Source organism: Bradyrhizobium sp. UFLA05-109 (genome assembly GCF_054185165.1).
Map to the genome: position 1 here is coordinate 1 of NZ_JBBIAR010000005.1, position 57200 is coordinate 57200.

Below are 57200 nucleotides of genomic sequence, written 5' to 3' on the forward strand. Positions count from 1 at the left end.
TCGGCGGCAAGACACCAAAGGGATTTGCCGAGGCCCAGACCCAAACCATTCGATCACCGAATTAGTGAACTTGCACAGCAATGACGACGTTGAAGCCGTTGTGAGCAACGCCTCAGCCCGTGCTCATTGCCGAGGTGATAGGAACGGAATGATCATCGGGACGCGGCGGCAATAGGCGCCGTAGGCGTCTTCGCCGAGTTCCTTCGACAGGAAGACTTCTTCCATTCGGCCCTTCTGCCACATGCCGAGCGAGATCAGGATGGCGCCGAGGATCGCCGTCACCGTGCCGACCGCGATGCCGGTCGCGAGCATGCCGGCGATCAGGCCAGTGTAGATCGGATGACGCACGATGCCATACGGGCCGGTGTCGATGACGCGATGGTCTTCCTTGTGGGTAATGGTGTTCGACCAGAACTTGCCGAGATGAAGGCGTCCCCACCAGGTAAAGGAGATACCGGCGAGCACGACGAGCGCTGCGACGTAGACGCCGGTCTCGCCGAGCACCCACAGCGGCTTCTCGTTCAGCACTTCGGCGGTCCACGGGGTGAACAGGATGCCGCCGATCAGGATCGGCAGGCGATAGCGTTGCGAGTCCAGCGTCATCACCTGCTTCTTGGTGCGGCCCTGCCAGAACGAGGCTCCAACCCAGCTCGCAAGCCAGGCGAGCCAGATCAGCGCCAGGATTTTGGTCGGCCAGGTCGTGGTCCAGCCACCCCAGGCGAAAGAGAGAAGCTTGCTGAAATCAAAAGACATGCGGAAGGTTCTTGCTTTTGGGCTTGGGCTCAGCTCGCGCGGGAGCTGAGCGCGTGGTGCTCGATGCCGGCCGGCGTTTGCAGGCTGCCGCGTGCGAGCAGATGGGTGATGGTTTCGCGCAGCACCGGTTCGACCGGGCGGGGTGCATAGCCGAGTTCGGTGCGCGCCTTGTCGATCGAGAGGTCGCTGGCGGCAAGTGCGATGCGCACGCCCTCGGCCGTGCCGTTGGGCGGCCGGTGCGTGACGTGGTCGGAGATGTATTCGAGCATGATCGCCGAAAGCTCGGCAAGCTTGCCGGGTACTGCGATGGGGTACTGCTTGCGGCCGCTGATCACCGACATCATGCGCAGGATCTGTCCGAGCCGGACGCAGTCACCGCCGAGAATATAGCGCTGGCCGATGCGGCCGCGCTCCATCGCGAGCAGGAGGCCCATGGCGACGTCGCGCACATCGACGAGGTTGACGAGGAAGTTGACGTGCGGCTGCACCTTCTTTTGCAGGAAGTACCACAGCATCGCGGTCGGCGGCGTGAGATCGTGATCGACCGGGCCGATCGGCATGGTCGGTGTGCCGATGACGAGCGGAAAGCCCGCCGCCGCGGCCTTTGCCGCGCAATGTTCGGCGAGCGACTTCGATCGAGTATAGGCGCCCGGCATCGCGTCGGCCGGCTGCAGCGCCTCCTCTGCGGGAACTCCGCTGAGCTGCGAGTAGGGGAACAGGATCGATTCCGTCGAGCAGTGCAGGAAGCGCGACACGCCGCGCAGTTGCGCGGCCGTCAGCACGACCTCGGTGCCGCGGCAATTGACCTCGTGGAAATCCTGCTTGTGGGCGACCCACATGCCGGGCAGGCCGGCGAGGTGATAGACTTGATCGACGCCCGCGAGCGCGCGATCGACGGCCTCGCCGTCGAGCACCGAGCCCGCGACGTAGTCGACATCAGCGCACGGCGCGGCTGGCGACCGCACATCGAGAACGCGCACCCGCTGCCCCCTGGCGCGGAGTGCTTCTACAAGATGATGTCCGATGAAGCCGCTGCCACCGGTAACCAGTACGAGAGCCATGAAGAAGGTTGCTGCTGTTCCGCTCTGGAAACCTATCGGGTTGAAAGGGAGTTGGTCGGAAGAGGCGCGAGAATCGCGGCAAGGTCACGACGAAAACCCAACGCAATGAATAATTTCGCCATTACGAACATCGGTCCAAGTAGAAGATGAGACGGAAAGGTGAACAACGAGGCCTCGCGCCCCTCAAATACCTTGTGGCCGATGGCCTGCGCGGCGAAGCCGAGCGCGACCAGCGTGGCGAAGATCGCCCACATCGTCACAGTGCTGACTTGCGCTGCAATGGTCGTCGCGATTGAAAACAGCACGATCGATACCGCCAGAATGCCGGCCCCGAGCGCCACATCCAGCAGCAGCCAATAGATGAGGACCGGCAAAGCCAGAATCAGCGCAAGGCTGAACTCGAACCCGAACAGCGGGACGTTCACCAGCGTCAGTGGCATTACCGCGCCCGTGAACAGCAAAAGGATACCAATGACATGCATCGCCGTGTTCCGGGGATCGCGATGGTACTCGACATAAACGGCAAGTTGGCGTTGAAAAAAGCCACCCATCTTGGTCTCACTGAGGATGCTGGTCGGAGGAAGCGACAAGCCTATAGCATCTGCTCGTCCCCCGCACAAACCGGCGCATTTGTCGCGCAGAGCAGGTATTCGAGGCGGTGTGCGCGCAAAAAACAGTCAGGGGTTCAAGGGGTTCCGAGCACCGCCGAAATGTGATCGATCAGCGTTTTCTTGCCGGCTTTTTGGCCGGCGCCGCAGGTTTGGGCGCCGCAGGTTGGGCGGCCTGCTCCTCGGGGAGTTTGGCAAGCGTCAGGATCTGCAACTGCCCGTTTGCGGCCGAGGTCGGACGTGCGCGGTCGAGGAATTGCTCCTCGCCAAGGCCGATCGACTGGATGCGCTTGGCGGAGATCTTGAACGTGTTGACTAGCACGTCGCGGATCGCGTCGGCACGGCGCTGGCTCAGGATCGCATTGGCTTCGCGCGTCTTCGAATTGGATTCGACATGGCCCACGATCAAGAAAGTGTAGGGCAGCAGCGACGCATGAACCATCGCATCCGCGGTGCGGCCCACCGTCTGGTAGGACGAAGGCTGGATGATCGGCGTGTCGTCGTCGAACTGGATCGTCGTGTTGAAAGCCGGCAGGCTCGCAAGGTCAGGCGCGATGAGTGGGCGATTCACCGGGCCCGGATCGTTCTTGATCCGCGTCCTCGCCCGCTCCATCACCTGCTGCTTCAGCGCCGCGAGGTCGAGATCGGGCGCCTGCTCGAAATGATTGAGCTTAGCGACGATGTCGTCGCGCGTCGGCGGCGCCGTCTGCGCGCCCACGGGTCCTGTCGCGAGCGCCAGGGCGAGCGCGAGTCCGAGGCCGATCGATTGCAGGGTGAGCCCGGCGGCGCGCATCAGCGATACCCCGCGTCGTCGACCGCCTTCAGGCAGTTGTTGCTGATGCCCTTGGGTGTCGAGATCAGGCAGGGGATCGACTTGCTGGTCTCCTTGGTCGAGCCGCCACACACCTTGACGATTTCGCGCTGGCAGGCGTTCGCCACGGTCACGCGCGCGGCGACCCGCTTCTGGATCGCGTCGAAGGCCGCGAGGTAACCGGTCTGGCACTGCGGTGACAGCACGTCGCGGTTGCGCGACAAGCATTCCTTCAGCCGCGTCGAATCCGGGTTCACGCCGCGGCAATTGGCCACGATCTCCGCACCGCAGCTCTTGGCCAGCATGCCGATGGCATCGCCAAAGCTCATCGTTTCGGCTGCCGCCAGCGACGGCATGCCACATGCAAGTACGGCGAGTGTGATGAAGCCCCGGGCCATGGCCGCATCTGATACGGGGAAGTTCGCCATGGTCAAGGGGCGTGGAGCAAGGAAAGCCGGCGGCGTAACGTCGCCGCAACAGGGGCGGCCTCACGCCCGCTGCACAAAACTGTCCACGACCTTCTTCTCGCCGGCCTTGTCGAACGCGATGGTCAGCTTGTTGCCGTCGATCTTGGCGACACGGCCGTAGCCGAATTTCTGGTGGAAGACGCGGTCGCCAATCGAGAATTCGGACGTCGTGCCGGTCGATTTTGCCACCAGCTCGCCTTCGATCGTCATCGGGCCGCGCCGGCGTGATGAAAAACTGCCGCCGAAATCGGGCGCGGAGGAAAACGACGAGGGCTCTTCCTCGAGGCCGCCGCGGCCGCCGCCGTTGCGGCCACCCTGGCCACGGTTGCGATTGGCCTGGGCGCGCTGCCAGCCCGGCGTCGAATAGCTGGAGCCGAAGGCTTCCATGTCGTCGAAGCGCGAGGCGCCGTAACCGCCGGTGCCACCCCAGGCCGAGCCGCCCTTGGATTCCGTGATCTCGACATTGGCCGCCGGCAATTCGTCGAGGAAGCGCGAGGGAATCGTGGTCGACCAGGTGCCATGGATCCGGCGGTTGGTCGCAAAATAGAGCTTTGCGCGGCGTCGGGCGCGGGTCAGGCCGACATGGCCGAGCCGGCGCTCTTCCTCGAGGCCGGCGCGGCCCTGTTCGTCCAGGGTGCGCTGGCTCGGGAACAGGCCTTCCTCCCAGCCCGGCAGGAACACATTGTCGAATTCGAGCCCCTTGGCCGAATGCAGCGTCATCAGCGACACCGCATCTTCCTCGGCGCCGCCGTCGCGATCCATCACCAGCGAGATGTGCTCGAGGAACCCTTGCAGGTTCTCGAACTCTTCCATCGAGCGCACCAGCTCCTTGAGGTTTTCGAGCCGGCCCGCGGCGTCCGCAGAGCGGTCCTTCTGCCACATCTCGGTATAGCCGCTCTCGTCGAGCACGATCTGGGCGAGATCGGTATGCGAAGTGACCTCGCGCTGGGCGCGCCAGCGATCGAATTGCGTGACGAGATCGCGCAAGGAGCCGCGCGCCTTCGGCTTCAACTCGTCGGTCTCGACCACGGCGCGCGCCGCCTCGAACAGCGGAATGCGGCGCTTGCGGGCATGATCGTGCAGCATCTGCACGGTGGCGTCGCCAAGCCCGCGCTTGGGCGTGTTGACGATGCGCTCGAAGGCGAGATCGTCGGCGGGCGAGTTGATGACGCGCAAATAGGCGAGCGCGTCGCGGATTTCGGCGCGCTCATAGAAGCGCGGGCCGCCGATCACGCGATAGGGCAGGCCGAGCGTGACGAAACGATCTTCGAACTCGCGCATCTGGTAGGACGCGCGGACCAGGATCGCGATCTCGTTGAGCCGTTCGCCCTGGCGCTGGAGCTGCTCGATCTCCTCGCCGATGCCGCGCGCTTCCTCTTCCGAATCCCAGGCACCGGTGACCGTCACCTTCTCGCCATCCTCGTCTTCGGTGCGCAGCGTCTTGCCGAGCCGGCCTTCATTATGCGCGATCAGATGCGAGGCGGCGGCGAGGATGTGGCCGGTCGAGCGATAGTTGCGTTCGAGCCGGATGACCTTGGCGCCGGGAAAATCGTGCTCGAAGCGCAGGATGTTGTCGACCTCCGCGCCGCGCCAGCCATAGATCGACTGGTCGTCGTCGCCGACGCAGCAGATGTTCTTGACGTGGGCCGCAGGAGCAACCGTCATTCCAGGGCGATGCGCAGCATCGAACTCCGGTGCGCAATTGCGCACCTGAGAATCTCGATCCGTGAACTCATCAGGAGATTCCGGGTTCGCGTCTTCGACGCGCCCCGGAATGACGACCTTGGTTGCTGACGGTGCCTGCGACAACAGCCGCAGCCACAGATACTGCGCGACGTTGGTGTCCTGATATTCGTCGACCAGGATGTATTTGAAGCGCTGCTGGTACTGCCGGAGGATATCCGGGTGCTCGCGGAAGATGCGGATGTTCTCCAGCAGCAGGTCGCCGAAATCGGCAGCGTTCAGGATCTTCAGCCGCTCCTGGTAGCTCGCATAGAGCTTGCCGCCCTTGCCGTTGGCGAACATCGCGGCTTCGCCTGACGGCACCTGCGTCGGGCTAAGCCCGCGGTTCTTCCAGCCGTCGATCAGGCCGGCCAGCATGCGCGCCGGCCAGCGCTTGTCGTCGATGTTTTCGGCTTGCAGGAGCTGCTTCAACAGCCGCACCTGATCGTCGACATCGAGCACGGTGAAATTGGACTTGAGCTGCGCCAGCTCTGCGTGCGTCCGCAGGATCCGGCCGCCGATGGAATGGAAGGTGCCGAGCCACGGCATGCCCTCGACCGCCTGTCCCAGCATCTGGCCGAGTCGGTGCTTCATCTCGCGCGCGGCCTTGTTGGTGAAGGTTACCGACAGGATCTCGCCGGGGCGCGCGCGGCCCTGGCTCAGGATATGGGCGATACGCGTGGTGAGCACGCGCGTCTTGCCGGTGCCGGCGCCGGCCAGCACCAGCACCGGGCCGTCCAGCGTCTCCACCGCGTCGCGTTGCTCGGGATTGAGGCCGGTCAGATATTTCGGGCCCACCGAGGCGCGGGCGCGCGCGGCAATGCCGCCGGCCGCGGGCTGGTGGTCGGAAACGTGAGAGGTGATTTTGCTCGGCTCGGTCATGCGAATCAGTGGCCCCACGATGGCACCGCGGGGTGGCGGAAGGGAGCCTTCATAACAGGGATTAGCCCCTATATGGGGCGGCGGCGAGGGGTTTTCCACGTACGCCGAAGGCCGATTTGTTCCTGTCACCTCGGCGAATTTCCGCCCCGCTCAGCCCGGAACCTTCGTTTCGAGGTCGAGATTGTCTGTGCAAACGCGGCGTGGCGCGTAGCTGCGCTGACCGCAGACAAACATCGAGACAGAGGTTTTGACCATGCTTGGCTGGGTTGTGACGTTTCTGGTTATCGCACTGATCGCCGGTATCCTGGGCTTCGGTGGCATCGCCGGCGCATCGATCGAGATCGCCAAGGTCATCTTCTTCATCGCGGTCGTGCTGTTCCTGATCTCGGCCGTGGTTGGATTGGCCCGCGGCCGCACAAGGGTGTAGCGCTAGCGTTTCGAGGGCATCGCGACGTTTCTCCCGATGCCCTCGGGACGCGACACCGCGCTGTGATCCTTGACCACGGACGCGATGTTTTCGCGAATGTCGGCCGGGAAGGGCGCCACTCTTCGCAGGGCCATGTCCATGTGCAGCGACATGTTTTCCGAGGTGGCCGACAGCCAGCCCTCGGTCGCGTGACGCAGCTCCTCGAAAGTGTGCAGCCGCTTGTCGTCGGCTTCCAGCAACCACACCGAGATCTGCACGGGATCGCCGAGATGGATCTCGCGCAGATAGCGCACATGGCACTCGGCAGTGAAGGTCGAGCCGTGACGCTCCTTCATATAGGTCGGCCCGATCCCGAGCTTCAGCCAGAGCTGGTCGATCGCCCGGTCGAACATCACGTTGTAATAGGCCATGTTGAGATGGCCGTTATAGTCAATCCATTGCGGCTCGATCTGCATGATCGAGGAACGGAACGGCTCGGTCTTGTCCTCGGTCGTGGGCGCTGAAGCGGCAGTCTCCGGCATGTTTCCTTCCCTAGCTATGCGTCCGATCGCTTGACTTGACCGGGTATATGTCCTTTGCCACGCTTCTCTGTCGGGAGGAATGTCCGTGGGTATGACCATCACCAATAATCCGCCGCGGCCCGAGCCGAAAGCCCTGGCCAGTGCGCTGGAAGTGCTTACCGTGCGCTTCGGCAATCGCTTCATCACTTCGCAGGCCGTGCGCGAGCAGCACGGTCACACCACGACATGGCTTGCCAATCAGCCGCCGGATGGCGTGGTGATGGCGCAGGAGACCAAAGACATCCAGGACGTGGTGCGGATCTGCGCCAGCAACGGCGTGCCCGTGATTGCGTTCGGCACCGGTACCTCGCTCGAGGGCCAGGTCAATGCGCCGGCCGGCGGCATCTGCATCGACCTGCGCGACATGAACAAGGTGCTCGCCGTGCATGCCGAGGACCTCGACTGCGTGATCGAGCCCGGCGTGACGCGCAAGGCGCTCAACGAGCATCTGCGCGACCAGGGCCTGTTCTTCCCGATCGATCCCGGCGCCGACGCCTCGCTCGGCGGGATGGCCTCGACGCGCGCTTCGGGAACCAATGCGGTGCGCTACGGCACCATCCGTGAGAGCGTACTGGCGCTGAAGGTCGTGCGGGGCGATGGCGAGATCATCACGACCGGCACGCGCGCGAAAAAGTCGTCGGCCGGCTACGATCTGACGCATCTCTTCATCGGCGCCGAAGGCACGCTCGGCATCATCTCGGAGCTCACCATCCGCCTGCGCGGCATCCCCGAGATGATCGCGGCCGGCGCGGTCTCCTTTGAAACGGTGCATGGCGCCTGCCAGGCGGTGATTCTCGCAATCCAGACCGGCATTCCCGTGGCGCGCATCGAACTCCTCAATGCCGCCCAGGTGAGGGCCTGCAACGCCTATTCCAAGCTGACGCTTCCCGAGACGCCGCTGCTGCTGCTCGAATTCCACGGCAGCGAGATCGAGGTTGCCGAGGAGTCCAAGGCATTCGGCGAGATCGCCAAGGACTGCGGCGGCGGTGGTTTCTCCTGGACCACCAAGCCCGAGGACCGCACCAAGCTGTGGCAGGCGCGGCACGATGCCTATTGGTCGGTGAAGGCGCTGCGGCCGGGCGCCGGCGTGGTCGCAACCGACGTTTGCGTGCCGATCTCGCGCCTTGCCGACTGCGTTACCGAGACCGAGGAGGATTTGAAGCGCCTCAACCTGCTGTCGCCGATCGTCGGCCATGTCGGTGACGGCAATTTCCACTGCTCGCTGCTCTGCGACGTCGACGATGCCGACGAGATGGCGCGAGGCGAGGAGTTCATGCATCGCCTGGTCGAGCGCGCGCAGGCAATGGACGGCACCTGCACCGGCGAGCACGGCATCGGCCAGGGCAAGCAGAAGTACCTCAAGGCCGAGCTGGGCCCCGAAGCGCTCGACGCAATGCGGGCGCTGAAGAAGGCGCTCGATCCGCAAAACATCCTCAACCCCGGCAAGATCGTGCCGGTCGACTAGATCGGGCGCGGTCGCGCACCCGGAACTTTTGGTTCCCTCGCTGGTTCCAATTCTCGTCAATTTCCGATGCCTCAAATGCAACGGTATTCGGGAGGATGCGATGTTGCGACCGGTCATGGGAATCGCTGTGATGGTGCTCGCCTGCGCGTTGGCGGGTGCAGCGCTGGCGAGGGGCGGCGGTGGCGGGGGCGGACACGGTGGTGGTGGCGGCCATGGCGGTGGTGGTCGTCCCGGCGGTGGTCATTTCGGCGGTGGTGGTCATTTCGGTGGTGGCGGCCATCACGGTGGTGGTGGCCATTTCGCCGGCCATGGATTTGGACATGTTTACGTTGGTGGTGGCCATCATGGCGGCGGCCCGCGGTTCGCCGGGCATTCATTTGCGCACGCAGGAGTCCAGCATGGCCGCGCAAGTTTCGGCCAGATCCGCAATGCAGCCGTGCATCCCGCCGGTTTCCGCAATGCGCTGAACCTGCATCCCGCAACCTTCCGTAACAGCCGACTGATCAGCAATCCCTTGGCCCGCGCCCAGATCGCAGGAGCCGCCGCGCTGGTCGGCTGGCATGGCGCGGGCAACGGATGGTGGCAGCATCCCGGCGGCTTCTACGGCTGGGTCGGGCCATTGTTCTGGCCCTTCGCCTATTATGATCTGTACGACTATGCGATCTGGGGCGATGGTCTCGGCTTCTGGGGCTATGGCTACCCGGATATCTATGCCGGCATCTTCGGTCCCTATGGCTATGACGGCCTCGCGACCTATCTGCCGCAGCGGCCGTACGGGCGCAGGCATGCGAGAGGCGTTCCGCTCGATCAGCTCTGCGGCAGTGACCGCCGCGAGATTGTCGGGTTGCCGATCGACCAGATCGCGGACGCGGTGCAGCCGACAGACGCGCAAGGCGCCGATCTCGATGCACTCGGCAATGCCTCGATCCAGGCGGCCGAGTTGATCCGCGCGTCCTGTCCGACGCAGGTCGCAGCGACGGCGCCGGGCCGGCTCGCGGCCATGCAGCAGCGCGTCGAGGCGATGGTGAAGGCTGTCGATCTGGTTCAGCCCGCGCTCGACAAATTCTACGGCGCGCTCACCGACGAGCAGAAGGCGCGCTTCAACGCGCTGGCCGAAGACCAGCGCCGAGCGGCCTCAAACAACGCCAATGCATCGCTCGCGCAGAATTGCGGTACGCCTGTCGGGCTCGATTGGCCAGGAGCCGAAATCGAAGCGCGGCTTCACCCCGACGATACCCAGCGCGCCGCGCTGCAAGTGCTCCAGGATACCAGCGCCAAGGTCAGCGCGTCGCTCAAGGCGGCCTGCGAGCCCAGCGACGTGATGACGCCGCCGGCGCGCATGGCCGCGATCCGCAAGCGGCTCGACGTGATGCTCGACGGCGTCAAATCGGTGCGCGCGGCGCTCGAAGATTTCTATGCGACGCTCAATGACGAGCAGAAGGCGCAGTTCGAGGCGATAGGCCCGCGTCGGACGTCCTGAGCGCGCCGCAAGCCAAAGCCGTGGCCGGAAAAACCGCCTCGCAGAGGGCGACGGGGTTCTCTATGCTGGGCGGAGCTGAAGCGCGACAATGCGAAGGCCAGAAGACCACGGGTGGCGGGGCGATGAAGTTGTTCGCAAGGCAAAAGCCGTCCGACGTCTGGGATGAGCCGATCCAGTGGCCGATCGGCGACATCGCGGCTGCCGATCGTATCCGCAACATCTGCCAGTCCGCGTCCGCAAGCGCCGAACTGATCGGTGGCCCCGCCGACCACGGCGGAAAATCGCTCGAGAAACAGCGCAAGTGCGAAAGCGAGCGTTATGAACGCGCGGCGCGCGTTGCGATGGAGATCGCGATGAAGATCTCGGACGACCTGATGCGCGACGACGCCGTCCGCCACATCATCGATCTCTGCATGAAGGCGGGCGACATCAAAACCGCGCATATCCTCTATCGCGCGATCCACGCGAACTGGATTCGGGAGGCCGCGCAAAAGGACTATCCGGCGCTCGGGCAGTGATGGCCCTTATTTGGCGAGCGTGACGACGGCCTCATGCACGCTGTGAAAGACGTGGTTTCTCGGCAGGATGTCGAACAGCGCAAAGCGTTCGAACGCTTTCTGCGCCCGCACCGATTCCAGCCGTGCCACTGCGACGGTGACGCCCTGCTCACTGCATGCCCTGAAGATCTCGAGCAGGGCCTGCGCAGCAGTGAAGTCGATCTCGACCATGCCGCTTGCTTCCAGCACCAGCAGCTTCGGCGTCGAGTCCTTCAAGAGATCCGCCACGTCGTTGCGGAAACTTGGAGCATTGAGAAATGACAGCGGCGCCTGCAATCCGATCACGGCGACGTCGGGCAAGCGCTCGCCCGCGATATGCGGATGCGCCGGCCACCAGATCGTGGTGCCCGGCACGCGATCGAACTCGATGAGCCTTGCGCGGGTCGTACTCCAGATGCCGTGCAGGAGCGACAGCACGATGCCAAGGAACGCGCCCTGCTGGATCGGCAGCACGATGATCAGCGCGGCAGTGGCCAGGATCAGCAGGAACTCGCTGAACGACTGACGATAGATCGTGGCGATCTGCGTCACGCGGATGATCCGCAGCGCCACGAACAGCAGGATGCCGCCGAGCGCCGCGTCGGGCACGTGCTGCAGCAGCCCGGTGCCGAAGGCGAGCAGTGCCAGCACGATCAGCGCTGCGGCAAGGCCCGACAGTTGCGACTGTCCACCGGTCTCGACCACGATGCCCGTGCGCGGCGGGCTCGCATTCACCGGAAAGGCGCCGAACACGCCCGCGAGCAGGCTGCCGGCGCCGGCGCCGAGAAAATCGCGGTCGACGTCGGCGGGCTTGTCGGGATCGGAGGGAAACGATCGCGTCGTCGCCGCGGTCTGAACCATCACGACGACGGAGATCACGAAGGCCAGCGGAACGAGGCGCACCCACGCCTCGGGCGCAAGGTTCGGCAAGGTCGGCATCGGCAGCGTGCCCGGGACAGTGCCGACCACCTTTACGCCTTTGGCTTCGAGCCCGGCCCCGATCACCGCGAGCGTCGCGCCGACAAGTCCGATCAGCGCGCCGGGGATCTTGGGGCTGATCGTTTCTGCGAGGAAGACGACGGCGAGCACGCCGAAGCCGATAAAGATCGTGTAGGGATTGGACCGGCCGAGCTCGCGCGCCAGCGTGCCGATGCGATCGAGCGTCGGTCCATTGGGCGCTTCCACGCCGAGCACGCCCGGCAATTGCGAGACGATGATGTGGACTGAGATGCCGGCGAGGAAGCCGATCATCACCGGCACCGACAATAGATTTGCGATGCCCCCGAGGCGGAAGATGCCGCTCGCGACCAGCATCGCGCCGACCATCAGCGCGAGCGCGATCGCGAGCGACTGATATTCCGGCGAGCCGGTCGCGGCTACCGCGGCAAGGCCGCCGGCGAATATCGGCGTGATGGTCGAATCGGCACCGCAGGACAGGAAGCGGTTACTGCCCAGCAGCGCGAAGCCGAGCGAGCCTGCCATGAAGGCAAAGAAGCCGATCTGCGGCGCGAAGCCGCCGAGGCGTGCGGTCGCCATCTGCTCGGGGATGGCGATCGCCGCGAGCGTCAGGCCCGCCATCAGGTCTCCCGGCAACGAATAGGACGCAAGCGACCGGAACAGCGGCCATGATTTGGCAGTGGGAGCGTCGTGCGCCATCAGTTCGAATCCCCGGACGACAATATTTCCGGCATCAAACTACAGCATCGCCCGTGCAGCAAATGGAGGAAATGTTCGACGCAACATGAAATGCCCGCAGGCACATTGTGCACCTGCGGGCATTCCTTTCCAGCTCGGGCGACAGCCTTAGTACCCGCGGTCGCCGTGGTTCATCTCGCCACCGCGGCCGCCGCCCATTCCGATGCCGAGGCCGATTCCGACGCCGATGCCAATGCCTTGCATGATGGCGCCGGGTGGTGGGCCGCGGTCCGGTGGTGGTGGCGGCGGACGGCGATCGACCACGACCTCAACCGGCGGCGGCCTGCGCTTGGGCGTGTCGACGACTTTCCTCTTTGGCGGCGTGTCGTCGACGCGCTTCTTGATGATCGGCGCGACGACCGGGTTGATCGGCGTTGCCGGCGTTGGCGGCGTCGAGCACGGACAGGTCGGCGCCATCGCGACGGCGACCGGCACTGCGGCGGCCGCAGCCGTCGGTCCGTAGTTGCGGTTCTGCACGCGGAGCAGAAGCCTGCGCGCGGTTGCCGCGAGGTCGCTGTTGCCCCAATTGGTGAGATAAGTCTCGTACGAGGCGCGGGTGTTGATCGCGACCGCCAGCTCCCAGGCCAGCATCTGGCGCCGGCGCTCCAGGATCGTGCGCAGGCGCGGCGTGTAGGAGGCCTGTGCGAACAGCTCGACATAGGCCTGATATGCGGCGACGGTGTCGTCGGCGATCACGAGATCATAGGCGACCTTTGGCTCCTTGCCGCGCAGCTCCTGGCGCCAGTCCTCGACGGTGCGGCCCGCGCTGGCCAGCGCGGACGAACCAGTCCCGGGAGCGGAAGGCTGCTGCCCGCTGCTGTCGCCGAAGAACTTGAAGTCGGCCGTCAGCGACGAGCTTTCCCACGGGATCTGCCGGCCGTCCGTCGACTGGGCGACGGCAATGCGGATGCGCTTGAAGACTTCCTCGATCGGCAGGTTCGGCTGCTTGGCGATCGTCAGCGCCGCCATGGTGTAGGGGCTGTCGATGCCGGAGCCGTCCTCGGCTTCCGCGCCGGGCGAGGTCGAGTAGGAAATGAATGAGCCGGGGGCGCCGGCCTTGGTGTCGACGATCGCAAGCCCGTGACCTGCGCCGCTGAGCGCCGGGAAGGGATTGTTGCGGCAGGCATCGAGCATGAAAATGCGCGCACGCGTCGGCAGTGCGCCGAGCGTGTTGAGCAGGTCGTTGAGCCGCACGCCCTGTAGGGGAATGTCGGCCTCGCGCTTCGGATCGAGATCGACCGGCACCAGATAGTTCTCGCCGTCGATCTGCAAGCCGTGACCGGCATAGAACACCAGCGCGACGGCGTCGGCGCCGCTGGCGCTGACCTTGCCGGCGAAATCGCTGATCGCCTGGCGCATCTCGTTCTGGGCGAGATTGGGTGCGGTCGTGACATCGAAGCCGGCATTGCCGAGCAGCTCCGTCATGCCCTTGGCGTCGTTGGCGGCGTTGGGCAGTTCCGGAACCGCACGATAGGCGGACTGGCCGATTACGAGCGCGAGTCGCGTTTCGGCGGAGGCGTCCGTCAGTGTGATGAGCTGAGAAAGAACGAGAAGGCTGGATGCAAGAAGCCAATTGCAAAGGGCCGGACGGCGCATGGTGTCACCTCCATCGGCAATGCGCGCGAGGGTGAGAGCTTTTCTAGCCGCGTGCCATGATGGAGTCTGTGCGCCAGCTCACTCTGGGATGTGCGGCAAATTGGGCAGTTCTCCCGGCGGGAGATGCCCCTTGCCCTGGTGCCGTCGTCAGAACAGGCCGCAATCCCAGGGGGGGTCCGGCGAAAAGCGTGCCGCCAGGAAATCGATGAAGGCGCGGACCTTCGCTGGCGGCCGCCGATCCGGCAGATAGACCGCATGCACCGCCGACGACCGGACCTCCGGCTGGTCGAGCTTCAGTGCCACCAGGGTCCCGGCCCGGAGATCATCGGCGACGATGAAGGTCGGCTGCCGAGCAAGACCAAGGCCGGCGAGGCTCGCGGCCCGCAGTGCATCGCCATTGTTGGCGCGGAGGTTGCCGTTGACCTGGACGCGGATCTCGCCGTCCGCGCCGAACAGCCACTCGGCGGCACTCGCCTGCTGCGACAGTGTGTAGCCAAGGCAGTTATGGGCGGCGAGGTCGGCAACGGTGCGCGGAGTGCCGTATTTGGCAAGATAAGACGGCGCGGCACAGACCACGAGACGGTTCGGTGCCAGCCGCCGCGCCACCATGCTGGAGTCGCGTAAGCGCCCGATGCGGATCGCGAGATCCCAACCTTCCTCGGCGAGATCGACCAGCCGGTCGTTGAGGCCGAGCTCGGTCGTGACCTTCGGATAGCGTTCGGCAAAATCACCGAGCAGCGGGGCGATCTGTCGTGTGCCGAACACCACCGGTACGTTGACGCGGAGCAGCCCGCGCGGCTCGACCCGTTCGGCGGCGACCGCGGCGTCGGCGGTTTCCATGTCAGCCAGGATGCGCTCGGAGGATTCGAGATAGCTGCGCCCTGCCTCCGTGATGGACAGCCGGCGCGTGGTGCGATGGAACAGCTTGATGCCGAGCCGGCCTTCGAGCGACGCAACGTGTTTGGTGACCATGGTCTGCGACAGACCCATCGCGCGCGCGGCGCCGGACAGGCTGCCGACCGCCGCCACCTTGGCGAAGACTTCCAGGCTGGTCAGGCGGTCGAGCAACGATCTCACTCTCTGAGTGTGAACTATTGTTCCAAAATAGCAGATTATCGCCGAATTGAGAATAGATCATAAGGCCGGCAATCGAAGGAGACCGCTATGATCGATTCCCGTACCGCGCCCTATGCGGCGCTGGTGTTGCGCGTGACACTGGGTGCGCTGTTTCTTGCCCATGCCGCATTGAAGTTTTTCGTCTTTACCCCTGCCGGGACCGCAAAGTTCTTCGGCAGCCTCGGCTTTCCGCCCGAGCTCGCCTACCTCGTGATGACGGTTGAGGTGCTGAGCGGAGTCGCCCTGATCCTCGGGGTCTGGACCCGCTACGCCGCGCTCGCCGGCATTCCGATCCTGCTCGGCGCCATCTTCACCGTGCACGGCGCCGCCGGTTTCTTCTTCACCAACCCCAAGGGGGGCTGGGAATATCCCGCTTTCTGGGCCATCGCGCTGCTTGCGCAGGCGCTGCTCGGCGACGGCGCCTATGCGCTTCGCCCCTCGCGCCAGAACGACGCGGTCGGCCAGTTGAGCGGCGCGCATTCGCGCTGACGCCCGTAAGGTCTGATCAAGAGAAAGGCTGCGGGATCGCCTCCGCAGCCTTTTCTCGTTTCGTAGCGCGCAATGGCGAAGGCCGAGCGCAATCAATATGACTTCTGCATCGATCCATACCTGAATTGGATCGATAGGCTTTTGCCGGATCAAGAAGCGTGGCACTCGTCGTGCCGCCGTGCCGCGTGCCGGAAACACCGGCAAGCGCAGGCTTTTGCCTGCCGTTCCACCCATGCGCTCGCCATCGCGGCGCTCGTGCGACGATGCTCCCGCTACCCTTGCCTGACTTGTCGCTTTGGCCCTACAGTCAATGAAACGGCTGCGGCAACGACCGCGGCACAAATAAAAAACGCTTGGGGAGAGAGCACAATGACCTCAGTGCCAGTGAGCCGTCGCGCGTTCATCAAATCCTCGACGGCGATAACCGCCGGCCTCTTATTCTCTCCCGCCATCATCGGCCGCGCCGAAGCCGCGACATTGAAGCTGAAATGCTCCTCGTCGCTGCCGAACGATCCAAAATATGCCAACGGCCGTGTCTACTACGACAATCTGGTCAAGCAGCTGAAGGCCAACGGGCTCGGTGAACAGGTCGAGGTCGCGTTCTTCCCCGACAACCAGCTCGGCCAGGAAATCGACGTCATCAATTCGGTGAAGCTCGGCGTCATTGATCTCATGGTGTCGGGCTCGTCGATCTCGGCCAATCTGGTGCCGCTCGTTGGCACCTTCGACCTCGGCTATCTCTTTGCGAGCTTCCCGCAGCAGACCAAGGCGTTCGATGCCGGCGCCGCCAAGCCGATCGAGGATGCGCTGCTCAAGGGCGCCAACATCCGCATCATCGCCTGGGCCTATAATTTCGGCTCGCGCAGCGTGCTGGCGAAGAAGCCGGTGAAGACGCCCGAGGATCTCGCGGGCCTGAAGATCAGGACGTTGCCCAATCCCGTCATCACTGAATGCCTGCGGCTGATGGGAGCTGCGGCAACGCCGCTGGCGTTCGGCGAAATCTACACGGCGCTGCAGGCCGGCGTGCTCGACGGGCTCGAGCACGACCCGCCGACCATCCTGGCCAGCAAGTTCTTCGAAACGGCAAAGTTCTATGCGCTGACGCAGCACAACTTCTCGCCGCTTGCGATCTACTTCAGTGACATGACCTACAACCGCATGGATGCGAAGCTGCGCGACGGTTTTCTCGATGCCGCGAAGAAGGCCGCGGCTGACACGCGTTCGCACGGACTCGCCGTCGAGAAGGAAGCTCTAGCGGCGCTCACCGAGAAGGGCGTCACGGTCGCCGAATGCGACCGCGAGGCGTTCAGGAAGCGCGTCATGCCGCAGACCGATAACTTCATCAAGGCGCGGCCCGAATCCAAGCCCGTCATCGACATGATCCGCGCGACCCAGGCCTGAGATGACGATGACAGCCGCCGCGTCCCTCTCAGGCGGCCGCCGCGGGAGCATCACCCTTCTGCTGCGCGTGAGCGACACTATCGCGGCCATCTTGCTGGCCGCCGACCTCGTGGTGGTCTGCGTCTCTGTGCTGCTGCGCTTCCTCTTCAATGCACCGGTCGAATGGTCCGACGACGTCGCGCGCGGCCTGATGGTCGGATCGGCCTTCTTTGGCGCGGCGAGCGCGCTTGCGCGCGGCGAGAATGTCGGCGTTTCCTTTTTCCGCGACATGCTGGCTCCGCGGCTGCGCGCGCTGGTCGATGCCGCGAGCGCGCTGCTGATCGTGCTGATCTCGGCCTACGTCGCCTACAACGCCATCAAGCTGGGGACGCTGACCACGGGTCAGACCACGGGATCCGGGCTGCCGCTCGAGCTGACGTTCTACCCGATGGGCGTCGGCGCGCTGTTCATGACGGTGTTCGCGATCGATCAACTCTGCGCAAGGCCGCTGTCCGAGATCGCCAAGGGCCTCGTCGCGATCATCGTGGTCACCAGTCTCTATCTCGCCTGGGACGCGCTGCTGCCCGCGTCGGTGCCGTCATCAGGCACGCTGATGCTGATCGGCTTCTTCGTCACGCTGTTCGGCGGCCTGCCGATCGGCTTTGCGCTGGCGCTGGCGGCGTTGATCTTCATCTGGGTGGAGGGCGCGCTGCCCGGCGTCATCTTCGCCCAGCAGATGGCGCGCGGCATCGACAATTTCGTGCTGCTCGCGATCCCCTTCTTCATCCTGGTCGGCTACCTCATGGAAGCCAACGGCATGTCGGTGCGCCTGATCGAGCTGTTGCAGCGCGCGGTCGGCCGCATGCGCGGCGGCCTCAACGTCGTGATGGTGACCTCGATGGTGCTGTTCTCCGGCATCTCCGGTTCGAAGATGGCCGATGTCGCCGCCGTCGGCTCCGTGCTGATCCCGGCGGCGCGCCGCTCGCGGCAGAATCCGGGAGGTGCCGTGGCGTTGCTCGCGGCTTCCGCGGTGATGGCCGAGACGATTCCGCCCTGCATCAACCTGATCATCCTCGGTTTCGTCGCAAACCTCTCGATCGGCGGGTTGTTTATGGCGGGCCTGCTGCCGGCGGCTCTGATGGCGCTGGTGCTGATCGCCGTGTCCATCATCTTCGGCAAGCCGCCGGCGGCGACCGAGGACGCCGAGGCGCAGATCCCGGTGTCCGGCCTGTGGAGCGGTGCGATCGCATCCTTCGGCCTGATCTTCATGATCTTCACCGGCTTCAAGACCGGCTTTGCCACCGCGACCGAGATCTCCGCCTTCGCCGCGGCCTATGCCATCCTGGTCGGCAGCCTCGTGTTCCGCGAGCTCACGCTGAAAGCCGCCGCGCATAGTTTCGTGCAGGCGGCGACGCGCGCCGGGCTCGTGCTGTTCATCGTCGCCGCCGCGCAGTCCCTCGCCTTCACGCTGACCCTGCAGCAGGTCCCGCACGCGGTCGGTGAGTTCATGCTGGGCCTGTCCGAGACCTCTGGCGTCTGGCTGTTCATGCTGCTCGCGATCCTCGTGCTGATCGTGATGGGCTCGGTGCTGGAGGGTGCGGCCGCGCTGATCATTTTCGGGCCGCTGCTCTTGCCGGTCGCGGTGCAGCTCGGCATCGATCCCCTGCATTTCGGCGTGGTGCTGGTCATCGCGATGGGCATCGGCCTGTTCGCGCCACCGCTCGGGCTCGGTCTGTACGGCGCCTGCCTGATCGGCAATGTGCCGATCGAGCGGACGGTGAAGCCGATCATGGGCTATCTTGGGCTGTTGATGCTCTGCCTGCTCGTGATCGCCTTCGTGCCGTCGATCTCGACGGCGCTGCCGCGCGCGTTCGGCTATTAGAGGAGTTGTCGCCGTGAAGGTTCTGCTGGCTCACACGCCGGAGATGCGCAGCAATTATTACGGCGAGCGCAGCCTGAGAGGCTTGCAGGCGCTGGCCGAGGTGATCCTGCACGAAGGCGAGGCGCCACTCGATGCCGCCGGCCTCGTCCGCGTTGCCAAAGACGCCGACATCATCGTGGCCGACCGCATGACCGAGGCGCGCGGCGAGATCTTTACGCAATTGCCTCGCCTCCGCGCCTTCGTCCGCTGCGCCGTCGACATCCGCAACGTCGATGTCGAGGCCGCTTCAAGGGCTGGCGTGCTGGTGACACGCGCCGGTCCCGGCTTCGTGCAGGCGGTGGCCGAGCTCGCGCTCGGCTTCATGGTCGATCTCTCGCGCGGCGTGTCGCGAACCACGGCGGATTATCAGGCGGGCCGCAAGGTAGAGGCGCGGATGGGGCGTCAGCTCGCCGGCAGCAAGCTCGGCATCATCGGCTTCGGCAGCATCGGACGTTATCTCGCCGAAATCGCAAAGGTGCTGCGCATGGAGGTGCTGGTCGCCGATCCCTTCGTGACGATCAGCGATGCCGCGATCAGGCACGTCCCGCTCGACGAACTCCTGGCGGCATCCGACTATGTCGCCTGCCTCGCCATCGCCAACGAGCAGACGGAAAATCTGATCGGCGCGTCGGCGCTGTCGCGCATGCAGCGGCATGCCGTCTTCATCAATCTTTCGCGCGGCAATCTCGTCGACGAGGGGGCGCTTGCGGCAGCGCTGCGCGAGAGGCGCATCGCAGGCGCCGCAATGGACGTCGGCCTCGCGCCGGACCAGATGCCGTCGCCGGAGCTGGCACGGCTGCCCAACGTCATCGCCACGCCGCATGTGGGCGGCCTGACGCCGCAGGCAATCGAATATCAGTCGCTGGAAACGGTCCGCCAGGTCGAGGCGATCATCAGGGGCGAGGTCCCGCCGGGCGCGGTCAATGCCGAACGCTGGATCCGCCGCCCGTGAAGAGCGCCTGAGCCGGGCAGTACTCATAGTGACGCCGATGTCGGCTCCTGGCAGTCAAGCGAAGCATTCCCGCTCATGCCCTGGATTGGGCGACCAGCGCCGTGATCATTCCTGCAATTGAACCAACACCAAATCCGGTCACACCAAGACCAGGTAGCGCTCACGACCGCACCTGGCCCTTAACCCTGCCGATTGACGCGCAAATGCAGTTTTTCCTTTGTGAAGTCGTCGCTCGCATCGTCGCAATTTATTTGTGCGTCGATTGCATCCGCAAGGTGCGCTGTGGCCTTGTCGAGAGAAAAATCACGTCCTTCTTTCACAGTGCTGATATTCTGGACTGGCTCGTAGACGGTCTTTTGGGCTGGCCGAGTCAGGTTTTTCATAGAGACACCGCGCCGGTCCGGTACTGGATGGAAATGGGTCACCAGACAGTAGCCTTTCTCGCGTGCCTCGCTATGGCGATACTTGGCTGGTTTCACCCAAACACCTGAGCATCCGCTGGTGGTTTGGACCGGGAACGGACATTCAGTCGGCAGCTGTGAAATCAGGCGTGTTACATCGGCAGGCCGACTTGCGACCGCTGGGTGCTACGCTATAGAGGCAGCAATCCACGCGTTCGAAGTTCAACCCAGTTAAGGCGTCACGATGGCGTCCGCTACCAAGACGCTCCGCGTCAGCTTTGTGCAATGTCGCGGCACGCCTTACGAGGTCGGCCGTGCGCAGGCTGATGCCTTTGCGGCGACGCGCAACGGTAAGGCGTTTCTCCGACGCAAGAATGTACGGCTGCCGTGGTGGCTCAATATTCGCACAGAAGAGCGCGCGTTCAGGACTTACGCGCCGGCGCTGTGGGAGGAGATCGGTGGGATCGCCGAGGGGCTCAACATCCCGATGGAGCAAGCGGTCACCTATTTCGGCAATGACGGGTTGCGGATGCCGACCGGCGGCTGCTCGGCTGTCATGAGCGGTGGCGTCTATGGCCGCAACTATGATTTTCGGCCACGAGGCTACGAGGCGCGCTTCGCGCTCCTGCAGGTGCGTGGCAGCTACGCCAGCATCGGCGGCAGCCACCAGTTGACTGGCAGGCTGGACGGCATGAACGAGCACGGGCTCGCCATCGGCCTCCATCTCGTGAGAGCGCGACCGCGATCGCCGGGTCTCACCAGCGTGTTGCTGGTTAGGCGCGTACTCGACAGCTGCGCGACGACGACGGAGGCAATCGACCTTCTGCGTCGCACGCCCCACGTCACGCAGAACAACTACTCGGTGCTCGACGCCGGCGGCGTGGCTGCGGTGGTCGAGGCCGGGGCCGGCGCGGTCGCAGTGCGCAGGGGCGACTGGCTGGCTTGCACCAATCATTTCCAGACGCCACAACTGAGGCGCCTGAACCGACGTGTTGCGCACTCGATTGACCGGCTGCCGCCGCTCGAAGGCTGGGCCGCGCGGGAGCTCAGTGCCGAACAGACTTTCACGGCGCTGAACTTCTCCGCTTCGCCGGCCTTCCACAACTACGGCAACGCCCAAACGCTGCACACCATCGTCGCCGAGCCGGCCAAACGTCGGCTCTTGATTGGCATCGGCGGCGATGCCGCCGCGCTCGATGAGGACATGCTGGACGTCGATTTCAAGCTGTGGGTCGCCGGTGAAGATCTGCCGACAAAGCAGCTCAAGGGGCAACTCGGCCTGGGTCGACTATCCCCCCGGCGAGCGAGAGCGAGGCTGTGGAGCAGGGTCTAAGCCAGAAACGGACGGGGTCTACGAGACCACGCGCTGGTCGATCGGCCTGAACATCCTGTCCTTCTAGATCATCGTCAGAAATACTTTTGGCGGCGTGCCGACCATCAGCTTTCGGGCGGCGAGCATGTTTGCGTTGTTCATCCTACTTCTGGAATCTACCTGCCAATTCCTGGATCCACTTTCCTCGCGGCAGCAATATCCGCGTCGCCCGCGGCTGCGTCTCCCTTGAGGTGCTTGGCCTTACCGCGCCGGTACAGGGCAGCGGCGAAGGTCGGCTGCTGCCGGATCGCCTCGCCATAGTCCAGAATGGCGCGATCCAGATCACCCTTGGCCTCGTAAACCTCTCCGCGGTTCTTGTAGGCCATGGCAAAGTTGGGATTGAGCGCGATTGCCGATGTGTAGTCGGCGAGCGCACGATCCAAATCACCCTTGTTAAAGTACATTGCACCCCTGCCGAGGTGGGTGGATGCTTCCTTGGGGTCGAGGCTGATGGCCCTGTCAAAATCGGCAAGGGCGCGATCGAAGTCGCCCTTGGCGGTGTAGACGAGACCACGACCATTAAAGCCGTAGCCGGCTTTTGGATCGAGCCGGATGACTTGCTCGAAGTCGGCCATGGCGCGGTCGAATTCGTTTCTCAGCAAATAGAGGTGGCCGCGGCTCTTGTAGAGCAACGCACCGTTGGGGTCGATCGAGATTGCTGTTGTGTAATCGGAGAGGGCGTGATCGAAATCATTTCGTGCATAATAGAGGCCGCCGCGGTTGGCAAAACCTGCGGCAGCCTTGGGATCGAGCCGGATTCCCTGATCGAAGTCGGCCATGGCGCGGTCGAGGTCGCCTGTCGCGAAATAGACCATCCCGCGGCCGATGATGACCAAGGCGTTCGTGGGGTCGAGCGAGGCCGCCTTCGTATAGTCAGCCAGCGCGTGGTTGTAATCTTTCCTCACCAGATATACGTCGCCGCGCGAGCCGATAGCAACGGGATCATTGGGATCGAGCTGGATCGCCCGCTCGACATCGGCCAAGCACCGATCGAGGTCGCCCGTCTGGCCATAGGCTCTGGCACGAAATAGGAGGGCTTTCGCAAGATCTTTTCCGGCATATTTGCGGGATTCGATCGCGCTGGTGCATCCCGCAATCTGCTCGCTCCAGGGGATATCAGGCTTGCCAGCGCATTTTGCGTCCGGCACAGTCTGGGCCTGAACGTGGAATGTCAGCAGCACCAACGCAAATGACAGGACTGAACAGATCATCCCGGCGGACGTAATCAGCGAATTATGTCTCTTCATCGATTGCGTCCGACTCTTCGGTATTCAGAGGATAGCGGCGAGCGATACGCCAAATGCCGAGACTTAGTCGCCGGTAAAGAAGTCTTGGTTCAATCGACCGGAGCCACACCCTAGTCGATCGGCTTGAACGTCCCGTCCTTCTGGATCACCGTCAAAAACACTTTTGGCGGCGTGTCGATCATGCTGACGCCGACGGTGATGGTGCTGCCGCTGATGTCGAAGCGGCCGACGTCGTTGATCACCCGCAGCAGCCCGGCGCGCGTCGGCTTCGGTCCGGCCTTCTCCAACGCGGCGGCCGCGAGGCGTCCCGAGATGTAGCCCTCCAGCGACACGAAGTCCGGCGTCAGCGTCGGGTCGAACGCCTTCTGCGCCGCCTGGTAGTCGGCAACGAGCTTTTGCGATGCGTCCCAGGGAAACGGCACGACCTGCGAGACGATGACGCCTTCGCCCTCGGATCCGAGCTCCTTGGCGAGCGCATTGGCGCCGACGAAGGAGATGTTGACGAAGGTCGGATTGAGACCGCTGCGGTGCACGAGCTTGATGAACTCCGCACACGGGCCGTAAGTCCCGACCATGACGATCGCTTCAGGCTCGGCGCGCCTGAGCATCCGCCAGGCGGACGCGACGGCCTTGGTGTTGCGCTCAAAAGTGCCCTCGGCCGCAAGCTCGAGGCCGCGCTTGGCGAGTGCGCGCTTCACGCCGAGGAGACCATCGCGCCCGAAGGCGTCGTCCTGGTAGAAGATGCCGATGCGGCTGAACTTGCGCTCCTCGGTGAGATGCTTGATCCAGGCCTCGGCCTCCGCAGCATAGGAGGCGCGGATGTTGACGACGTTGCTGAGCTCTAGGTCGCGCAAGAATTCCGCGCCGCTGAACGGGCCGATGAAGGGAATGTTCCTGAGGCTGGTGATCGGAATGGTCGCCATCGCGGTTGGCGTGCCCACTGCGCCGATCAGCGCGAATACCTTGTCCTCGTCGATGAGCCGCAGCGTCTGCGCCACCGAACGGTCGGGATCATAACCGTCGTCGCGGCTGATCAATTGCAGCTTGCGGCCGTGGACGCCGCCCTTGGCATTGATCTCGGTGAAGGCGGCGACGATGCCTTGCCGCATGCGTAAGCCAAGCGCGGAGGAGGGCCCCTCGAGCGCCGCAGCCTGGCCGAACAGGATCGCATCGGTGCTGACGCCGACCTCCTCGCTTCGGGCTGCCGGCGCAACGAATGCGGCCAGCACGACGGCCAGAACGATGCATGTCGCGGAACGGACTCGTGTCATGGCGGCGCTGATACGGGATTTGCGGGAATTACGGGAGAACGATAGTGCCGCCGTCCGTAACCGCAAGGCCGATCGCCCTCCGTATTACTCCGGAGAATTGTTGCAATTGTTTCCATGGTGCGGCGACTGGCGCAGGAAAAGTTAACTAAGCCCCGCAGTCGCGCCCGGCGACGCAAGGAAATTGTGCACTTCTTAACCGAGCCCCATGTCCGATCGTTTCCTGACGGCTCAACCAGAAGTTCGACCCGTCACGCCAGAGGGACGGCTTAAGAGAGATGGGCGATCGCGATCAGAATGATCAGGATCGGAAGCGCATGATCGGGCGATGGCGCCCTGCGCCGCTGTCCGGGCTCTACCGTCCTGCGCTCGTCGCAGCAAGCCTCGGCGTATTGTTCTCGGTGGTGGGCGCGGCTGCGGTCGGGCGCTGGGAGGACCGCGTCAACAAGGTCGAGTTCGAGAACGCGGCCGAAACCGAAGCCATCGTCATGCAGAACGGCATGAACGAATATATCAGCCGGCTCGTGGCGCTGCGCACCCTGTTCGAGTCGACCAACGAAGAAGTCACCCGCAGCGAGTTCGAGACGTTCGCCGGCCGGCTGTTCGAGCATCACCCAGGCATGCTCCGCGTCGCCTGGCTGCCACGCATCAACCGCAAGGAGCGCGCCGAATACGAGGCCGCCGCAGTCGCGGACGGCGTGTCCGGCTATCGCATCAAATCGCTTCAGGGCCAAGGAAACGATCAAGGCTTTGCGACCGCGCCGCAGGGCGAGGAGTATTTCCCGGTCTTCTATTCCACGCAGCCGAAGACCTCGCCGGTCTACGGCATGGACTACGCGACCATTCCGGATCGCTATGCCGCGATCGAGCGCGCGCGCGACAATGACCGGATCGCGGCGCTGCGCACGCAACTCTACGAGCCGCGCGACGGCGGCCAGTCGCCCAACGTCCTCGTCGTCGTTCCCGTCTACGCCAAGGGCACCTCGCGCGACACTGTTGCCGATCGCCGCCGCAACCAGGCGGGTGTCATCGTCGCCGTGTTCGATCTGCCGCTGCTGCTGCGTGCCATCCGCACCACGACGGCGGCAAGTCCCGCGATCAGCGTCAACGTCTATCCGCCCTTCACGGGGCAGATCGTCAGCCTGGAGCAGTCGCTGCCGGATTTCTCGTCCTCGGCGACCGCGCCGCAATCGATGAGCGACGTATCGAAGGGCGTGCACTGGTCGGGTGGCTTGCGTATCGGCGACACCGATTGGCAGGTGCGCGCCGTGCCGACCGTCGGCGGTCCGCTGGAGACCGCCTATGACCGCGCGCTCACGGTGCTGGTCGTCGGCATGCTTCTGACGCTGTCGCTGGCGAGCTATCTCGTGCTCGCAAGCCGCAACTCGCGGCGGCTGTCGCTCGCCAACCGCCGGGTGCTCGAGCTCGCCCAGGACATCCTGACCGGCCTGCCGAACCGCGCGTTTTTCCTCGCGCGGCTGGACGAGATCAACCGGCAGATGCGCGAGGACGGGCTGACCTTCTCGATCCTGATGCTCGATCTCGACCGCTTCAAGAACGTCAACGACTCGCTTGGCCACGGGGCCGGCGACCTCTTGCTGCGCCAGGTCGCCCAGCGCCTGAAATCCGCGCTGCGCCAGAGCGACGTGCTGGCGCGGCTCGGCGGCGACGAGTTCGCGATCATCCAGGAAGGCTGCGACGATCAGCGGGTATGCTCGACCGAGCTCGCGAGCCGGATCGCCAAGCTCGTCACCGAGCCGTTCTTCCTGCCCGGCCATCGCGTGGAGATCGGCACCAGCATCGGCATTGCGATCGCGCCGGAGCACGGCAGCAACCAGGAACAACTTCTGAAGAAGGCCGATCTCGCGCTCTACCGCTCGAAAGGTGCGGGGCGCAACTGCTTCACCATCTATGACGAGGCGATGTCGGCCGACCTCGAGGCGCGCAACATGCTCGAGGGCGACCTGCGCGACGCGATCGCGCGATGCCAGTTCGAGCTGCACTACCAGCCCTTCATAGATGTCGCCAGCGGCCAGCGCCGCGGCTTCGAGGCGCTGGTGCGCTGGCGTCACCCGACGCGCGGGCTGATCCCGCCGGACCAGTTCATTCCGCTCGCGGAGGAGACCGGCCTGATCGTGGCGCTCGGCGAATGGGTGCTGCGGCGCGCCTGCGAGGACGCGGCGTCATGGCCTTCGGACACACGGGTCGCCGTCAACCTGTCGCCGGTGCAGTTCAAGGAAGCCGAGCTGTTCGATGTGATTTGCGCGGCGCTGGAAGATTCCGGCCTGCCGCCGGAGCGACTCGAGATCGAGATCACCGAGTCCGTCCTTTTGGAGCGCGGTCTCGAGAACCACGCCTTCATGGAGCGGCTCAAGAGCATCGGCATCGAGCTGGCGCTCGACGATTTCGGCACCGGCTATTCTTCGCTGAGCTACCTGACGGCGTTTCCGTTCGACAAGATCAAGATCGACAAGTCCTTCATCAGCAATCTCAGCCACCGGCCGCGCAGCTCGGCCATCATCTCCTCGATCGTGACGTTGGCGCGCGGCCTCGACATGTCGGTAACCGCCGAGGGCGTCGAGACCAGCGAACAGTTCGAGCGCCTGAAGGGGCTCGGCGTCAACTTTGCGCAAGGCTATCTCCTGGGACGGCCGCAGCCGATCGAACGGATCGCGCCGGAGGCGCCGGTCTCCGGCTCGCAGCTCGACGCGGCTTGAGACCCATCGCCGCGCAAAGGTCCGTCACGCAAGCGTGGCCCGGGCATGCACGAAAAGTGCTTGACCCGGACATCCCCCGATGATCGGAAGGATCGTCCAGGGATGAAACAAACACAATGCGGCTTCCGTTCTTCTATGGCTGGGTGGTAGTCGCGGTGACCTTCGTCACCATGGCCATCGGGGTCAACGCGCGCACCGCCTTCTCGTTGTTCTTTCCTCCCATCATCTCCGAGTTCGGCTGGGAACGCGGCGTCACGGCGGGCGCCTTTTCGTTCGGATTCGTGGTCTCGGGCGTGGTCAGCCCGCTGATCGGCCGGCTGATGGATCACAGAGGTCCCCGCGCCGTGATGGAGGTCGGCGTCGCGCTGATGGCGGGCGGACTCCTGCTGGCGCCGCTGACGAGCCAGCCCTGGCACCTCTATGTCACCATGGGCGTCATGGTCGGCGCCGGCAGCATCTGCCTCGGTTATTCCGGCCAGTCGCTATTCCTGCCGAACTGGTTCATCCGCAAGCGCGGCTTCGCCATAGGCATCGCTTTTGCCGGCGCCGGCATCGGCTCGGTGACGCTGCTGCCCTGGGTGCAGCACATCATCGAGCAGAGCAGCTGGCGTACCGCTTGCACCGCGATGGGGCTCTTGCTGCTGATCGCGCTGGCGCCGATCAACCTGCTGCTCCGCAAGCGGCCCGAGGATCTCGGTTTACTCCCGGATGGCGATGCGGCGCCGTCGGCGAGCGCGGCAAAGCCCGTTTCCAACATCGTCGACCCGGTCTGGGCCGGCACCGAATGGACGCTGAAGAGTGCGCTGCGCACGGCACGCTTCTGGTGGATCGCACTCGGCTATTTCTGCGGCCTGTACATCTGGTACGCGGTGCAGGTGCACCAGACCAAATTCCTGCTCGACATCGGCTTCAGCCCGCGCGTCGCAGTGTGGGCGCTCGGCGCGGTCAGCCTGCTCGGCATTCCCGGCCAGATCCTGCTCGGCCATGTCTCGGACCGGATCGGCCGGGAATGGGTCTGGGCGACGAGCTGCGCAGGCTTTGCGATTTGCTTTGCTGCGCTGATCGCCCTGAAATTCGAAGCCTCACTCTGGCTCGTCTACGTGATGGTGTTTTCGCAAGGGGCTCTCGGCTACGGGTTGACATCGATCATGGGCGCGGTGGTGTTCGAGATCTTCGGGGGCAGGAATCAGGGCAGCATCTTCGGCATGATCATGTTGGCCGCGCTGGCGGGCGGCGCGGCCGGACCATGGGCGACGGGCCTCCTCTATGACCTTGCCGGCGACTACACGCTCGCCTTTGCCATCGCGATGGTCGTCAGCGGTCTGTCGGCGTTGTCGATCTGGCAGGCCGCACCTCGCAAGGTGAGGGCGGTCGCCGGCCGGCTGCACAAGCTTCACCCCGGAGCCGGCGCCGGATAGGGTCGCCCGCTTCACAAATTCCGTGGTCCTCTTCGCGGTTTCTTAAGCATGTCTCATCTTGGCAAGCCGACGCCAGGTTGAGCCAACTTCTTGGACACTATCGGACCGCTAGGCTTGCAGCCCTTGTCGCACCTTGCGACGCGCCCGGGTCCAACGATGTCCGCCGAGGATTGCCCTGCGATCGGAACTCCGGAAGTCCTGCTGGCTGCGCTGGAGCTGGCCGAGGACGGCGTTGTCATCGTCGACGCCGACCGCAGAATCACGCATTTCAATGCAGCCGCGGAGCGGCTCTGGAAACTCCCGCGGACGGACGCGCTTGGACGTGACGCCGGCATTCTCGCGCTCAAATGCCTGCAGGCCGACCCGGTTACCGATATCCGCGACGAGATCAGCCTCGTGCGGCGCGACGGCACGAGGCTCAGGGCCGCCATATCGCTTTCGTCCATCGGAACGACCCATCACGCCGTTTTCGTTCGCGACGTCACCGAGGAGGCCGAACGCCGCGTGCGGATCGGGCTGCTCAACGCGGTGTCCGACCAGACCAATCGCGCGGTGATCATCACCGATACCGAGCTGAATATCCGTTACACCAACGCGGCCTTCGCCGCCGTGTTCGGCTATGCCACCGATGAGGCTGAAGGGCGGCGCGTGAGCGAGCTCGTGGCCGGACGTCACACCAACCGCAGGGCGCTTGCAAGGCTCGGCAAACGGCTGATGGCGGGTGGCCGCGGCGGCGAAGCCGAGGTGATGCTGTACAGCAAGGATCGCGAGGAGATCTGGGTCACTGCCAGGATCGACGCCTTTCGCGATCGCAAGGGTAGGGTGAAGCATATCTTCGCCCTGCTCGAGGACATCACCGAAACCAAGCAACTGCGATCGCTCCAGCAATTGATCACGTCTGCGCTGGCGGACGAAGTCCCGATCACCGAGATCGCCGACCGGTTGTGCCGGCGCGTCGAGGAGATCGCGCCGGACGTCGTCTGCTCGCTGCTTCATGTCGATGCCGCCGGCTTCGTGCATCCGCTCGGCGGTCCCAGTCTTCCGGAGGACTATTCGCGGGCGCTGGACGGCGTCGCGATCGGACCCGATGTCGGTTCCTGCGGAACGGCGGCCTATTACGGCAAGCCGGTGCTCGCTGTTGATATCGACAGGGATCCGCGCTGGCAGCCCTACAAGGCGATGCCGCTGTCGATCGGCTTGCGCGCCTGCTGGTCGACGCCGGTCAAGTCCAAGGACGGACGGGTCATCGCCACTTTCGCCTTCTACTACAGGGAGCCGCGCGCGCCGAGCCGCTGGCACCGGCGCATCGTCGATGCCTGCGTCAATCTCGGTGCGCTCGCGATCGAACGGAAAGAGGCGCGCGCCGAGATCGCGCGGCTCGCCTACCACGACATCCTCACGGGTCTGCCGAACCGCGTGCAACTGCGCCACCTGATCACGGCCGCGATCGACGCTTGTCGACCCGGCAGCCATGTCGCGCTGGCGTTCCTCGATCTCGATCATTTCAAGGACGTCAACGACACGCTCGGCCATGCCGCGGGCGATGAGCTCCTGGTCGAGCTGGGGCATCGCCTGCGCGCGCAGATCGAGCCCGGCGACATGCTCGGCCGGCTCGGCGGCGACGAATTCGTGATCCTGTTGCCGAACCGCGACGCCGAAGGTGCCGCGCGCGTCGCGCGCCGGATCACCGAGGCTCTGGCCGAGCCGCTGCGGCTCGGCGCGCGGCAGATGCAGATGTCCGCCAGCATCGGCATCAGCCTCTATCCCGATCACGCCACCGATATCGACGCGCTGATGCAGCAGGCGGATGCGGCGATGTACAACGCCAAGCAGGCGGGACGTTCCACCCATCGCTTCTTCTGCGCCGACATGAACGGACTAACCGAGCAGCGCCTCGCTCTCACCGCGGCACTGCGTCGCGCCATCGCCGAGGACAAGCTCAGCCTGCGCTACCAGCCGCAGGTTCGCACCGTCGACGGCGCGATCCATGGCGTCGAGGCGCTGGCGCGCTGGCATGACGCTGATCTCGGCGACGTTTCGCCGGCCAAATTCATTCCGCTCGCCGAGGAATGCGGCTTGATCGAGCAGATCGGGCTGTGGTCGATCCGCGAGGCCTGCCGCCAGATGGCTGGCTGGCGCCGCGCCGGGCTCGACATCCCCAGCGTGTCGGTCAATCTCTCGCCGATCAATTTCCGTAACGTCGTGCTGGCAAAGCATGTCGCAAGCGTCCTCGCGGCGCACGATCTGCCGCCGGACGCCCTAATGCTCGAGATCACCGAGGGCGCATTCATGCAGGAGCGGGCGGTTGCGCTCGAGACCATGAAGGCGATCCGCGCGCTCGGCGTCGGACTGTCGCTGGACGATTTCGGCACCGGCTATTCGAGCCTCAGCCGGCTTGCGCATCTGCCGATCCGCGAGCTGAAGATCGACCGCAGCTTCATGCGCGATATCGAAGCCGATGCCGGCGCGCTCGCCATCGCGACCGCTGTCGTGCGCGTCGGCCAGGGCCTCGGCATGACCGTGGTTGCCGAAGGCGTCGAGACCGAAGCACAGCGCAGGGTCTTGGCCGAGCTCGGCTGTGACGTCGTGCAGGGCTTCCTCTACGCGCCGGCGCTCGCTTCGGTCGCGTTCGAGCGCTGGCTGCTCGAGCACAGCGCCGAGCAGGCGAGGGCGATGCGCGACCGTCTCGATCGCGCTCAGGGCGAGGCAACGCCGGTCAAGCGCACGGCCTGACGGCAATGACGCCGGGGCGTGTACCCCAACCCCATAATGGATCATCATTCTTTTGGAGGCACCGTGCGCAGATAGGCGACGATGTCGCTGAGATCGGCATCGCTCACGCGAGCATACCAGTCGAAACCCATAGGCGGCTTGAGATGGCTGCCATCTTTGCGGATACCCTTGGTGATGGCTTGCTTGATTTCGCCGTCGCTCCACGCACCTATGCCCTTTTCGGGATGAGACGTGATGTTGCGGGAGACCGATTCCCCCCATGGGCCGCGAAACGTCTGACCGCCCTTGCCAAGGCCATTTGCGAAATCCAAACGTTCGTTCACTCTGGGCGTGTGGCACTCCATGCAATGGGCGATCGTGACAAGATAGAAGCCGTGCTTGACGGGATCGCGCAAGTCGCCTTCGGTCATCTGCTTGTCGGCGCCGGGAGGGGTTTCGACATGAAAGGTCGCCTTGTAGACCGGCGCCTTTACCTCGTTCGAAACCACGGGCACTGAACGCAGATAGGCGACAACCGCGTCGAGATCGCCTGTGGTGAAGACCTTGTAGAAACCGTAGGGCATGATCGGCGCGAGTTGAGCCCCGGACGGCCGAACGCCCTCGATCAGCGCCTTCTTGATGTCGTCTGCACCCCATTTTCCGATACCGCTGTCCGGGTCGGGCGTAATATTCGCGCCCTTGACGATGAAGGTTGGTTCATCCCAGGTCTGCGGGCCGCCCGAATAGAGCTTCGTGCTGTCGATGAGGCCGCCAGGTCCGCGCGGCGAATGGCAGTTGCCGCACGTCAGCACGCCCTCCACGAGATAGCGCCCGCGCTCCACAGGCGTCTGTGCTCGGCCTGTTGCAGCCAACATTCCCGCGACCGAGACAAGTATAAAAATCGACCTTGCCATGAATTTTGCCATGACTGGCTCCATTGTCTGTTCTTCGGAATGGGAGTGGTCGCGTAAAAAACGCGTCGAAATGCTTGGAAGAATAATGACGAGAGTTGGACGCCCGCGGACGGCATCGGCGCTGCCGAAAGATGGCTTCCGCACGGCCCGCTGGCAGCTCAGCCATTAAGCTACATCACTTTCGCCGTCTCAGGAAGGAGCCATGGCGGCCAGGGTCTCGGCATGAGCGTGGTACTCAAAGGCATTGTCGTCTTCTGAGCCAAAGCGGAAGTAGCTGTTGGGGTGGGGCCTTACCGGTTTTGACCCGAGGCGGATGGAGTCGTGGAGCCTCCTATCCCGGTCGTCATCTACTGAGTTTACGTGCGCGGACAAAGATGAACGCGGGGAGGCGACGAAGTCGTTCGTAACCCTTGGGGTCTATTGCTTTCAGGGCTTCGCTGGGTGTTGGTTCGCTGATCCGCTCGATGACAAAGCCCGCTGCTGTCAGTGGTTCGGTTAGATCGCGCAGTGGCCTTTGATAGTAACGCATCTTTTCGCCGAGCCAGCCCCACTCCTCTTCGATCAAGCCCGACCACAGATAGCCCGAATCAAGGAGGTTCGCTTGATGGACAGGGTGATGAGTTGAGAACACCAGCAATCCACCGGGTCTGAGCAAGCGTGACCATTCTCGAAACGTCATCGTCAGGTCGGCCAGGTAGTGAAGCACGAGCGAGGAAATAACCAGGTCGAACGTTTCGCCGGGCAGCACATCACGTAGATTGCTAACGTTGCCTTGCACCACGCGCGCACGACTACTCAATCGCTCTGCGGCAAGCTTGACCATCTCGAGACTGCAATCGACTGCGACAACCCGCGCCCCATTCCGGACCAACCAATCTGCGTACCAGCCGTGCCCGCAGCCAGCGTCAAGAACATCCTTACCGCGAACATCGGGTAGAAGGCCCAGTGTTGTTGGACGTTCGTAAAGTGCGTTCCACGGCCGTTCGTCGATTCCGGCCGCGTAACGCGAAGCGATTTCGTCGTAGTCTGTCGGGCCGGTCATGAAAGATCGCTCTTTGGTCGCGCTTGTGCGTGCTAGTCAGCTTAGGAGCCACTTCGGATTCTAACATTCCTAGCCTGAGACAAGCCCTATCGTGCGCCCGAGGTCGCTGATGGCGCGGAAAAAGCTGTCGGCTGGCGTGGTCTCCGGATCGATCAGCCGGTGCAGGCGGAAACCGTCATCGAGCGCCAGCACCACGGCGGCGGCCCAGGACGGGTCCTTCACCTTGTTCGTGTCGTGGACTTGCGCGCCCTGAATGATGTCGGCGACCAGCTTGCGCCGCGCGCGCAGGCGCTTGGCAAGCTCGGGCCTGCGCTTTTCGGCGCGCGCCACGTAGAGGATCATCTCCATGTGCAGGAGCGGTGCGCGGCCAAGCGGATCTTGCCGGCTGCGGTCCATGGCCTTCAGCGCCGCGATGAAATCGTCGAGATCGGTATGCTCGGCGAGCAGGTCGAGATTGCGCCGGATCGACCGCTCGACATGGTCCTCGAGCATGGCGATGATCAACTCGTCCTTGCTGGTGAAGTTCGAGTAGAACGCGCCGCGCGTGAAACCGGCGGCAGCCGCGATCGCCTCGATGCTGGCGCCGCCGATGCCCTGGTCCTCGAACACGCGCGCGGCCGCCTCGAACAGCCTGTCGCGGGTATCGTCGCGGGTCGGTCTTGTCCTCACTCTTGACATCGCTGCATTTTAGTTCAGGATACAACTCAATACAATAGTGTATCGAGTTGCAGATTCAGGGATCACGCCGCACGTTTCCCGGGCAATGGCGTGTTCGATGTCAATGCGGCGAACGATTTTGAGGTCACCATGAACGAGCATGCGAAGCCGGCGGCAAGCGATCCGCTGTTCGATCCGCTGGCGCCCGACTTCATCAGGGATCCCTATCCGCATTACCTGCGCCTGCGCACCGTCGATCCGATGCATCTGACGCCGTTCGGCTCATTCGTCGCCAGCCGTCATGCCGAGGTGAGCCTCGTGCTGCGCGACAAGCGCTTCGGCAAGGATTTCGCTGAGCGCTCGAGGCGCCGCTATGGTCCGAACATCATGGAGGAGCCGGTCTTCCGGAATTTGGGTCACACGATGCTCCAGGCCGATCCGCCGGATCACACCCGGTTGCGCGGCCTCGTGGTCAAGGCCTTTACCGCGCGGCGCGTGGAGGACATGCGGCCGCGAATCCAGGAAATCGTCGATCAGACCCTCAATGCGATCATCGATCGCGGTCAGATGGACCTGATCGGGGATTTCGCCTTCCGTCTGCCGGTCACGATCATCTGTGACATGCTTGGCATCCCGGAAGAGCACCGCGAGGCGTTCCACAAGGGCTCGAGCGATGGCGTGCGAATCCTGGATCCTGTCCCCATGACGCCGGACGAGATCAAGCAGGGCAACGCACGCAACCTGATGGCGCAGATGTATTTCCAGCAGCTGTTCGAACTGCGCCGCCGCATTCCGGGAGACGACCTCACGACCCAGCTGGTGCTGGCCGAGGAAGACGGCAACAAGCTCACCAACGAGGAATTGACCGCGAACATCATGTTGCTGTTCGTGGCCGGTCACGAGACCACCGTCAATCTCATCGGCAACGGCTTGTTGGCCCTGCACCGCAATCCGGAGCAGCTCGCCCTGCTCAAGGCGCGGCCGGAACTGATCAGCAACGCGATCGAGGAGTTCTTGCGCTACGATTCCTCGGTGCAGATGACCGGGCGCGTGACGCTGGAGGATATCGATGATCTCGGCGGCAAGCGGATCCCCAAGGGCGAGACCGTGCTGTGCCTCCTGGGCTCGGCCAACCGCGATCCGGCCGTCTACCCTGATAGGCCCGACCGCCTCGACATCGCCCGCGAGAATGTCAGGCCGCTGTCGTTCGGCGGCGGCATCCATTTCTGCCTGGGCGCCCAACTGGCGCGCATCGAGGCCGAGATCGCCATCAACACCCTGCTCAGGCGGCTGCCGGACTTGCGGATCGACGACGTCGAGAACCCCGAATGGCGGCCGACCTTCGTCCTGCGCGGCCTGAAGCGCCTACCGGCGAGCTGGCAGCGTTAACCTCCGTGCGCAACAGTCGCTGTGACATCGCCACACTTGCCCCTATATAAGGGGTTGTTCCGGCGCGGCTTAGGCTTCGATTAGGCTTTAGACGTAGGCTTGGGTTTGGCCCGGGTGCCGGTTTGGCCGAGGGGAGACCCGTGCAGACGACGCTGCTCGGATTAGCGATTGCCTTCATCATTGCGCTGCTGGCCGCTCTGATCGGGCCTTACTTCATCGACTGGAACCAGTTCCGACCCCAGTTCGAGGCGGAGGCGAGCCGAATCATCGGTGTCCCGGTGCGGGTTGCCGGCCAGCTCGATGCACGGCTGTTGCCGGCGCCGACGCTGCGGCTGCGCTCGGTCACCTTCGGCAGCAACAACGACCTCGGCAAATTGCGCGCCGACAAGCTGGACGTCGAATTCAGCCTCTCTTCGCTGATGCGCGGCGAATGGCGCGCCACCGAGCTCACGGTCAATGGCATGGCCGCCGATCTCGGCCTCGATGCCAAGGGTCGGGTCGACCTGCCATCCACGGCGAGCGGCAGCTTCAACCTCGCCTCGCTCGCGATCGAGCGGCTGAACCTCACCGGTCGCATCGCGCTTCATGATGCCGCCAGTCGCTCGACGCTGGAGCTCAGCGACATCGCATTTGCCGGCGACGTCCGCTCGCTTGCGGGCTCGGTGCGAGGCGACGGCAACGTCACCGTCTCCGGCACGCGCTATCCGTTCCGCGTTTCCTCCGGCCCGAGCCCCGACGGCACCGCCACCCGTCTCCACGTCAATATCGATCCCGGCGAGCGCGCGATCCTGGCCGATCTCGAAGGCGTGCTCGCCTTTGACGGCCGGCTGCCGAAATTCGACGGCGCGCTCACGCTCGCCGTGCCGTCAGCCAAGGACACCTCAAGGGACAAGCCGGCAGCCTCCGGGCCGACGCCGTGGAAGCTCACGACGAAGCTCAAGGCCGATCCGTCGCTCGTGAAGTTCGACCAGATCGAGGCGAGTTTTGGTCCCGAAGACACCGCGCTCAAGCTCGCCGGCGTCGGCGACCTCAAGTTCGGCGCTGCGCCCCTGCTGCGCGCGAATTTGTCGGCGCGGCAGCTCGATGCCGACAAGCTTGCGGCCAAGGACAATACCGAGCCGCTGCGCATCCTGCCGGCGCTGCGCGCAGGGCTCGCCGCCATTCCGCAGGCGCCGATCCCGGCGCAGATCTCGTTCAGCTCCGAGCAGATCATGCTCGGCGGCCGGCCGCTGCAGAACATCGCCGCCGAGCTGCAGACCGACGGCAGGTCCTGGACCTTCCAGCGGCTCGATCTGCGCGCGCCGGGCATGACGCAGGTCGCGCTCAACGGCGCCAGCCCCGGCGTTGACAGCTTCAGCGGCCGGCTCAGCATCGAATCCTCCGACCCCGATACGCTGGTGGCCTGGCTCCAGGGCCGCAGCGAGATCAATCGCCGCAGCACCAAGCCGTTGCGCCTGAGCGGTGACGTGACCGTCGCCGCCAATCATCTCGCGATTGACAAGCTGAAGGCCGAAATCGAGGGCGGCGCTGTCGAGGGCCGCATCGCCTTCGTGCAGACCGCCGCGAACAAGGGCTCGCGGTTCGACGCCGAGCTGAAGGCCGACCGGCTCGACCTCGATGCAGCCGCAAGCTTCGTGCGCGGCCTCGCCGGGCCGCAAGGTGAATGGCCGGACGAGGCAAGGCTGTCGCTCGACGTCGGTCGCGCGATCTCGGCCGGGCAGGAGCTGCGGCCGTTTGCCGCCAAATTCGGTTACAGCCCGGCCGCGCTGTCGCTCGAGCAGTTGCAGTTCGGCCAGGCGAGCGACGTGACGACGGAGGCGAGCGGCAGCTTTGATCGCGCGCATGCGACCGGCAGGCTGTCGCTGAAATCGTCGGCCTATTCGCTGGTGCAGCTCACCGCGCTGATCAACCCGATCGCGCCGGCGATTGGCGCGCGCTTCGAGCGCCTCGAGGCGCTGCCCGGTCCGACGCGCCTCAAGCTCGATCTGAGCCTGGACAAGAACGCCGAGCACGCCGATCGCACCAATGCGCGCGCCGCGCTCGATCTCGATGCGCCGCAGTTGAAGGGAACCGCGACGCTGTCGGCGCAGACATCGGCGGCGGCGATCAATGGCCTCGATCTCGACAAGCTGCGCAACAGCGACTTCACGCTGGAGTCGAAACTCTCTGCGCCGCAGGCGAGCACGCTGCTGATGCTGTTCGGCCTCGACCGCGCGGTCGCGGCAGGCGAGGGGGCTTCGCAGGTCGAAGCCAGGGTCAGCGGCGTCTGGGGCCGGCCGCTTCAGCTCAACGCGAAAATCGCCGGCGGCGGACTGGACGCGGACGCGCAGGGCAGCGTCGAAATGTCGACGCCGGATCCGAAGGCCAGCGTGAATTTACGCGTGCGCAACGCCAATGTCGCGCCGCTGTTTGGGATCGGTGCGGGCGAGAAGTCAGCGCAAAACGTCAACCTGTCCTCGCGCCTGACCTTGTCCGGCAACAGGCTGACTTTTGACGATCTCGACAGCACCGCCTCGGGCTCGCACCTGCGTGGCCGTGTTGCGATGACGCTGGACTCGGAGAAGAGCATCGACGGCGAAGTCGGGCTCGATACGCTCGATCTCGTGCCGACGCTGGCGGTGGCCATCGGCGCGGCCGGGCGCGATGCAGACCAGCCGCTCGCGGCAGGGCTTCTCAACGGCTGGCGCGGCCGCATCGTCTTCCAGGCCCTGCGTGGCGGATTGCCCGGTGGCATCGAGATGCGGCCCTTCAGCGGCACGATCCGCAATGACGGTCAGTCGCTGGCACTGGATTCCCTGAAGGGCGGCATCGGCGGCGGCGAGATGACCGCAAGCATCGATGCACGCGATAGTCCGGGCGGCCTGTCGCTGAACGCGCGCATCCAGCTTGCCAATGTCGATGCGACAGTACTGCGTTATCGCAATCTCGCCGTCCCCAAGGGCCGTGCCTCGGTGCAGATGGCGCTGTCGGCCCAGGGCCGCAGCATTGCGGCGCTGACCGGTGCGCTCGCCGGCAACGGCACCGTGACGCTCGACTCGGCCGAGCTGACCGGGCTCGATCCGCTCGCCTTCGAGCTCGCGATCCGGGCCAGCGATAACGGCCAGGTCGCTGATGACGCAAGGCTCAGGCACCTCGTCGAGGCGGCGCTGTCAGCAGGCCCCCTGAGGATCGGCTCGGCGCAGATCCCGTTCACGATCCGCGACGGCCGCCTGCGCGTCGGCGCGACCACGCTGGAGGCTAAAAACGCCCGCGCCATCGTCTCCGGCGGCTATGACATTCCCGCCGACCAGGCCGACATCCGTGCCAGCCTGACGCCGATCATGACCGGCCTGTCTGGCGCGCCTCCGGAAATCCAGCTGTTCGCGGCGGGGCCGCCGGACAAGCTCAACCGCACCGTCGATCTCACGCCGCTGTCATCGTGGCTGGCGGTGCGGACGATCGACCGCGAGACGCGGCGTCTCGATGCCATCGAGCGCGGCGAGCCGCCGCCGGCGACCGCGGCACTGCCGCGACTCGTGTCACCTGACGCTGCGCCAGAGCTGCCGCCGCCGGCCGACGTGCCGGTGCCCGGCCGCGATCCTCGCCGCACCCAGCCCAAGGCTAAGGTCGAGCCAAAGGCCGCACCGGCACCGCGGCCGCCGCTGGCTGCACCGGTTGTACCGAGCCCTTCGGTCTCAAGCCCGCCGATCGCGAGCCAGCAGGTGGCGCCGCTTCCGCCGCCGATCGAGGTCAGGCCGGCGCCCGGTCCTCCGCCGCCAAGGCCCAAGCCGAAGCCGCCGCTGATCCTGGTGCCGCAGTCCAATCCGTAAGACCCGCATGCCGGTGCAGGCGCGAGGCCCTGCATGGTCGTAAAGCTATTCGCGCAAATTTGAGGGAATTTTGCTCGGAAAAACTGATTTCCCGATTTTACCGAATTCTCGCGTTTGACGGCTAGGGTGGTTCCCAGAGGAATTCGGCGTCCTGCCAAGTGGACAGGACGGCCCGCCAAGAACTGGGGACATTCGCCATGAACGAAGCGAAATCGCTTCTGCAGGATCTGGATGACGCGATCGCGCGCGGCACCGACGAAAGCCGTGCACGTGCGTTGTGGCATGCGACCGACCTGTTGATCACCGGCCGCTACAGCGCCGACGAGATCAGCATGTTCGGCGAGGTGATCGGCAAGCTCGCGGACGAGATCGAGGTGGCGGCGCGGGCGCAGCTCTCCGATCTGATGGTCGCCTGCGACCACGCCCCGCTCAACGTGCTGCATCAGCTCGCCTTCGACGACGAGATCGCGGTCGCCGGCCCCGTTCTGCGCGAGTCCGACCGGCTCGACGAGAAGACGCTGATCGAGAACGCCCTGAGCAAGGGGCAGGATCACCTTCTGGCGATCTCGCAGCGCAAGTCGATCGGCGAGGCCGTGACCGACGTCCTGGTCAAGCGCGGCAATCAGGAGGTCGTCACCTCGGTCGCCAGGAACGAGGGTGCGCGCTTCTCCGGCTCCAGCCTGCTGCACATGGTGAGGCGCGCCGACGGCGATTCGATCCTCGCCGAGCAACTCGGCCTGCGCAAGGATGTGCCGCGGCACATCTTCCAGCAGCTCATTGCGAAAGCGTCGGAGGACGTCCGCCGCCGGCTCGCGAGCGAGCGGCCGGAGATGATGTCGCAGATCCAGAGCTCGGTGACCGACGTCACCGGCGACCTGCAATCGAAATTCGGGCCGTCCTCGCGGACCTATTTCGTCGCCAAGCGCCTGGTGACGACGCAGCACCGCCAGGGCAACCTCAACCAGGATTCGATCTCGAACTATGCGCGCCAGCACCGTTTCGACGAGGTGCAGATTGGCCTGTCGCTGCTCTCGGCGCTGCCGGTCGACGTGATCGAGCGCGCGCTGATGGACCGCAATCGCGAGATGCTCCTGGTGCTGTGCAAGGCGCTGAATTTCTCGTGGGACACGACGATGTCGCTCCTGTTCCTCGGCGCCAAGGATCATCTGATCACCGCGCGCGACCTCAAGGACAACGAGCGCGATTTCGGCCGGCTCAAGATCGAGACGTCACGCAGCATCCTGAAGTTCTACCAGTCGCGCAAGAACAGCACCGCCGCCGATCCGGCCGCAGGCCGCAGCGCCGAACTCCAGATGCATTGAGCGTCATCGGGAAATCGAGAGGGGAATATTTGCCATGTTGCCTCAATTCGGCACCGCAGCCCGCAAGAATCTTAACAAGAATCTCAACAAGAACCTCAACAAGCCACTCAACGCCGACGCCGGCGGGGCGAAACCGGACAAGGCATCGGTCGACGCGGCCTGGCTCGTGCTCGAGGCCGCCAACGATCTCGGCGACCACGCCGCCGTGGAGGCCTGCCGCCGGGTGATCGACGCTGATCTCAACGGCACCGCCGCAGGCCGCTCCGACCTCGACCTCGTGCTGGACTATTTCCGCTAAAGCATGATCCGGAAAAGCGTGAAGCGGTTTTCCCTCGCGACAAACGCTGAACGCGTTTGCGCGGAGATCATGCACAAACAATAACCTAAAGCGCGATGACGATTCATCCTAATCTCATCGCGCTTTAGATCGAGCGATCAGTCCCGTAGCCCGGATGGAGCGAAGCGCAATCCGGAACGGTCTTATCCGCCGGCACCAGATCCCGGATTTCGCTGCGCTCCATCCGGGCTACGCGCCCTTCTCGATAATGACAGGCTGTAGGTGGGGTAGAGCGAAGCGAAACTAATCGCTTCGCTCTAGCTCATCGTGCTCCCGAGGAAAGAATGAAGCGGCGGTCGAGCTTTTGGACCGGACGGGCGTTCATGGGGTAGAGCTTGGCGAAACGCGCGATATCGTCTTCGGCAGCTTCTATCCGGCGCGCGAAAACGATCCAGTCGACCGTTTCGCTGCATGGCGGGGTCGTTAGTGACCCCTCGTAGTGAAAATAGGCCCGCTCAGCCGGCAGCAAGCCGTTGGGATCGATCGCGTGATCCGCAGGAACGGGCGGACCTTCCTCTTCCGGCATCGTCGAGACGATCCTGTTGAACACCGCGTTGCGCCTGCCTGGAGCGATGAAGACTCCGACCACCGCCAGTCCGCCGCCCTCTGCGGCATGAACGAAATGCGCCTCCATCGCGAAGGGCTTGCCTTCGAGATGGTGTTCGCTTGGGTGATGGAAGTGAAACTGCGTCAGCTTGTAGCTGCGCCCACCCATGTTGAGCCTGTCGCCGTCCGCGAAGCTGAGCTGAATGGTGTGCCCGTTGTTCACGATCGTGTCGGGGCGCTTGCTCCAGCGCAGGACGAGTGAGGACTGCCGGGCCGTGATGGCGCCGGTGATGTCAACGGGTGACTGTTGGTGCCCGATCCCGCAAGCCTGGTCGGCCGCATCGAGGCTGCCCCACTCGTCAGGTCCGGTTGCGCCCTCATAGCTCCAATGCGGGTGGTTCTCGGCTGCGAAACCGGCCGGCGCGCATAGTGGACAAGCGGCGAGTCCAGCGAAAGCCTTCAAGAGCTGACGACGATCCATGCGTGTGTCCCTCCAGGTGGAGCGGTCCCGGTCTTCCGTGCGTCGGCCGCTCGGCGCCGTTCAGCCATTCTGCCGCACCACGTCGTGGGCATCGCCGACTGATCCCGGAAGGGCTGCGGCGGCGTTGATCTTGATCAATGGTTTGGGCCGAGAACCACATGCAATAGCCTGTTTCCGTCCGCGGACAGTTGGACCATGGCGATTTCCGGCCTCGTTTCGGTGCCTCACAGGTATCGCGCTCTGGGCGGTGATGGTGCCCGCGGTCTATCTTCCTGGGAGAGCACTGCCATGCGCGATTCCGCTGACCGGCCGAGCGTGATGCACGCCCATCTGCGAACCCCGAGAGCCGCCGCCATCGCTGGGGTCGTGTTCTCGATCCTGCTATTCGCGGTATTCGTGCTGATGCGGCATTCGGTGCCGCGAGATCCTCTGGAAACGGGCGCATGGCTGCACACCGGAGCGACCAACGTCGTGATCGCGTTAAATCTGGTGCCTTTTGCAGGAATAGCCTTTCTCTGGTTCGTCGGTGCGCTCCGCGACAGGCTTGGTCGGCGCGAGGACCAGTTCTTCGCAACCGTGTTCCTTGGCAGCGGTTTTCTGCTCCTGGCGATGTTGTTTGCGGCCGCGGCTGTCGTCGGCGCGATCATCCTGGCATTTCACGCCTCGCCGGAAGTTCCGGTCGATTCGGTGACGTTCCATTTTGGACGCGCGCTGGCCTACGGAATGATCAACATCTACGTGGTGAAGACAGCATCCGTTTTCATGATCACGACGTCGACGATCGGCATCTACACCGGCCTCACGCCGCGCTGGCTGGCGCTTGGCGGATACGCGATCGCAGCGGTCCTTCTGGTCGGCAGCTACTATTTCGACTGGAGCATCGTGGTGTTCCCGGTTTGGGTTCTCCTGATCAGCGTCAGCATTCTCGCCGACAAGAATGCCGCGACGAGCGGACAGGTCCTATGATGCCGTAGCCCGGATGGAGCGAAGCGCAATCCGGGGTCTGGCGGCAGCGGACCCGACCATCCCGGATTTCGCTTCGCTCCATCCGGGCTACGCGTGCTGGCCCCGAAGACTGCCCATTCAAGCGCGCGCGATGAGATGCGCGCGCGAGGGCGAGGGCTCGAATTGGTCGGCGAAGTATTGCGTCTCGTGCGCCACCAATCCTTCGCGGAATTCCATGATGCTCACTGCGTAGGACGGGATGTCATCATAGCTGAGCGTGAATTCAGTCACCCAGAGATCGCCGCTTCCAACGATGCGCCGGATCGCAAAGCGCTTCTTGTTCGGCTGCAAGAACCGGCTTTCCTGGATGTTGTGCCGGCCACGGATCCGTTCGCCCGATTGCGGATAGTCAAGCACGGCATCCTCGCGGTAGATGCCATGCTCGACGTCGAAATCTCCCGCGTCCGACGCATTCCAGTGACGCTCCAACGCAAGCCGCATGGTTCGGTCATCCATATGAACCTCCTGCATGGTGGCCGAGCAAAGCTCGGAAAAAATGCGCCCGGCTAGCGGGCGTGCTGAACGCGCGGCTTCAAGTCTATCAAGCCCCGATCCACAAGCGTGCGGTGGAAACGGCATTTCCGTTCGGAGGCCGATGCAAAGTAGGATGTTCCGCAATCGTCAAGCAAGCTCGCACGCGTGGCGAATATCGGGTCAAGCGGGAGGCCCGCACGTCGCAAGGCGACAGTTCCAAGAAAAGCGATATCGAGGTCCGCGCCTCGTCCGGGCTCAAAGTGAGGGATATTCAAAGCCTCGATCGCATAGAATGTACGGAACGGACGCCGGGTGTCTTCCGGGCCTTCGAGGTGCCGATCGATCCTTCTCGTTAGCACGGGTTGATGGTCCCCATAGTGCATCACAAGAACGGGGCGCCCCGCAAAAGTGTTCCCCAGCTTCGCTCTGAGCTTTTGCCAGGTCGAGGCGGTCTCGACCAGGCGCGCGTAATATTCGGCATATCCGGCATCGGGAAGGCTCGCCAAGGCAAAGGCGCGCTCCCTCTCGAACTGCCCGGGCGGCACCAGTTGCCGATCATGCGGGCCGTGATTGAAGTTGGTCAGCACATAAAGAAATTGAGGGGACGGGTCGGCGGCAATCCTCTCGGCATGAGCATCCATCACCGCTTCCAGGAACATGGCGTCCGAATTCGTCGCTTCGAAACGTCTGATGTCGAAGGACGGCGGAAAATCGTCAATGAAGATGCGTTCGTCGATGCCGATCGAGCTATAAAACTCATCATAGTCGAGAAAGTCACGACGGCAGCTCGATGTGAGGGTCGTCTTGTAGCCGAGCGAGGCCAACGAGCGCGGCAGGCTGCTGTGGAATCGGCCTGCGCCTTTCCTGAAGAGGTAGTAGGCGCTTGAACCGAAGCTGGCGCTTGAAAGACCGGTCAGCAGGCTGAATTCCGACTGCCACGAGCCGCCACCGTAGATGTCCACGTTGAGGCGCCCGAATTCTCCCTCTGCCGGAGACAGGAGCGCTTCGACGACCGGCTCGATCGGCAGACCAAAAATGCGCGGGTCGAAGATCGATTCGTGCTGGATGACGATAATGTCCGGACGCTCGCTGGAGCGCGCAGGCATTGCCTCCCTCAGCGGCAACGGTTCGTTTGCGATATCGCTCAGAGCCAACCCATTGAACTGCCGCCAGGACGCGGGGTCGATGAGCGAGGCCATGAAGGTGGAATAAAAGCATCGTCCTTGCGTCAAGGTCAGGCGCAAGGACGTGGCGCCCTTGATGGCGGAAGCCTTCGCGAAACCGATGAGTGCAAGGCAGAACAAGGGAATTCGAAAGACCACGGAAATCGGAGATCCGGCGGCATAGACCAGAACCGCGATCGAAGCGAAAGCGAGCAGGATGCCGGCGACCAGAACACCCAGCATCATGCGTGGGTATTGCAACACGAAGAATGGGACCGTGCCTGCAAATGCAAGCGGCACATCGGAAACGATCAGCTTGAGTGCGCTGTGCTTGAATTTCACGATCGATACGCCGGCGATTGCGAAGGCCAGCATGCCGGACAGCAGGATCGCTCTCTCGAAATCGGCAACAAAGATCAGCAGCAGAGCTGCGTTGAGGAAGAGCGCCGCGATCGCAAACAGCAGGTGTTCAACGCTGCGTTCTGTCAGCGCAACGGCGCAGATAGTCGTCACAAGTGCCAGGGTCAAAGCCATGGCAACAGGATGCCCTGAGCAATCAGTTTCTTCAATTCGGCTCTCGGGCTATGAGCGCCGGCCTTTTGTCGAGTATCCCCAGCCAAAGGCTAGTTCGTGCAGCGCAGCAAACGCCGCAGCCCTGCGGACAAGCCGCGCTCTGTCCGCGCCAGTGTCTACACCGGGCCGTGCGAACCGGGTGGAACCATGTAGAGCGTCATCGCGAAGATCGTGTAGATGAAAAGCAGGAGAGCGCCGATGAACCACGCCGATCGGCCGCTATTGGTGATGAAACTCGTCACCACGGTGGAAATCATGACCATGGTCACTGCCCCGGGCCAGAATTGAAGGTCCATCGGCTGCGGCCCGACGACATAGCTGAGCAGCACGAGAACGGGGGCGACGAACAAGGCGATCTGGGCCGCGCTTCCGAGCGCGATGCTCACGCTCATATCGAGCCGGTTGCGGCGTGCCGCGCCAAATGCCACGGCCATCTCGGCCGCGGCGCCGACCAGGGCAACCACGATGAAGCCGACGAACGCCGGGCTCATGCCGAGCGTTTCGGCCGCCTTCTGCACGGACTCGACGAAGATCTCGCTGACCAGCGCGACCAGCACGGTCACGATTCCCAGCGTCGGAATTGCCACCGCGATCGGCAGCATCGGTCCGGCCGCTTCGCCATGCTCGCTGCCGGCGAACAGCTCCTTATGCGTCTTCAGCGAGAACAGCATGCTGAGGCCGTAGGCCGCGATCAGCAGGATCGCGAGGGAAACACTCAAGCGATGCACCGCCGTCTCGCTTCCGGGGAAATTGAGGTCGGCCACGGCGGAGGGCGACAACAGGGCGATCGTGGCCATCAGCAGCAGCGCGGAATAGAGCCTGCCGCCGGCGCGGTTGTAGTCCTGGATGCGGTGTCGCAGTCCGCCCAGAAACAGGGACGCGCCCAGCATGAACAACGAATTGGTCACGATCGCACCCGCGATCGAGGCCTTGACCAGCATGTACTCACCGGCATGCAGCGCCGTTACCGCGATGATCAGCTCCGTCAGATTGCCGAGCGTGGCATTCAACAGGCCGCCGACCGCATCACCGGTCTTCTCGGCCACGGCCTCCGTGGCGTGGCTGAGTAGGCTCGCGAGCGGAACGATGGCAATCACAGCCAGCACGAATAGAAGCGTATGCGCGTCCGGCGCGATGCGCTCGAGCGCGATCACCACGGGCACGAAGATGAGCAGCCATAAGAGCGGGCTGTGCCGGATTTCCTTGAGCAGTGCGTCCATGGTCGATCCTTCACGATCGGATCTCGACGCTGAGGCCGGGAACCGGCTCAGCATTGATCTAGCTCAACGGTACGCGCGACAGCGAAATGCGTGAAGATTTGAACTCGGAGGTCATGCGTACGGCGTCGCTCGGCGAGTTGCAGCGAACGCGTGCCAGACCAATATGCAGGGAAAGGAAACGAAGAGGCTCGTCGCCGTCAGGCGACGAGCCTCGCGCGGGCTTCAATAGCAGGGCGGATAGGGATAGTAGCCACAAGCCCGGCGGTAGCCATAGGCACCATAGGCCGCGGCTCCCGCCGCCGCCGCACCGTAATAGGCGCGCCGATGCACTCTGCGGTTGACGCCTGCAACGCTCATGGGTGTCAGTGGCCGCCCGACGCGCGCCTCGGCGCGATCAACGGACACCGACAGGGCCTCCGTCGGCGAATAGCTGAACGACAAAGGGGCTGCGGTTAGGAGTGCGGCACTCACGATCAGTCCAAGAAGCTTGGCATGTCTAGTCATTTGCTCTCTCCTTGCAGGACATGAGAAGAGGTGACATGCGATGGGGGCCCGCCATTGATCGAAATCAATGCGGAACCAGCTGCGGTCAGGCCCAGCCTCGGTCTGGTCGTGGTCGTCACTGCCGGCGTCTATGACTTCGCGGGTGGAGGTCATCAGGACCTTGCCGGCAATATCGTGCGTGAGACGTCGCTGCGCGCGGCGGAGAATTAGGGTTGATTTCGTCGCGGCGCGACGCTCTGAGCAGTGGAGAGCTTTACATGATTCGATTCGCGTTCGCGGGACTTGCGATGCTGGTGCTCGCGGGCTCAGTCGCTGCGGAGGAGGACAACGGCCCTGCGCTGGTTGATCTCTTTGCCAGGACCTCTACGGCCGGCGTTGCCGAGCGAAATAGAACGCATCGCGTCAGGACTGGGCTTCGTCAACGGAGACGCTCCGGTCACGGCTCAAATGGAGCGCGGGCCCGGAATCGACGTTCTCTATTCGGCAAGATTGACGAAGCGAGGCCAGACTGTCGGTATGACCGCCTATTTCGCCGGTCCCGCCGATGGTCCGACCGTGACGTGCGCGCTGACGGCCGTCGGCGCGTCAGCCGAAACTCTGCCCGGTCTCATTGAGAAATCATTGAATGTTCACGACCGAACCGACGAAGCGATCGGCGACGACGATCGAGTTCGGGCGAGCTGGCGCGCAGGCGCGGCGGAAGCCGGCGACATGTTCGAAATGTGGGCGCACCGAAATCCGCCGCGGCGCGCCTCGATCCACATCGTGTATCGCAGCCACAAGCGGTGAACGAGCTCGGCGTAGCCTTGTCTTGAGGCAAGTCGTTTCGCTGGCCAGGCTGTCCCCACGCTTTAACCCTGCGCTCCTGGTGCGCTACGGGCCTTCCGGCGAAGGATCCGCCGAATGACTGACCCTAGCTCCAGCGAAGAAATGAGGAGTGATTTCGTCATCGCAGTTCACGCTGCACTGCGAACTATCAATGGACCCCTTGTTCCCGTCTTCTGAGCAGGTAGGAACGCCCTCCCAACGAGGCACGTTGAATGGTGGCCGATGCAAGCCATGGGAGCGAACTATGGCTGACAGCGCTGAGCTTCTACGCGGATGCCGTGTTCTCGTACTTGAGGATGAATACCTTCTGGCCGACGATCTCGAGCGAATGCTCCGAGAGCATGGCGCGGAGGTGGTCGGCCCCATTGCCGCCGTAAGAGAGGCATTTGACGCCGTGATGCGAGACGGCTTTGACATGGCGATAATGAATGTGACCCTGCAAGGTCAGAACGCCTTCGACTTGGCAGACGAACTGACGCGGCAAAGAGTTCCATTCATGTTTGTGACTGGCTTCGCAGCAAAAGCCATTCCCGATCGCTTTCGCAGTGTGAAGCTGCGAGAGAAACCATGTGTCGCCCGAGACATTGCCAACGATGTCGCGCATCTGTGCACGGAACGTGCGGCGCGGCGCGGCCTCTGAACTTGGACTATGCCGGTGCCGCCCCACAGTTCATGTTAGCTAATCCCGGTAGCGGCAGAACTCGTCCCCGGGCCCTAGTTCAAGCGTGGTCCAGTTCTCGAAGGATTTGATCGCGGTGCGCAACGAATTGCGTTTGCGTGCAGACGAATGTTTCCAGGAGTGCGCGGGCCAAAGTTGTGTCATGCCCATGATGTTCGAGGTCTTCGATACGCTGTTCTTGATCGGAAACGTTCCGCTTGCCACACAGCAGGTGGTGCTCAGCCTGTTCAAGATGTTGAAGTTGCCGGGCCCGATCCATCTTGCTCTCCTCGCAGTAGGCGGGAGCGCAATGGTCTCTCAGCCACCGACGCCTATGGGCAGAGCCTCAGCCGGTGATGAACGATGGTAGCTCCGGTTACGGACCGGTCACAAGGGCGGAAAATCGGAAAGCGATAACGTGGCGACGTCAGATCGAACGTGAACCGTTTCAAGTTCAACTTGATACCTGTTTCCCAGACCGAGCGTCTCCAGTTCCAACAGTCGCAAGATTGGCCTTCGTTCCAGTATTCACCTATTGACGCGAAACATTTTCTCGCTCCGTAACTTAGGTTAATCGTGGGGCCGACCAAAGAAGTCGCGTCATGGAACCGATCAGCCGAATATCGGACCGCATCGACCATAAGACTGCCCGGTCGATCTGCGACGAGGTGGGTGACAGGTTGCAACAGAACTTATCTCGCCAAACTTCGCCCCTGCCGTCCTATCTCGAACGTCTCATCGATGAGTTGCGCAAACAGGAGCGTCGTCAAAATGATGGCGTCGAAAGCTGGCGCGCCCTGCGCGCCCGCTGACTGGCGCGGCCGTGTGAGGGTGACGTCAGCGCGGAACGGAGCTGCCGCATTTCGAGGCAACTGCCTAGTTCATCTTCCTGCGAAACTTCTCCGCGATCTGACGTTGCAACTCGGCGTATTCTTCCGCGACCTTGCGCGCGTCTTCTGTACGATCTGGACGCTCTCGCTCCCGTGGCGGCTTCTTGTCGTCATCCTGATCCATCGGCACTCCTCCACGCCGCGCAACGGCAGAGGACCGAAATCGTTCCTATTGGCGCGATAAGGACACTTTTGCCATCGCTGGCTCTTCACGTTGCCGCCGATAATCGCCCTTGCCGGTAGTGCTGTGTTGGCTCAGGCCGCAAACACAAGAACCATGACCGAGCCCCAGGTTGTGAGCAGGATGTTCGCGATGGGGTAGGCCGGTGTATAGCCAAGCACGGGAACCGGGCTTCCCGATCGCTCCTGGAGAGCGGCCATTGCCGCCGTGACCGTTTGCGCCCCGGTCAAACCGCCGAGCAGAAGGATTGGGTTCATGCGCAAGACGAAATGACCGAAGCAGAATCCGACGATCTGCGGCAGCAGGGTCACTACCATGCCGCCGAGCAGCAGGCCGATGCCCGATTCCCGCAAGGCGGAGAGGAAGATCGGTCCGGCATGGATCCCGGTGAGCCCGACAAACGCGGCTAGTCCGAGTGACGTCATCAGGCTGATGGCGCCGTCCGGAATCCGACCGAAGCGCGGATTGAGCGTGCGGAGGTAGCCGACCAGAAGCCCGGCAAGCAGCGTGCCGACGCTCGTGCTCAGCGCGATCTTGATACTGCCGACAGGAAAACTCACGAGAACACCAAAGATGCCGCCGAAGAAGATGGCGAGCCCCAGCACCACGAAATCGATGCTGGTACTGGGGGCAACGATGACACCGATATTCTTCGCCGCGTTCTCCACGACCGGTTCGGGGCCGACGATGCGCAGCAGGTCGCCACGCTGCAGGACGACGCCGGGAGCAATCGGAAGCTCTTGGCCGCCCCGGCTCAACGAGCGCAGATAGAGGCCGCGTGTCCAGTCCTGCTGTGAGGCCTCCTGCAGGTTCATGCCGGCAAGCTTGGCATCGATCAGGAAAACGTCAGCGGAGATCAGGGGAATGTCGAGCAGCCCTCTGTCCTCGACCTCCTCGGCGCGGGCGCCGATCAGTTCCACGATGATCTGGCGCGGCGCCGATATCGTGATGACGTCGCCTGGCACGAGGATGGTGCCGGGCTCCGCCTGGAGGATGCGTTCTTCTCGGCGAATCCGATGGATGAACAGGCGGTACTCGGGCAGGCGGGCTTCGGCGGCCGCGACTGTCGATCCGGCGAGGGGAGAGTGCTCGTCCAGCCGATAGGCACGCAGCTCGAATTTTCGCCACGCGGACGCCAGACCCGGCTTCGTGCGGGTCATTCCCAGCGACTGCTCGAGCTTGAGCGCTTCTTTCCGCAGGTCGATCTTCAGGAGTGCCGGCGCGACCACCGTGCAGAACGTGATCACGCCCGCATAGCCGAAGATGTAGCAGACCGCATCGGCGACCGCGATGTGCGAGACATACAGGGCACGCTGCGCTTCGGGCGCCGAGAGGCCGTTGACCGCGTCGGTCGCCGTTCCCATCGCCGCACTTTGACTGAGCGCCCCCGACATCAGTCCTGCTGCAAAGCCGGGATCGAGCCCGAGTATTCGTCCCACGACAATTGCGGCTGCAAGGCCGGTGAGGCACACCACGACGGCGAGCAGCATCGGCTTCAGCCCGTCGCGCTTCATCGCCTGCACGAATTGCGGACCGACGGAATAGCCGACTCCGAACAGAAACAGCAGAAACAGGAAGGATTTGGTCATGCTGGAAACGGGCACATGCGCGAAGTCGCCGACCACCAGGCCGGCGAACAGCGAGCCCGTGACCGGGCCGAGACTGAAGGCTCCGATCTTGAAGCTTCCGATCCAGTAGCCCGCGGCGATCACGAGGAACAGCGCGAGCTCCGGATAACGGACGAGAAACTGCTCCAGCCAGGTCAGCATCTCGGGCAGCCGGTTTCTATGCCATCAACATGACGAGCACCATGCCCCAGATCGTCAGCAGCGTGTTTCCAACCGCGTAGGTGACGGTATAGCCAAGCCCCGGAATCTGGCTCCTGGCGCGATCGTTGATCATGCCGAGCGAGGCAGTGGTGGTGCGTGCGCCGGAACAGCATCCGAGCACGATGGCGTCATGGAATTTGAACAGGTATTTGCCGACGTACATTGCAAGGATCAGCGGCACGGTCGTTACCGCGACGCCCCAGAGGAAGAGGCCGATGCCAAGCGCCTTCAGGCCGGCAACGAAGCCCGGTCCCGACGAGATTCCGACCACGGCAATGAAAACATTCAGGCCGACGGAGTTCATGAACCAGACGGTAGGTGAGGGAATGCGGCCAAAGGTCGGCCGCACGGAACGCAGCCAGCCGAAGAACAGTCCTGAGATCAGCGCACCGCCGGAGGTGGACAGCGTGAGCGGCACGCTGCCAATCTTGTAGACGATCGCGCCGACCAGCGCGCCGATGGCAATGGCGGCACCGATGAAGGCAACATCGGCAACATCGGTTGCCCGATCCGGCCGGCCAAGCATCTTTGTTGCGGCCGCGACGTCGGGCGTGCGTCCAACGATGGTGACGATGTCGCCCCGGTTCAACTTGGTGTTGGGAAGAATGGGGATCTCGACCGCGATCGCGCCCCTCGTGATCTTGCGCAGGAATACGCCGCGCGATGCCGGGCTCTTCGCCAGCTCCTCCAGGGTCTTGCCGTCGACGTCCTTGCTGGTCACGTAGACATCGACACCTTCGATCGGCATGGCGAGCAGCTCGCGATCGTCGACTTCCTCCGCCTGTTCGCCGATCAGCTGGACGAGCACGTCGCGCCGGCCTGCCACGGCCACGACATCGCCCGCGTGAATCACGGCATCGGCGATGGCATCGATGATCTTCCCGTCCTGTCGCAGCCGCAGAATGAACACCCGCTGATCGGGGACAAGCGCCTCGGCCTCCTGCACCGTCTTGCCGACCGCCGGGCCGCGTTCACGAACGCGGAATGCACGGACCTCGAACTGGTGCCACGCGGTGCCGGGACCGCCCAACTGCTTCTTGCCGCCGTGCTCCTCTTCATATTTCTTGCACGCCGCTTCGAGATCGATGCCGAGCAGGGCCGGGCCAAGCAGGGCGAGGACGATCGCGGATCCGACGGTGCCGAAGATATAGGTGACCGCGTAGGCGACGGGCATGCCGTCGAGGATTTTCTTGGTTTCTTCCGGCGACAGCCCGAGCCGGTTGATGGCATCGGTCGCCAGCCCCATGGACGCCGAGATCGTCTGCGAACCGGCGTAAAGTCCGGCGGCCGAACCGACATCGTAACCGGCAATCTTCGCCCCGACATACGCGGCGAGAAGGCAGAACACGCACACGACGGCGGCGAAAATCGCCTGGGGAACACCATCCTGAGCTATGCCGCGCACGAATTGCGGCCCGACGCCGTAGCCAATGGCAAACAGGAACATCAGGAAGAAGAACGGCTTGAGCGGGCCCGAAATCGTGATCCCGATCTGGCCGATGATAACAGCAGCGATCAGCGTCGCAGTGACGGCCCCCAGTCCCAGGCCCTTGTAAGTGAAGGAGCCGAAATAGTAGCCCAGGGCCAAGGATAGGAAGATCGCGATTTCCGGATAGGTCTTGAGCGTCTGAAAGAACCAGTCGACCATGATTGCACCCCTTCATGCCATCGGCACGCGCCCGCTTCGCTCCGGCGCCACGTCCCGGATTGAAGACCCAGCGACGAGAGCTGAAGCCGTATCGGTCAACATGAAGAGACGGTTCGAAAGGGGAATATTGATTTATATCAATCGCAGCTATTGAGCCTTGCGGCATTTGCGACCCACCGACGAAACGGCCTCGCCGCATTGCAGGATGACGGCGCTTCGGAGCGTTATCGCCGCCTGGGCCTTGAGGTAGATCAAGGGACACCGCCGGCTGCTGATCATCCTGAGTGCGATCGCGCGGGCGAACTTGCACAGCTCGGGGAGTGTCACATGGCCGATATCTTGACCTTGAAGAAATTCGAGGCGCTGAGTCCGTTCGAGATCAAGGACGAGCTGATCAGTCTCGCCAAGGCAACGTCGAAACGGACGCAATCGGCGTTCCTGAACGCCGGCCGCGGCAATCCGAACTGGGTGGCGACCACGCCGCGCGAAGGTTTCTTCCTGCTGGGACAGTTCGCGATCACCGAAAGCAAGCGGGTGATGGAGCACCCGGCGGGGATTGGCGGCATGCCCCAGGCAAAGGGTATTGCTGCGCGGTTCGAAGCTTGGCTCGCCAAGCATTCCGACATGCCGGGCGCGAGCTTCCTTTCGGAGATGCTACCGTTTGCAGTCAAGAAATTCGGCTTCGACCCGGACGCCTTCGTCCACGAGCTCGTCGATTCCATCATCGGCGACAACTATCCGGTGCCGGACCGCATGCTGGTGCACAACGAAAAGATCGTGCACGAATATCTGATGTGGGCCGTTTGCGGTGAGCCGCGGCCGGCAGGCAAGTTCGACATCTATGCGGTCGAGGGCGGTACGGCGGCGATGTGCTACCTCTTCAAGTCGCTGAAGGCCAACCGCCTGTTGCTTCCCGGCGACACCATCGCGCTGGGAACGCCGATCTTCACGCCCTACATCGAGATGACGCATCTGGAGGATTACGACCTCAAGGTCGTCCAGATCAGGGCGCCGCAGGAAAACAAATTCCAGTTCACCGACGAGGAAATCAAGAAGCTGGAGGATCCGAAGATCAAGGCCTTCTTCATCGTCAATCCGGCCAATCCCTCCGGGATGGGCGTGAGCCCGGAGACGATCGCCAAGCTTGGCAACCTGGTCAAGACCAAGCGCCCCGACCTCATGCTGCTCACTGACGACGTCTACGGTACTTTCGTTCACGGTTTCCGCTCGCTGCTGGGCGAACTCCCGCACAACACCATTGGCGTCTACTCCTATTCCAAATATTTCGGCTGCACAGGATGGCGGCTTGGCGCGATCGCCATTCATGAAGACAACATCTTCGACAAGATGATCGCGAAGCTGCCCGACGACGCTGTGAAGGCGCTCGACAAGCGTTACGGGCCGTTGACGCTGGAGCCGCGCAAGCTGAAATTCATCGATCGCATCGTTGCCGACAGTCGCGACGTCGCGCTCAATCACACTGCAGGCCTGTCGCTGCCCCAGCAGGTGATGATGAGCCTTTTCTCGCTCGCGGAGATGATGGATGCGAAGAAGGCCTACCAGGCTGCCTGCATGGAAATCGTCAACAAGCGGCTGTGGGCGCTGCTCGATGGCCTTGGACTCGCCGACAAGCTGTCGCCCAATCCCAGCTACGACGCATATTACGCCCTGATCGATTTCGAGTTCTGGGCCCGGAAGAACATCGGAGACGAAGCCGTCGACTATCTGAAGAAGCACATTCATCCGCTCGATCTTGCATTCCGTTTGGCGGAAGCCCACGGGATCGTGCTGCTGAATGGTGGCGGTTTCGATGCCCCCGAATGGTCGCTTCGTGTCTCCCTGGCGAACCTGCCGGACGATGTCTACGACGATATCGGACGGGGCGTTCGAACGATTGCCAGAGGATACCGGGACACATACGAGGCGGCGAAGGGCGGCTAAAGGAACGCGGCTACGGCAACGCCCCGATAGGGCGTTGCCCGTGCGATACTTTTGGATCGATGATCTTCCAGTGGCGATCATAGGAGGCAATGATGCCAATCCAGCTCGTGATGGACCGCAACGGCGATAGCCGTTATTCCTTCAACTCCGGCGACGCAGAGGAACTGGCCCAGGCGGAACGGCGGTTTTACGAGCTGACCGGGGTTGGCTTCACCGCGGCGGTCAGGACCAGTCAAGGTCAGGTATCGAAAGTCCGATCGTTCGACCCCACGGCGGAAGAAACACTCTTTTTTCCCAGGCTGATCGGCGGGTAGTCGCCTCCTATCATGTTTCGATTTCGACCATTGCCGTTGGGTAGCCGCTCCCGCATGAGCGCGACGAGAGCCCTTTTCATCAGGCACGGCTGGGAGGCCACGCCCGAGGGGCGGTCGCTACGGATGCTGCGAGATTGGCTGTCGCAAGCGCAGCGAGAGCAGTTCGCAAGTCAGGGTTACTTCGATGTGGTCGGAGGAAACACCGGAAATCAGTACAGGATCTATACCGGCACCTCGGTCAATGTATGCGAGATTGACAAAAGAGGTCGCCTCCGCGAGGGGCTATGTTTCACGACGATTGGTGATCTCCCGATCGGCGACGTGATGCTTGCTCAGAAAATCGCACTGGAAACATGCGAAGACGAGGTGCGCGCCCTGGCCAGGTGGTTCACTCCCAAGAGTCACCATTTTCGGCAAACCCAATCTCTCGGCTGACGGCGCGGATCGTGGTTGTCTCCGACCAGTGCCGAAGTCCATTGATGTCATCTCAGATCGAAACGCGATAGGAATTTCGGTCGCGTCGAGGTGCCCAAGTTGGGCGAAGCATGGGCAACTGCCGAGTCCTCGATGATGACATCGTGCCGGTGATTTGCCCGACGTGTCAACGAATTTTCCGAATATGCAGGCGGCGGCGCCGGACACCGCCGGCTACTTTGCATGGGGTTGTTTTCGAGATTTTGATTTTGAGGGGCCGGAGGCCCATCCAGCGCGAAGAATTACCCCGCGCCGAGCGCGACCGCGACGTTGTAGGTCGCAAGGCTCGCGGCATAGGCCAGCGCCAGCATGTAGGCGAAGGTGGTCGCCATCCATTTCCAGCTTCCGGTCTCACGCCGGATCACCGCGAGCGTGGAGGCGCATTGCGGGGCGAAGATGTACCAGGCGAGCAGCGACAGGGCGGTCGCCAGCGACCATTTGGTCGCCAGCACCTGGCCGATCTGCTCGGCCGCTTCCTTGCCGCCCTCGATCGCATAGACCGTGCCAAGGGCTGCCACCGCGACCTCGCGCGCTGCCATGCCTGGGATCAGCGCCACCGCGATCTGCCAGTTGAAGCCGACGGGAGCGAGCAGCGGCGCGATGGCCTTGCCGAGGATCGCAGCGAGGCTGTAGTTGATGGCGGGGTCCGCTGCGCCAGCCGGCGGCTGCGGGAACGAAGCCAGGAACCAGATCAGCACCATCATCGAGAAGATCGTGGTGCCGGCGCGCTGCAAAAACATCTTTGCGCGCGTAAAGATGCCGATCGCGATCGATTTCAGCCGCGGCATCTTGTAGTCGGGCAGCTCCAGCATGAACGGAGCCGGCGCATAGTCGCGCAGCATGAAGAACTTGATCAGGAACGAGACGAGAAGCGCGCTGATGATGCCGGCGGCGTAAAGGCCGAACATCACGAGGCCCTGGAGGTTGATGAAGCCCCAGACCTGTTTCGCCGGAATGAAGGCGGAGATGATCAGCGTATAGACGGGAATGCGCGCCGAGCAGGTCATCAGCGGTGCGATCAGGATCGTGGTCAGCCGGTCGCGCCGGTTGTCGATCACGCGCGTCGCCATGATGCCAGGGATGGCGCAGGCAAAGCTCGAGAGCAGCGGAATGAAGGCGCGGCCGTGCAGGCCGGCGCCGCCCATGATGCGGTCCATCAGGAACGCGGCGCGCGCCATGTAGCCGAAATCTTCCAACAGCAGAATGAACAGGAAGATGATGATGATCTGCGGCAGGAACACGATGACGCTGCCGACGCCGGAGATCACGCCGTTCTGCAAGAAGCTCTGCAACAGCCCAGTGGGCAGGGTGTCGTGCACGTACTGCCCGAGCGCATCGAACGAGGAGGACAGGAACTCCATCAGCGGCTGTGCCCAGGCGAACACCGCCTGGAACATCACGAACAGGATCAGGGCGAGCACGATGAGGCCGCCGACGGGATGCAGCACCACGGCGTCGATCCGGGCGGTCCAGGTGTCGGGCCGGCTCGGCAGGCTGACGGAGGACGCGATGATGCGGTCGGCCTCGCGCTGCGTGGCGCGCAGCTCGGCGACGCTGAGCGGCCGCCAGCTGTTCTCCCGGGGCTGCGGCTGCACCTGCGCCGAGATCTCATCGGTCAGCCTGAGCAGGTCGGCGGTGCCGCCCTTGCGCACCGCGATCGAGGTGACCACGGGCACGCCGAGCGCGTCGGCCATCTGCGCCACGTCCACGGTGATGCCGCGGCGGGTCGCGATGTCGAACATGTTGAGCACCAGCACGATCGGTCGTCCGGTGCGCTTGAGCTCGAGCAGGAGACGGATGGTGAGGCGCAGATTGGTGGAATCGGCCACGCACAGCACGAGGTCGGGCCTCGCCTCGCCGGATGCCTTGCCGAGCACGATGTCGCGGGTGATCTCCTCGTCCGGGCTGCGGCCGCGCAGCGAATAGGTGCCGGGCAGGTCGACCA

General features: G+C 63.7%; 50 protein-coding genes (1 of these 50 running past the window's edge). 25 read left to right on the forward strand and 25 right to left on the reverse strand.

Features of this window, described 5'->3' with window-relative positions; translation table 11 throughout:
- Nucleotides 1–123 precede the first annotated feature (123 nt).
- From Q3C01_RS04420 to Q3C01_RS04445, 6 genes are all read right to left on the reverse strand, one after another.
- On the reverse strand, nt 124–753 hold the full coding sequence (locus Q3C01_RS04420; RefSeq protein ID WP_458144110.1) for a methyltransferase family protein: 630 nt from the start codon (nt 751–753) through the stop codon (nt 124–126).
- 29 nt (nt 754–782) lie between these two features.
- Nucleotides 783–1814 carry an NAD-dependent epimerase/dehydratase family protein gene (locus Q3C01_RS04425; RefSeq protein ID WP_458144111.1) on the reverse strand — a complete coding sequence of 344 codons (1032 nt, stop codon included), beginning with the start codon at nt 1812–1814 and terminating at the stop codon, nt 783–785.
- 32 nt (nt 1815–1846) lie between these two features.
- Nucleotides 1847–2365: an Mpo1 family 2-hydroxy fatty acid dioxygenase gene (locus tag Q3C01_RS04430; protein WP_458144112.1), complete on the reverse strand. Its 519-nt coding sequence runs from the start codon at nt 2363–2365 to the stop codon at nt 1847–1849.
- 169 nt (nt 2366–2534) lie between these two features.
- On the reverse strand, nt 2535–3215 hold the full coding sequence (locus Q3C01_RS04435) for an OmpA family protein (protein ID WP_458144113.1): 681 nt from the start codon (nt 3213–3215) through the stop codon (nt 2535–2537).
- A complete protein-coding gene (locus tag Q3C01_RS04440) occupies nt 3215–3631 on the reverse strand; it encodes a hypothetical protein (RefSeq protein ID WP_458144114.1) in 417 nt (138 codons plus the stop codon). The genes Q3C01_RS04435 and Q3C01_RS04440 overlap by 1 nt, the downstream gene beginning before the upstream one ends.
- A gap of 90 nt (nt 3632–3721) precedes the next feature.
- On the reverse strand, nt 3722–6304 hold the full coding sequence (locus Q3C01_RS04445) for an ATP-dependent helicase (protein ID WP_458144115.1): 2583 nt from the start codon (nt 6302–6304) through the stop codon (nt 3722–3724).
- 253 nt (nt 6305–6557) lie between these two features.
- On the opposite strand from Q3C01_RS04445, the gene Q3C01_RS04450 reads away from it, so the two are divergent.
- Entirely contained in the window at nt 6558–6731 is a 174-nt protein-coding gene (locus tag Q3C01_RS04450) for a DUF1328 domain-containing protein (protein ID WP_027522311.1), read from the forward strand.
- Nucleotides 6732–6733: 2 nt separating this feature from the next.
- Here Q3C01_RS04450 and Q3C01_RS04455 read toward each other — a convergent pair whose 3' ends face one another.
- Nucleotides 6734–7252, reverse strand: a complete 519-nt coding sequence (locus tag Q3C01_RS04455; protein WP_458144116.1) for a thioesterase family protein — start codon at nt 7250–7252, stop codon at nt 6734–6736.
- Nucleotides 7253–7337: 85 nt separating this feature from the next.
- On the opposite strand from Q3C01_RS04455, the gene Q3C01_RS04460 reads away from it, so the two are divergent.
- From Q3C01_RS04460 to Q3C01_RS04470, 3 genes are all read left to right on the forward strand, one after another.
- Nucleotides 7338–8756: an FAD-binding oxidoreductase gene (locus Q3C01_RS04460; RefSeq protein ID WP_458144117.1), complete on the forward strand. Its 1419-nt coding sequence runs from the start codon at nt 7338–7340 to the stop codon at nt 8754–8756.
- A 100-nt stretch (nt 8757–8856) separates the two neighbouring features.
- Entirely contained in the window at nt 8857–10236 is a 1380-nt protein-coding gene (locus Q3C01_RS04465; RefSeq protein WP_458144118.1) for a Spy/CpxP family protein refolding chaperone, read from the forward strand.
- Nucleotides 10237–10358: 122 nt separating this feature from the next.
- Complete coding sequence (locus tag Q3C01_RS04470; protein WP_458144119.1) at nt 10359–10754, forward strand: hypothetical protein; 396 nt, start codon at nt 10359–10361, stop codon at nt 10752–10754.
- A gap of 6 nt (nt 10755–10760) precedes the next feature.
- Here Q3C01_RS04470 and Q3C01_RS04475 read toward each other — a convergent pair whose 3' ends face one another.
- From Q3C01_RS04475 to Q3C01_RS04485, 3 genes are all read right to left on the reverse strand, one after another.
- Nucleotides 10761–12428, reverse strand: coding sequence for a SulP family inorganic anion transporter (locus Q3C01_RS04475; protein WP_458144120.1), 1668 nt, complete (start codon nt 12426–12428; stop codon nt 10761–10763).
- Nucleotides 12429–12575: 147 nt separating this feature from the next.
- Nucleotides 12576–14063: a caspase family protein gene (locus tag Q3C01_RS04480; protein WP_458144121.1), complete on the reverse strand. Its 1488-nt coding sequence runs from the start codon at nt 14061–14063 to the stop codon at nt 12576–12578.
- Nucleotides 14064–14210: 147 nt separating this feature from the next.
- Nucleotides 14211–15131 (reverse strand): LysR family transcriptional regulator, encoded by a 921-nt coding sequence (locus Q3C01_RS04485; RefSeq protein ID WP_458144122.1) that lies wholly within the window; start codon nt 15129–15131, stop codon nt 14211–14213.
- Nucleotides 15132–15227: 96 nt separating this feature from the next.
- Between Q3C01_RS04485 and Q3C01_RS04490 the strand changes: the two genes are divergently transcribed.
- The 6 genes from Q3C01_RS04490 (at nt 15228) to Q3C01_RS04515 (ending at nt 21655) form a co-directional block, all read left to right on the forward strand.
- Nucleotides 15228–15668 carry a DoxX family protein gene (locus tag Q3C01_RS04490; RefSeq protein ID WP_458144123.1) on the forward strand — a complete coding sequence of 147 codons (441 nt, stop codon included), beginning with the start codon at nt 15228–15230 and terminating at the stop codon, nt 15666–15668.
- 369 nt (nt 15669–16037) lie between these two features.
- Nucleotides 16038–17069 carry a TRAP transporter substrate-binding protein gene (locus Q3C01_RS04495; protein WP_458144124.1) on the forward strand — a complete coding sequence of 344 codons (1032 nt, stop codon included), beginning with the start codon at nt 16038–16040 and terminating at the stop codon, nt 17067–17069.
- Between the two features lie 7 nt (nt 17070–17076).
- Nucleotides 17077–18930 carry a TRAP transporter large permease gene (locus tag Q3C01_RS04500; RefSeq protein ID WP_458144125.1) on the forward strand — a complete coding sequence of 618 codons (1854 nt, stop codon included), beginning with the start codon at nt 17077–17079 and terminating at the stop codon, nt 18928–18930.
- Nucleotides 18931–18943: 13 nt separating this feature from the next.
- The gene (locus tag Q3C01_RS04505) at nt 18944–19921 is read left to right on the forward strand and encodes a hydroxyacid dehydrogenase (RefSeq protein ID WP_458144126.1); all 978 of its coding nucleotides are present in this window, start codon (nt 18944–18946) and stop codon (nt 19919–19921) included.
- Nucleotides 19922–20022: 101 nt separating this feature from the next.
- Nucleotides 20023–20412, forward strand: a complete 390-nt coding sequence (locus Q3C01_RS04510; protein ID WP_458144127.1) for a hypothetical protein — start codon at nt 20023–20025, stop codon at nt 20410–20412.
- Between the two features lie 154 nt (nt 20413–20566).
- Nucleotides 20567–21655, forward strand: coding sequence for a C45 family autoproteolytic acyltransferase/hydrolase (locus Q3C01_RS04515; RefSeq protein ID WP_458144128.1), 1089 nt, complete (start codon nt 20567–20569; stop codon nt 21653–21655).
- Nucleotides 21656–21810: 155 nt separating this feature from the next.
- On the opposite strand, the gene Q3C01_RS04520 is transcribed toward Q3C01_RS04515, so the two are convergent.
- Together Q3C01_RS04520 and Q3C01_RS04525 are read right to left on the reverse strand one after the other, a co-directional pair.
- Entirely contained in the window at nt 21811–22941 is a 1131-nt protein-coding gene (locus Q3C01_RS04520; RefSeq protein ID WP_458144129.1) for a tetratricopeptide repeat protein, read from the reverse strand.
- 110 nt (nt 22942–23051) lie between these two features.
- Nucleotides 23052–24212, reverse strand: a complete 1161-nt coding sequence (locus Q3C01_RS04525; RefSeq protein ID WP_458144130.1) for an ABC transporter substrate-binding protein — start codon at nt 24210–24212, stop codon at nt 23052–23054.
- Between the two features lie 314 nt (nt 24213–24526).
- On the opposite strand from Q3C01_RS04525, the gene Q3C01_RS04530 reads away from it, so the two are divergent.
- The 3 genes from Q3C01_RS04530 (at nt 24527) to Q3C01_RS04540 (ending at nt 31077) form a co-directional block, all read left to right on the forward strand.
- Complete coding sequence (locus Q3C01_RS04530) at nt 24527–26926, forward strand: bifunctional diguanylate cyclase/phosphodiesterase (protein ID WP_458144131.1); 2400 nt, start codon at nt 24527–24529, stop codon at nt 26924–26926.
- A gap of 116 nt (nt 26927–27042) precedes the next feature.
- A complete protein-coding gene (locus Q3C01_RS04535; protein WP_458144132.1) occupies nt 27043–28344 on the forward strand; it encodes an MFS transporter in 1302 nt (433 codons plus the stop codon).
- Nucleotides 28345–28500: 156 nt separating this feature from the next.
- Entirely contained in the window at nt 28501–31077 is a 2577-nt protein-coding gene (locus tag Q3C01_RS04540) for an EAL domain-containing protein (RefSeq protein ID WP_458144133.1), read from the forward strand.
- 44 nt (nt 31078–31121) lie between these two features.
- Here the strand turns inward: Q3C01_RS04540 and Q3C01_RS04545 are convergent, their stop codons facing one another.
- From Q3C01_RS04545 to Q3C01_RS04555, 3 genes are all read right to left on the reverse strand, one after another.
- A complete protein-coding gene (locus tag Q3C01_RS04545; protein ID WP_458144134.1) occupies nt 31122–31982 on the reverse strand; it encodes a c-type cytochrome in 861 nt (286 codons plus the stop codon).
- Between the two features lie 331 nt (nt 31983–32313).
- A complete protein-coding gene (locus tag Q3C01_RS04550; RefSeq protein WP_458144135.1) occupies nt 32314–33012 on the reverse strand; it encodes a class I SAM-dependent methyltransferase in 699 nt (232 codons plus the stop codon).
- A gap of 69 nt (nt 33013–33081) precedes the next feature.
- Nucleotides 33082–33690 (reverse strand): TetR/AcrR family transcriptional regulator, encoded by a 609-nt coding sequence (locus tag Q3C01_RS04555; RefSeq protein WP_458144136.1) that lies wholly within the window; start codon nt 33688–33690, stop codon nt 33082–33084.
- Nucleotides 33691–33819: 129 nt separating this feature from the next.
- Between Q3C01_RS04555 and Q3C01_RS04560 the strand changes: the two genes are divergently transcribed.
- From Q3C01_RS04560 to Q3C01_RS04575, 4 genes are all read left to right on the forward strand, one after another.
- On the forward strand, nt 33820–35058 hold the full coding sequence (locus Q3C01_RS04560) for a cytochrome P450 (protein WP_458144137.1): 1239 nt from the start codon (nt 33820–33822) through the stop codon (nt 35056–35058).
- 140 nt (nt 35059–35198) lie between these two features.
- Nucleotides 35199–38867 (forward strand): AsmA family protein, encoded by a 3669-nt coding sequence (locus Q3C01_RS04565; protein WP_458144138.1) that lies wholly within the window; start codon nt 35199–35201, stop codon nt 38865–38867.
- A 197-nt stretch (nt 38868–39064) separates the two neighbouring features.
- The gene (locus tag Q3C01_RS04570) at nt 39065–40189 is read left to right on the forward strand and encodes a DUF2336 domain-containing protein (protein ID WP_458144139.1); all 1125 of its coding nucleotides are present in this window, start codon (nt 39065–39067) and stop codon (nt 40187–40189) included.
- A 34-nt stretch (nt 40190–40223) separates the two neighbouring features.
- A complete protein-coding gene (locus tag Q3C01_RS04575; protein WP_458144140.1) occupies nt 40224–40487 on the forward strand; it encodes a hypothetical protein in 264 nt (87 codons plus the stop codon).
- Nucleotides 40488–40788: 301 nt separating this feature from the next.
- On the opposite strand, the gene Q3C01_RS04580 is transcribed toward Q3C01_RS04575, so the two are convergent.
- A complete protein-coding gene (locus Q3C01_RS04580) occupies nt 40789–41553 on the reverse strand; it encodes a carbonic anhydrase (protein WP_458144141.1) in 765 nt (254 codons plus the stop codon).
- Nucleotides 41554–41841: 288 nt separating this feature from the next.
- Here Q3C01_RS04580 and Q3C01_RS04585 point away from each other — a divergent pair, with 288 nt between their 5' ends.
- Entirely contained in the window at nt 41842–42519 is a 678-nt protein-coding gene (locus Q3C01_RS04585) for a hypothetical protein (protein WP_458144142.1), read from the forward strand.
- 117 nt (nt 42520–42636) lie between these two features.
- Here the strand turns inward: Q3C01_RS04585 and Q3C01_RS04590 are convergent, their stop codons facing one another.
- The 4 genes from Q3C01_RS04590 to Q3C01_RS04605 all read right to left on the reverse strand — a co-directional run bounded on the left by Q3C01_RS04590 (nt 42637) and on the right by Q3C01_RS04605 (nt 46492).
- Entirely contained in the window at nt 42637–43014 is a 378-nt protein-coding gene (locus Q3C01_RS04590; RefSeq protein ID WP_458144143.1) for a nuclear transport factor 2 family protein, read from the reverse strand.
- 50 nt (nt 43015–43064) lie between these two features.
- Nucleotides 43065–44729 carry a sulfatase-like hydrolase/transferase gene (locus tag Q3C01_RS04595; protein ID WP_458144144.1) on the reverse strand — a complete coding sequence of 555 codons (1665 nt, stop codon included), beginning with the start codon at nt 44727–44729 and terminating at the stop codon, nt 43065–43067.
- A gap of 155 nt (nt 44730–44884) precedes the next feature.
- On the reverse strand, nt 44885–45988 hold the full coding sequence (cax, locus tag Q3C01_RS04600; protein WP_458144145.1) for a calcium/proton exchanger: 1104 nt from the start codon (nt 45986–45988) through the stop codon (nt 44885–44887).
- Between the two features lie 222 nt (nt 45989–46210).
- Nucleotides 46211–46492 (reverse strand): hypothetical protein, encoded by a 282-nt coding sequence (locus Q3C01_RS04605; protein WP_458144146.1) that lies wholly within the window; start codon nt 46490–46492, stop codon nt 46211–46213.
- 54 nt (nt 46493–46546) lie between these two features.
- Between Q3C01_RS04605 and Q3C01_RS04610 the strand changes: the two genes are divergently transcribed.
- The 3 genes from Q3C01_RS04610 (at nt 46547) to Q3C01_RS04620 (ending at nt 47960) form a co-directional block, all read left to right on the forward strand.
- Nucleotides 46547–46702, forward strand: coding sequence for a hypothetical protein (locus Q3C01_RS04610; RefSeq protein WP_458144147.1), 156 nt, complete (start codon nt 46547–46549; stop codon nt 46700–46702).
- 306 nt (nt 46703–47008) lie between these two features.
- Nucleotides 47009–47281 carry a hypothetical protein gene (locus Q3C01_RS04615; RefSeq protein WP_458144148.1) on the forward strand — a complete coding sequence of 91 codons (273 nt, stop codon included), beginning with the start codon at nt 47009–47011 and terminating at the stop codon, nt 47279–47281.
- Nucleotides 47282–47564: 283 nt separating this feature from the next.
- Nucleotides 47565–47960, forward strand: coding sequence for a response regulator (locus Q3C01_RS04620; RefSeq protein WP_458144149.1), 396 nt, complete (start codon nt 47565–47567; stop codon nt 47958–47960).
- Nucleotides 47961–48039: 79 nt separating this feature from the next.
- Here Q3C01_RS04620 and Q3C01_RS04625 read toward each other — a convergent pair whose 3' ends face one another.
- The gene (locus tag Q3C01_RS04625) at nt 48040–48258 is read right to left on the reverse strand and encodes a hypothetical protein (protein ID WP_458144150.1); all 219 of its coding nucleotides are present in this window, start codon (nt 48256–48258) and stop codon (nt 48040–48042) included.
- Nucleotides 48259–48580: 322 nt separating this feature from the next.
- On the opposite strand from Q3C01_RS04625, the gene Q3C01_RS04630 reads away from it, so the two are divergent.
- The gene (locus tag Q3C01_RS04630; RefSeq protein WP_458144151.1) at nt 48581–48790 is read left to right on the forward strand and encodes a hypothetical protein; all 210 of its coding nucleotides are present in this window, start codon (nt 48581–48583) and stop codon (nt 48788–48790) included.
- Nucleotides 48791–48854: 64 nt separating this feature from the next.
- Here the strand turns inward: Q3C01_RS04630 and Q3C01_RS04635 are convergent, their stop codons facing one another.
- The 3 genes from Q3C01_RS04635 to aspT (Q3C01_RS04645) all read right to left on the reverse strand — a co-directional run bounded on the left by Q3C01_RS04635 (nt 48855) and on the right by aspT (Q3C01_RS04645) (nt 52526).
- Nucleotides 48855–48992, reverse strand: a complete 138-nt coding sequence (locus tag Q3C01_RS04635; RefSeq protein WP_458144152.1) for a hypothetical protein — start codon at nt 48990–48992, stop codon at nt 48855–48857.
- Between the two features lie 131 nt (nt 48993–49123).
- Complete coding sequence (gene aspT / locus Q3C01_RS04640) at nt 49124–50818, reverse strand: aspartate-alanine antiporter (RefSeq protein ID WP_458144153.1); 1695 nt, start codon at nt 50816–50818, stop codon at nt 49124–49126.
- A 16-nt stretch (nt 50819–50834) separates the two neighbouring features.
- A complete protein-coding gene (gene aspT, locus Q3C01_RS04645; protein ID WP_458144154.1) occupies nt 50835–52526 on the reverse strand; it encodes an aspartate-alanine antiporter in 1692 nt (563 codons plus the stop codon).
- A gap of 327 nt (nt 52527–52853) precedes the next feature.
- Here aspT (Q3C01_RS04645) and aspD point away from each other — a divergent pair, with 327 nt between their 5' ends.
- The 3 genes from aspD to Q3C01_RS04660 all read left to right on the forward strand — a co-directional run bounded on the left by aspD (nt 52854) and on the right by Q3C01_RS04660 (nt 55216).
- Complete coding sequence (aspD, locus tag Q3C01_RS04650; RefSeq protein WP_458144155.1) at nt 52854–54467, forward strand: aspartate 4-decarboxylase; 1614 nt, start codon at nt 52854–52856, stop codon at nt 54465–54467.
- Between the two features lie 92 nt (nt 54468–54559).
- Complete coding sequence (locus Q3C01_RS04655; protein WP_458144156.1) at nt 54560–54781, forward strand: hypothetical protein; 222 nt, start codon at nt 54560–54562, stop codon at nt 54779–54781.
- Nucleotides 54782–54835: 54 nt separating this feature from the next.
- Nucleotides 54836–55216, forward strand: coding sequence for a hypothetical protein (locus tag Q3C01_RS04660; RefSeq protein WP_458144157.1), 381 nt, complete (start codon nt 54836–54838; stop codon nt 55214–55216).
- A gap of 281 nt (nt 55217–55497) precedes the next feature.
- On the opposite strand, the gene feoB is transcribed toward Q3C01_RS04660, so the two are convergent.
- Nucleotides 55498–57200, reverse strand: partial view of a ferrous iron transporter B gene (gene feoB, locus Q3C01_RS04665; protein ID WP_458144302.1) — the 3' portion only. The gene runs 169 nt beyond the window's last position; the window shows 1703 of its 1872 coding nt (coding positions 170–1872); its start codon lies beyond the right edge, outside the window; its stop codon occupies nt 55498–55500.

Coding starts and splice junctions, on each gene's coding strand:
- Q3C01_RS04470 (WP_458144119.1), top strand. CDS start 10,359: ATGAAGTTGTTCGCAAGGCAAAAGCCGTCCGACGTCTGGGATGAGCCG.
- aspT (WP_458144154.1), bottom strand. CDS start 52,526: ATGGTCGACTGGTTCTTTCAGACGCTCAAGACCTATCCGGAAATCGCG.
- Q3C01_RS04515 (WP_458144128.1), top strand. CDS start 20,567: ATGGCGTCCGCTACCAAGACGCTCCGCGTCAGCTTTGTGCAATGTCGC.
- Q3C01_RS04660 (WP_458144157.1), top strand. CDS start 54,836: ATGAGCGCGACGAGAGCCCTTTTCATCAGGCACGGCTGGGAGGCCACG.
- Q3C01_RS04625 (WP_458144150.1), bottom strand. CDS start 48,258: ATGGATCGGGCCCGGCAACTTCAACATCTTGAACAGGCTGAGCACCAC.
- Q3C01_RS04605 (WP_458144146.1), bottom strand. CDS start 46,492: ATGACTAGACATGCCAAGCTTCTTGGACTGATCGTGAGTGCCGCACTC.
- aspD (WP_458144155.1), top strand. CDS start 52,854: ATGGCCGATATCTTGACCTTGAAGAAATTCGAGGCGCTGAGTCCGTTC.
- Q3C01_RS04620 (WP_458144149.1), top strand. CDS start 47,565: ATGGCTGACAGCGCTGAGCTTCTACGCGGATGCCGTGTTCTCGTACTT.
- Q3C01_RS04575 (WP_458144140.1), top strand. CDS start 40,224: ATGTTGCCTCAATTCGGCACCGCAGCCCGCAAGAATCTTAACAAGAAT.
- Q3C01_RS04465 (WP_458144118.1), top strand. CDS start 8,857: ATGTTGCGACCGGTCATGGGAATCGCTGTGATGGTGCTCGCCTGCGCG.
- Q3C01_RS04655 (WP_458144156.1), top strand. CDS start 54,560: ATGCCAATCCAGCTCGTGATGGACCGCAACGGCGATAGCCGTTATTCC.
- Q3C01_RS04430 (WP_458144112.1), bottom strand. CDS start 2,365: ATGGGTGGCTTTTTTCAACGCCAACTTGCCGTTTATGTCGAGTACCAT.
- Q3C01_RS04420 (WP_458144110.1), bottom strand. CDS start 753: ATGTCTTTTGATTTCAGCAAGCTTCTCTCTTTCGCCTGGGGTGGCTGG.
- Q3C01_RS04425 (WP_458144111.1), bottom strand. CDS start 1,814: ATGGCTCTCGTACTGGTTACCGGTGGCAGCGGCTTCATCGGACATCAT.
- Q3C01_RS04530 (WP_458144131.1), top strand. CDS start 24,527: ATGATCGGGCGATGGCGCCCTGCGCCGCTGTCCGGGCTCTACCGTCCT.
- Q3C01_RS04475 (WP_458144120.1), bottom strand. CDS start 12,428: ATGGCGCACGACGCTCCCACTGCCAAATCATGGCCGCTGTTCCGGTCG.
- Q3C01_RS04630 (WP_458144151.1), top strand. CDS start 48,581: ATGGAACCGATCAGCCGAATATCGGACCGCATCGACCATAAGACTGCC.
- Q3C01_RS04520 (WP_458144129.1), bottom strand. CDS start 22,941: ATGAAGAGACATAATTCGCTGATTACGTCCGCCGGGATGATCTGTTCA.
- cax (WP_458144145.1), bottom strand. CDS start 45,988: ATGGACGCACTGCTCAAGGAAATCCGGCACAGCCCGCTCTTATGGCTG.
- Q3C01_RS04615 (WP_458144148.1), top strand. CDS start 47,009: ATGACCGCCTATTTCGCCGGTCCCGCCGATGGTCCGACCGTGACGTGC.
- Q3C01_RS04495 (WP_458144124.1), top strand. CDS start 16,038: ATGACCTCAGTGCCAGTGAGCCGTCGCGCGTTCATCAAATCCTCGACG.
- Q3C01_RS04440 (WP_458144114.1), bottom strand. CDS start 3,631: ATGGCCCGGGGCTTCATCACACTCGCCGTACTTGCATGTGGCATGCCG.
- Q3C01_RS04585 (WP_458144142.1), top strand. CDS start 41,842: ATGCGCGATTCCGCTGACCGGCCGAGCGTGATGCACGCCCATCTGCGA.
- Q3C01_RS04635 (WP_458144152.1), bottom strand. CDS start 48,992: ATGGATCAGGATGACGACAAGAAGCCGCCACGGGAGCGAGAGCGTCCA.
- Q3C01_RS04590 (WP_458144143.1), bottom strand. CDS start 43,014: ATGGATGACCGAACCATGCGGCTTGCGTTGGAGCGTCACTGGAATGCG.
- Q3C01_RS04500 (WP_458144125.1), top strand. CDS start 17,077: ATGACAGCCGCCGCGTCCCTCTCAGGCGGCCGCCGCGGGAGCATCACC.
- Q3C01_RS04545 (WP_458144134.1), bottom strand. CDS start 31,982: ATGGCAAAATTCATGGCAAGGTCGATTTTTATACTTGTCTCGGTCGCG.
- Q3C01_RS04595 (WP_458144144.1), bottom strand. CDS start 44,729: ATGGCTTTGACCCTGGCACTTGTGACGACTATCTGCGCCGTTGCGCTG.
- Q3C01_RS04540 (WP_458144133.1), top strand. CDS start 28,501: ATGTCCGCCGAGGATTGCCCTGCGATCGGAACTCCGGAAGTCCTGCTG.
- Q3C01_RS04450 (WP_027522311.1), top strand. CDS start 6,558: ATGCTTGGCTGGGTTGTGACGTTTCTGGTTATCGCACTGATCGCCGGT.
- aspT (WP_458144153.1), bottom strand. CDS start 50,818: ATGCTGACCTGGCTGGAGCAGTTTCTCGTCCGTTATCCGGAGCTCGCG.
- Q3C01_RS04435 (WP_458144113.1), bottom strand. CDS start 3,215: ATGCGCGCCGCCGGGCTCACCCTGCAATCGATCGGCCTCGGACTCGCG.
- Q3C01_RS04560 (WP_458144137.1), top strand. CDS start 33,820: ATGAACGAGCATGCGAAGCCGGCGGCAAGCGATCCGCTGTTCGATCCG.
- Q3C01_RS04535 (WP_458144132.1), top strand. CDS start 27,043: ATGCGGCTTCCGTTCTTCTATGGCTGGGTGGTAGTCGCGGTGACCTTC.
- Q3C01_RS04555 (WP_458144136.1), bottom strand. CDS start 33,690: ATGTCAAGAGTGAGGACAAGACCGACCCGCGACGATACCCGCGACAGG.
- Q3C01_RS04455 (WP_458144116.1), bottom strand. CDS start 7,252: ATGCCGGAGACTGCCGCTTCAGCGCCCACGACCGAGGACAAGACCGAG.
- Q3C01_RS04570 (WP_458144139.1), top strand. CDS start 39,065: ATGAACGAAGCGAAATCGCTTCTGCAGGATCTGGATGACGCGATCGCG.
- Q3C01_RS04490 (WP_458144123.1), top strand. CDS start 15,228: ATGATCGATTCCCGTACCGCGCCCTATGCGGCGCTGGTGTTGCGCGTG.
- Q3C01_RS04445 (WP_458144115.1), bottom strand. CDS start 6,304: ATGACCGAGCCGAGCAAAATCACCTCTCACGTTTCCGACCACCAGCCC.
- Q3C01_RS04525 (WP_458144130.1), bottom strand. CDS start 24,212: ATGACACGAGTCCGTTCCGCGACATGCATCGTTCTGGCCGTCGTGCTG.
- Q3C01_RS04580 (WP_458144141.1), bottom strand. CDS start 41,553: ATGGATCGTCGTCAGCTCTTGAAGGCTTTCGCTGGACTCGCCGCTTGT.
- Q3C01_RS04550 (WP_458144135.1), bottom strand. CDS start 33,012: ATGACCGGCCCGACAGACTACGACGAAATCGCTTCGCGTTACGCGGCC.
- Q3C01_RS04480 (WP_458144121.1), bottom strand. CDS start 14,063: ATGCGCCGTCCGGCCCTTTGCAATTGGCTTCTTGCATCCAGCCTTCTC.